The sequence below is a fragment of the Mesorhizobium caraganae genome (genome assembly GCF_016836705.1).
Classification (GTDB): Bacteria; Pseudomonadota; Alphaproteobacteria; order Rhizobiales; family Rhizobiaceae; genus Mesorhizobium; species Mesorhizobium caraganae.
Genome location: NZ_JAFCGY010000001.1, coordinates 557,971 through 612,921, shown reverse-complemented (window position 1 = coordinate 612,921; position 54,951 = coordinate 557,971). Strand labels below are relative to the sequence as shown.

Annotated in this window: 58 protein-coding genes and 3 pseudogenes (2 of these 61 cut by a window edge); 28 read left to right on the top strand and 33 right to left on the bottom strand. The window is 63.7% G+C overall.

Annotation, left to right across the window (positions count from 1 at the left end):
• From tauA to JQK88_RS02940, 4 genes are all read left to right on the top strand, one after another.
• Positions 1-404 carry the 3' portion of a taurine ABC transporter substrate-binding protein gene (tauA, locus tag JQK88_RS02955; protein ID WP_203277383.1) on the top strand. 610 nt of this gene lie to the left of the window's left edge, so only the last 404 of its 1,014 coding nucleotides appear in the window; its start codon lies off the left edge, out of view; it ends in the stop codon at positions 402-404.
• Positions 405-512: 108 nt separating this feature from the next.
• Positions 513-1,280, top strand: coding sequence for a taurine ABC transporter ATP-binding protein (locus JQK88_RS02950; RefSeq protein WP_203277382.1), 768 nt, complete (start codon positions 513-515; stop codon positions 1,278-1,280).
• Entirely contained in the window at positions 1,277-2,137 is an 861-nt protein-coding gene (locus JQK88_RS02945) for an ABC transporter permease subunit (RefSeq protein ID WP_203277381.1), read from the top strand. The genes JQK88_RS02950 and JQK88_RS02945 overlap by 4 nt, the downstream gene beginning before the upstream one ends.
• Positions 2,138-2,217: 80 nt before the next feature.
• Positions 2,218-2,400, top strand: coding sequence for a hypothetical protein (locus JQK88_RS02940; RefSeq protein WP_203277380.1), 183 nt, complete (start codon positions 2,218-2,220; stop codon positions 2,398-2,400).
• 19 nt (positions 2,401-2,419) lie between these two features.
• Here JQK88_RS02940 and JQK88_RS02935 read toward each other — a convergent pair whose 3' ends face one another.
• Positions 2,420-2,605 carry a hypothetical protein gene (locus tag JQK88_RS02935; protein ID WP_192251898.1) on the bottom strand — a complete coding sequence of 62 codons (186 nt, stop codon included), beginning with the start codon at positions 2,603-2,605 and terminating at the stop codon, positions 2,420-2,422.
• 340 nt (positions 2,606-2,945) lie between these two features.
• Here JQK88_RS02935 and JQK88_RS02930 point away from each other — a divergent pair, with 340 nt between their 5' ends.
• From JQK88_RS02930 to JQK88_RS02915, 4 genes are all read left to right on the top strand, one after another.
• Positions 2,946-3,266, top strand: coding sequence for a septal ring lytic transglycosylase RlpA family protein (locus JQK88_RS02930; RefSeq protein ID WP_192251977.1), 321 nt, complete (start codon positions 2,946-2,948; stop codon positions 3,264-3,266).
• A 251-nt stretch (positions 3,267-3,517) separates the two neighbouring features.
• The gene (locus JQK88_RS02925) at positions 3,518-4,795 is read left to right on the top strand and encodes a polyhydroxyalkanoate depolymerase (RefSeq protein WP_203277379.1); all 1,278 of its coding nucleotides are present in this window, start codon (positions 3,518-3,520) and stop codon (positions 4,793-4,795) included.
• A gap of 192 nt (positions 4,796-4,987) precedes the next feature.
• Positions 4,988-5,605, top strand: coding sequence for a transglutaminase-like cysteine peptidase (locus tag JQK88_RS02920; protein ID WP_192251892.1), 618 nt, complete (start codon positions 4,988-4,990; stop codon positions 5,603-5,605).
• A 128-nt stretch (positions 5,606-5,733) separates the two neighbouring features.
• Positions 5,734-5,958, top strand: a complete 225-nt coding sequence (locus JQK88_RS02915) for a hypothetical protein (RefSeq protein WP_203277378.1) — start codon at positions 5,734-5,736, stop codon at positions 5,956-5,958.
• A 65-nt stretch (positions 5,959-6,023) separates the two neighbouring features.
• On the opposite strand, the gene JQK88_RS02910 is transcribed toward JQK88_RS02915, so the two are convergent.
• The 4 genes from JQK88_RS02910 to JQK88_RS02895 are packed head-to-tail and all read right to left on the bottom strand — an operon-like array spanning position 6,024 to position 8,737.
• On the bottom strand, positions 6,024-6,392 hold the full coding sequence (locus JQK88_RS02910) for a helix-turn-helix domain-containing protein (protein ID WP_203277377.1): 369 nt from the start codon (positions 6,390-6,392) through the stop codon (positions 6,024-6,026).
• The gene (locus JQK88_RS02905; protein ID WP_203277376.1) at positions 6,393-6,911 is read right to left on the bottom strand and encodes a Smr/MutS family protein; all 519 of its coding nucleotides are present in this window, start codon (positions 6,909-6,911) and stop codon (positions 6,393-6,395) included.
• Positions 6,908-8,008, bottom strand: a complete 1,101-nt coding sequence (gene mltA, locus JQK88_RS02900) for a murein transglycosylase A (protein WP_203277375.1) — start codon at positions 8,006-8,008, stop codon at positions 6,908-6,910. The genes JQK88_RS02905 and mltA overlap by 4 nt, the downstream gene beginning before the upstream one ends.
• 24 nt (positions 8,009-8,032) lie before the next feature.
• Positions 8,033-8,737: a Tim44/TimA family putative adaptor protein gene (locus JQK88_RS02895; protein WP_142867503.1), complete on the bottom strand. Its 705-nt coding sequence runs from the start codon at positions 8,735-8,737 to the stop codon at positions 8,033-8,035.
• A 196-nt stretch (positions 8,738-8,933) separates the two neighbouring features.
• On the opposite strand from JQK88_RS02895, the gene JQK88_RS02890 reads away from it, so the two are divergent.
• From JQK88_RS02890 to JQK88_RS02880, 3 genes and pseudogenes are all read left to right on the top strand, one after another.
• A complete protein-coding gene (locus tag JQK88_RS02890; RefSeq protein ID WP_312037247.1) occupies positions 8,934-9,434 on the top strand; it encodes an FxsA family protein in 501 nt (166 codons plus the stop codon).
• A gap of 196 nt (positions 9,435-9,630) precedes the next feature.
• Positions 9,631-10,134: a protein-export chaperone SecB gene (gene secB / locus JQK88_RS02885; RefSeq protein ID WP_112393905.1), complete on the top strand. Its 504-nt coding sequence runs from the start codon at positions 9,631-9,633 to the stop codon at positions 10,132-10,134.
• A gap of 238 nt (positions 10,135-10,372) precedes the next feature.
• A pseudogene (locus JQK88_RS02880) lies at positions 10,373-10,653 on the top strand (GIY-YIG nuclease family protein).
• 136 nt (positions 10,654-10,789) lie between these two features.
• Here JQK88_RS02880 and dnaQ read toward each other — a convergent pair.
• The 4 genes from dnaQ to JQK88_RS02860 form a co-directional block, all read right to left on the bottom strand.
• Positions 10,790-11,494: a DNA polymerase III subunit epsilon gene (gene dnaQ, locus JQK88_RS02875; RefSeq protein WP_203277373.1), complete on the bottom strand. Its 705-nt coding sequence runs from the start codon at positions 11,492-11,494 to the stop codon at positions 10,790-10,792.
• A 140-nt stretch (positions 11,495-11,634) separates the two neighbouring features.
• Positions 11,635-12,570 carry an IS110 family RNA-guided transposase gene (locus JQK88_RS02870; protein WP_203277372.1) on the bottom strand — a complete coding sequence of 312 codons (936 nt, stop codon included), beginning with the start codon at positions 12,568-12,570 and terminating at the stop codon, positions 11,635-11,637.
• Between the two features lie 345 nt (positions 12,571-12,915).
• Positions 12,916-13,323 (bottom strand): carboxymuconolactone decarboxylase family protein, encoded by a 408-nt coding sequence (locus JQK88_RS02865; protein WP_203277371.1) that lies wholly within the window; start codon positions 13,321-13,323, stop codon positions 12,916-12,918.
• A 132-nt stretch (positions 13,324-13,455) separates the two neighbouring features.
• Positions 13,456-14,892, bottom strand: a complete 1,437-nt coding sequence (locus tag JQK88_RS02860; RefSeq protein ID WP_203277370.1) for a DHA2 family efflux MFS transporter permease subunit — start codon at positions 14,890-14,892, stop codon at positions 13,456-13,458.
• Between the two features lie 112 nt (positions 14,893-15,004).
• Between JQK88_RS02860 and JQK88_RS02855 the strand changes: the two genes are divergently transcribed.
• Positions 15,005-16,006 carry an ornithine cyclodeaminase family protein gene (locus JQK88_RS02855; protein WP_203277369.1) on the top strand — a complete coding sequence of 334 codons (1,002 nt, stop codon included), beginning with the start codon at positions 15,005-15,007 and terminating at the stop codon, positions 16,004-16,006.
• The gene (locus JQK88_RS02850; protein ID WP_203277368.1) at positions 16,003-17,484 is read left to right on the top strand and encodes an HAL/PAL/TAL family ammonia-lyase; all 1,482 of its coding nucleotides are present in this window, start codon (positions 16,003-16,005) and stop codon (positions 17,482-17,484) included. Before JQK88_RS02855 ends, JQK88_RS02850 begins: the two co-directional genes overlap by 4 nt.
• A gap of 25 nt (positions 17,485-17,509) precedes the next feature.
• Here JQK88_RS02850 and JQK88_RS02845 read toward each other — a convergent pair whose 3' ends face one another.
• The 12 genes from JQK88_RS02845 to JQK88_RS02790 all read right to left on the bottom strand — a co-directional run bounded on the left by JQK88_RS02845 (position 17,510) and on the right by JQK88_RS02790 (position 29,350).
• A complete protein-coding gene (locus JQK88_RS02845) occupies positions 17,510-18,313 on the bottom strand; it encodes a 3-methyl-2-oxobutanoate hydroxymethyltransferase (protein WP_192259435.1) in 804 nt (267 codons plus the stop codon).
• Between the two features lie 86 nt (positions 18,314-18,399).
• Entirely contained in the window at positions 18,400-19,488 is a 1,089-nt protein-coding gene (locus JQK88_RS02840) for a fatty acid desaturase family protein (protein ID WP_192259437.1), read from the bottom strand.
• Positions 19,489-19,508: 20 nt separating this feature from the next.
• A complete protein-coding gene (locus JQK88_RS02835) occupies positions 19,509-20,423 on the bottom strand; it encodes a sugar phosphate isomerase/epimerase family protein (protein WP_192259439.1) in 915 nt (304 codons plus the stop codon).
• Positions 20,424-20,482: 59 nt separating this feature from the next.
• Positions 20,483-21,571, bottom strand: a complete 1,089-nt coding sequence (locus JQK88_RS02830) for a Gfo/Idh/MocA family protein (RefSeq protein WP_192259441.1) — start codon at positions 21,569-21,571, stop codon at positions 20,483-20,485.
• A 102-nt stretch (positions 21,572-21,673) separates the two neighbouring features.
• Positions 21,674-22,738, bottom strand: coding sequence for an ABC transporter ATP-binding protein (locus JQK88_RS02825; RefSeq protein ID WP_192259443.1), 1,065 nt, complete (start codon positions 22,736-22,738; stop codon positions 21,674-21,676).
• The gene (locus tag JQK88_RS02820) at positions 22,738-23,526 is read right to left on the bottom strand and encodes an ABC transporter permease (RefSeq protein ID WP_112560253.1); all 789 of its coding nucleotides are present in this window, start codon (positions 23,524-23,526) and stop codon (positions 22,738-22,740) included. The genes JQK88_RS02825 and JQK88_RS02820 overlap by 1 nt, the downstream gene beginning before the upstream one ends.
• On the bottom strand, positions 23,526-24,389 hold the full coding sequence (locus JQK88_RS02815; RefSeq protein WP_112560252.1) for an ABC transporter permease: 864 nt from the start codon (positions 24,387-24,389) through the stop codon (positions 23,526-23,528). The genes JQK88_RS02820 and JQK88_RS02815 overlap by 1 nt, the downstream gene beginning before the upstream one ends.
• A gap of 66 nt (positions 24,390-24,455) precedes the next feature.
• Positions 24,456-25,511, bottom strand: coding sequence for an ABC transporter substrate-binding protein (locus tag JQK88_RS02810; RefSeq protein ID WP_192259445.1), 1,056 nt, complete (start codon positions 25,509-25,511; stop codon positions 24,456-24,458).
• A gap of 40 nt (positions 25,512-25,551) precedes the next feature.
• Positions 25,552-26,514 (bottom strand): PfkB family carbohydrate kinase, encoded by a 963-nt coding sequence (locus tag JQK88_RS02805; RefSeq protein WP_192259446.1) that lies wholly within the window; start codon positions 26,512-26,514, stop codon positions 25,552-25,554.
• Positions 26,511-27,566 (bottom strand): ADP-ribosylglycohydrolase family protein, encoded by a 1,056-nt coding sequence (locus tag JQK88_RS02800; RefSeq protein WP_192259448.1) that lies wholly within the window; start codon positions 27,564-27,566, stop codon positions 26,511-26,513. Before JQK88_RS02800 ends, JQK88_RS02805 begins: the two co-directional genes overlap by 4 nt.
• Positions 27,567-27,569: 3 nt before the next feature.
• Positions 27,570-28,295, bottom strand: a complete 726-nt coding sequence (locus JQK88_RS02795; RefSeq protein WP_023815836.1) for a GntR family transcriptional regulator — start codon at positions 28,293-28,295, stop codon at positions 27,570-27,572.
• 284 nt (positions 28,296-28,579) lie between these two features.
• Positions 28,580-29,350, bottom strand: a complete 771-nt coding sequence (locus tag JQK88_RS02790) for an IclR family transcriptional regulator domain-containing protein (RefSeq protein ID WP_203277367.1) — start codon at positions 29,348-29,350, stop codon at positions 28,580-28,582.
• A gap of 109 nt (positions 29,351-29,459) precedes the next feature.
• Between JQK88_RS02790 and JQK88_RS02785 the strand changes: the two genes are divergently transcribed.
• Genes JQK88_RS02785 through pcaF form a run of 3 tightly spaced genes read left to right on the top strand, consistent with a single transcriptional unit; the run spans position 29,460 to position 32,309 of the window.
• Positions 29,460-30,317, top strand: a complete 858-nt coding sequence (locus JQK88_RS02785; protein ID WP_203277366.1) for a CoA transferase subunit A — start codon at positions 29,460-29,462, stop codon at positions 30,315-30,317.
• Positions 30,314-31,102, top strand: coding sequence for a CoA-transferase subunit beta (locus JQK88_RS02780; protein ID WP_192259454.1), 789 nt, complete (start codon positions 30,314-30,316; stop codon positions 31,100-31,102). Before JQK88_RS02785 ends, JQK88_RS02780 begins: the two co-directional genes overlap by 4 nt.
• A 1-nt stretch (position 31,103) precedes the next feature.
• Positions 31,104-32,309: a 3-oxoadipyl-CoA thiolase gene (gene pcaF, locus JQK88_RS02775; RefSeq protein ID WP_192260100.1), complete on the top strand. Its 1,206-nt coding sequence runs from the start codon at positions 31,104-31,106 to the stop codon at positions 32,307-32,309.
• A 13-nt stretch (positions 32,310-32,322) separates the two neighbouring features.
• Here pcaF and pobA read toward each other — a convergent pair whose 3' ends face one another.
• The 6 genes from pobA to pcaD are packed head-to-tail and all read right to left on the bottom strand — an operon-like array spanning position 32,323 to position 37,134.
• Positions 32,323-33,495, bottom strand: coding sequence for a 4-hydroxybenzoate 3-monooxygenase (gene pobA, locus JQK88_RS02770; RefSeq protein ID WP_203277365.1), 1,173 nt, complete (start codon positions 33,493-33,495; stop codon positions 32,323-32,325).
• Complete coding sequence (locus JQK88_RS02765) at positions 33,495-34,547, bottom strand: 3-carboxy-cis,cis-muconate cycloisomerase (protein WP_203277364.1); 1,053 nt, start codon at positions 34,545-34,547, stop codon at positions 33,495-33,497. The genes pobA and JQK88_RS02765 overlap by 1 nt, the downstream gene beginning before the upstream one ends.
• A 12-nt stretch (positions 34,548-34,559) precedes the next feature.
• Entirely contained in the window at positions 34,560-35,174 is a 615-nt protein-coding gene (gene pcaG / locus JQK88_RS02760; protein ID WP_203277363.1) for a protocatechuate 3,4-dioxygenase subunit alpha, read from the bottom strand.
• Positions 35,174-35,929, bottom strand: a complete 756-nt coding sequence (gene pcaH, locus JQK88_RS02755) for a protocatechuate 3,4-dioxygenase subunit beta (RefSeq protein ID WP_203277935.1) — start codon at positions 35,927-35,929, stop codon at positions 35,174-35,176. Before pcaH ends, pcaG begins: the two co-directional genes overlap by 1 nt.
• Positions 35,919-36,332, bottom strand: a complete 414-nt coding sequence (gene pcaC / locus JQK88_RS02750) for a 4-carboxymuconolactone decarboxylase (protein WP_192259462.1) — start codon at positions 36,330-36,332, stop codon at positions 35,919-35,921. Before pcaC ends, pcaH begins: the two co-directional genes overlap by 11 nt.
• On the bottom strand, positions 36,325-37,134 hold the full coding sequence (gene pcaD, locus JQK88_RS02745) for a 3-oxoadipate enol-lactonase (RefSeq protein ID WP_192259464.1): 810 nt from the start codon (positions 37,132-37,134) through the stop codon (positions 36,325-36,327). Before pcaD ends, pcaC begins: the two co-directional genes overlap by 8 nt.
• 93 nt (positions 37,135-37,227) lie before the next feature.
• Between pcaD and pcaQ the strand changes: the two genes are divergently transcribed.
• The 8 genes and pseudogenes from pcaQ (at position 37,228) to JQK88_RS02705 (ending at position 45,453) form a co-directional block, all read left to right on the top strand.
• Complete coding sequence (gene pcaQ / locus JQK88_RS02740) at positions 37,228-38,145, top strand: pca operon transcription factor PcaQ (RefSeq protein ID WP_192259466.1); 918 nt, start codon at positions 37,228-37,230, stop codon at positions 38,143-38,145.
• A gap of 296 nt (positions 38,146-38,441) precedes the next feature.
• Positions 38,442-39,741: pseudogene (locus JQK88_RS02735) on the top strand (ABC transporter substrate-binding protein).
• An 86-nt stretch (positions 39,742-39,827) separates the two neighbouring features.
• Positions 39,828-40,502 carry an ABC transporter ATP-binding protein gene (locus JQK88_RS02730; RefSeq protein ID WP_312037246.1) on the top strand — a complete coding sequence of 225 codons (675 nt, stop codon included), beginning with the start codon at positions 39,828-39,830 and terminating at the stop codon, positions 40,500-40,502.
• Entirely contained in the window at positions 40,499-41,227 is a 729-nt protein-coding gene (locus JQK88_RS02725) for an ABC transporter ATP-binding protein (protein WP_192259470.1), read from the top strand. Before JQK88_RS02730 ends, JQK88_RS02725 begins: the two co-directional genes overlap by 4 nt.
• Positions 41,224-42,120, top strand: coding sequence for a branched-chain amino acid ABC transporter permease (locus JQK88_RS02720; RefSeq protein WP_192259472.1), 897 nt, complete (start codon positions 41,224-41,226; stop codon positions 42,118-42,120). The genes JQK88_RS02725 and JQK88_RS02720 overlap by 4 nt, the downstream gene beginning before the upstream one ends.
• Positions 42,117-43,182 (top strand): annotated as a pseudogene (locus tag JQK88_RS02715) (branched-chain amino acid ABC transporter permease). Before JQK88_RS02720 ends, JQK88_RS02715 begins: the two are co-directional and overlap by 4 nt.
• 2 nt (positions 43,183-43,184) lie before the next feature.
• Positions 43,185-43,970, top strand: a complete 786-nt coding sequence (locus JQK88_RS02710; protein ID WP_192260106.1) for a coniferyl-alcohol dehydrogenase — start codon at positions 43,185-43,187, stop codon at positions 43,968-43,970.
• Positions 43,971-44,007: 37 nt separating this feature from the next.
• Positions 44,008-45,453 (top strand): aldehyde dehydrogenase, encoded by a 1,446-nt coding sequence (locus tag JQK88_RS02705; protein ID WP_192259474.1) that lies wholly within the window; start codon positions 44,008-44,010, stop codon positions 45,451-45,453.
• A 22-nt stretch (positions 45,454-45,475) separates the two neighbouring features.
• Here the strand turns inward: JQK88_RS02705 and JQK88_RS02700 are convergent, their stop codons facing one another.
• Entirely contained in the window at positions 45,476-46,537 is a 1,062-nt protein-coding gene (locus tag JQK88_RS02700) for a LacI family DNA-binding transcriptional regulator (RefSeq protein WP_203277362.1), read from the bottom strand.
• A 201-nt stretch (positions 46,538-46,738) separates the two neighbouring features.
• Here JQK88_RS02700 and JQK88_RS02695 point away from each other — a divergent pair, with 201 nt between their 5' ends.
• The 3 genes from JQK88_RS02695 to JQK88_RS02685 all read left to right on the top strand — a co-directional run bounded on the left by JQK88_RS02695 (position 46,739) and on the right by JQK88_RS02685 (position 48,377).
• Positions 46,739-47,770 (top strand): hydroxyacid dehydrogenase, encoded by a 1,032-nt coding sequence (locus JQK88_RS02695; RefSeq protein ID WP_192259478.1) that lies wholly within the window; start codon positions 46,739-46,741, stop codon positions 47,768-47,770.
• Between the two features lie 183 nt (positions 47,771-47,953).
• Positions 47,954-48,244 carry an exopolysaccharide production repressor protein gene (locus JQK88_RS37890; RefSeq protein WP_512699807.1) on the top strand — a complete coding sequence of 97 codons (291 nt, stop codon included), beginning with the start codon at positions 47,954-47,956 and terminating at the stop codon, positions 48,242-48,244.
• Between the two features lie 10 nt (positions 48,245-48,254).
• The gene (locus tag JQK88_RS02685; protein ID WP_312037223.1) at positions 48,255-48,377 is read left to right on the top strand and encodes a hypothetical protein; all 123 of its coding nucleotides are present in this window, start codon (positions 48,255-48,257) and stop codon (positions 48,375-48,377) included.
• Here JQK88_RS02685 and JQK88_RS02680 read toward each other — a convergent pair whose 3' ends face one another.
• Both JQK88_RS02680 and msuE read right to left on the bottom strand, forming a co-directional pair.
• Positions 48,378-48,707 (bottom strand): YciI family protein, encoded by a 330-nt coding sequence (locus JQK88_RS02680; RefSeq protein WP_192259482.1) that lies wholly within the window; start codon positions 48,705-48,707, stop codon positions 48,378-48,380. It abuts the gene before it with no gap.
• Positions 48,708-49,086: 379 nt separating this feature from the next.
• Positions 49,087-49,647: an FMN reductase gene (msuE, locus tag JQK88_RS02675; protein WP_192259484.1), complete on the bottom strand. Its 561-nt coding sequence runs from the start codon at positions 49,645-49,647 to the stop codon at positions 49,087-49,089.
• Positions 49,648-49,920: 273 nt separating this feature from the next.
• Between msuE and JQK88_RS02670 the strand changes: the two genes are divergently transcribed.
• Positions 49,921-51,567: an acetolactate synthase large subunit gene (locus tag JQK88_RS02670; RefSeq protein WP_203277361.1), complete on the top strand. Its 1,647-nt coding sequence runs from the start codon at positions 49,921-49,923 to the stop codon at positions 51,565-51,567.
• A gap of 32 nt (positions 51,568-51,599) precedes the next feature.
• Here the strand turns inward: JQK88_RS02670 and JQK88_RS02665 are convergent, their stop codons facing one another.
• The 3 genes in view from JQK88_RS02665 to JQK88_RS02655 are tightly spaced (at most 20 nt apart) and all read right to left on the bottom strand, a layout consistent with a single transcriptional unit that may run on beyond the window.
• A complete protein-coding gene (locus tag JQK88_RS02665; RefSeq protein WP_192259488.1) occupies positions 51,600-52,970 on the bottom strand; it encodes an alpha-glucosidase/alpha-galactosidase in 1,371 nt (456 codons plus the stop codon).
• Between the two features lie 20 nt (positions 52,971-52,990).
• Positions 52,991-54,658 carry an ABC transporter ATP-binding protein gene (locus JQK88_RS02660; protein ID WP_192259490.1) on the bottom strand — a complete coding sequence of 556 codons (1,668 nt, stop codon included), beginning with the start codon at positions 54,656-54,658 and terminating at the stop codon, positions 52,991-52,993.
• A gap of 9 nt (positions 54,659-54,667) precedes the next feature.
• Positions 54,668-54,951, bottom strand: partial view of an ABC transporter permease gene (locus JQK88_RS02655; protein ID WP_192259492.1) — the 3' portion only. The gene runs 850 nt beyond the window's last position; 284 of the gene's 1,134 nt are visible here — the last part of the coding sequence; the start codon falls outside the window, past its right edge; it ends in the stop codon at positions 54,668-54,670.

Here is a 54,951-nt window from a genome sequence, read left to right as displayed (position 1 = left end):
AGGTTGCCGCCTGGGGCGCGCCGACCTTCGACGCCTGGATCGTGCGCACCGACTTCGCCGACAAGAACCCGGAAGCCGTGCGCGACTTCGTCAAGGTGACCGGCGAATCCTATGCCGCGTTCCTGGCCAAGCCGGACGCCTGGTCGGTGTCGTCGCCGGAAGCGGCGAAGATCGCCAAGATCACCGGGGCCAAGCTGGAAGAAGTGCCGCAACTGCTCAAGGGCTACGTCTTCCCGACGCTGGAAGAGCAGGCCTCCGACAAATTCCTCGGCGGCGGCACCGTGAAGGCGATCGAGGCGGCGTCGGCCTTCCTCAAGAAGCAGGGCAAGATTGATGCCGTGCTGCCGGACTATTCGAAATACGTGTCGTCGAAATACGTCACCGAAGCCTTGGCTTCGAACTGACCCGAACACGCGCGGTTTCTTCTTCCCTGACGCCGCGTGTTGCCTGTCCCGGAGCCGCTAAACGAGGAGCGGTTTCGGGGCAGGCTGATCTCTTTCGGAGCCTGTTCCATGTCCCATCTCGTCCTAGACAAGGTCTCGGTTCACTATGACGGCCAGCCGGCCGTCGAGCGGGTGTCGATCGATGTCGCCAAGGGCGATTTCGTCGTGCTGGTCGGCCGCTCCGGTTGCGGCAAGACCTCGCTGCTCAATGTCGCCGCCGGCCTGGTCGAGCCCGCGCGTGGTGTAGCCACCATCGGCGGCTCACCGATCACCGGCCCAGGCCCGGACCGCGCCGTGGTGTTCCAGAACGATGCCTTGTTTCCCTGGCTGACGGCACGCGAAAACGTCGCCTTTGCGCTCCGACTGCGCGGCGTGCCGCTGGCTGAACGGGCACGGCGCGCCGATGAGCTGCTCAGACTGGTGAAACTCGACGGCGTCGGCGACAAGCGCATCTGGGAATTGTCCGGCGGCATGCGCCAGCGCGTCGGCCTCGCCCGTGCACTCGCCGCCGAACCGGAATTCCTGCTGCTCGACGAACCGCTCGGTGCGCTCGACGCGCTGACGCGCGAGCGCATGCAGACGACGCTCCTCGATTTGTGGACAGCCGCCCAGGTCGGCGTGCTGATGGTGACGCACGGCATCGAGGAGGCGCTGGTGCTGGCCACAAGCATTGTCGTGCTGGCGCCGGGACCTGGCCATGTGGTGCGGACATTCGAGACCGGCTTCAGCCGGCGCTATGCCGCGGGCGAGCCCATCCGCTCCATCAAGGCCGACCCTGCCTTTGCCGCGGCGCGCGGCGAACTGACCGATGCGATCTTCGAAGGAGAGGCGGCATGAGCGTCACCTCGTACAATGAGCGGCCGACCGTCAAGGCCGGCGAAACCGATGCCATCTCGGTGCCGTGGTCGCGGCCGCGGCCTAAACGCAGCTGGATCTCTTCCCGCGCGGTCAGCGCCGTTACCATTCTGGTCGTGCTGGCGGCATGGGCCCTGTCGGCCCGCCTGCAGCTGGTGTCGCCGGTGTTTTTGCCCTCGCCCGCCGCCGTGTGGACCAAATTCATTGTCGTCGCCCGCGACGGCTTCGTCGACGCCACGCTGCTCCAGCATATCGTTGCCAGCCTCGGCCGCGTCTTCGCGGCACTGGTCGCGGCCATCGTCATCGGCGTGCCTGTTGGTCTAGCCATCGGCATCTCGACGATCGGTCGCGGCATTTTCGATCCGCTGCTCGAATTCCTGCGGCCGATCCCGCCGCTCGCCTATCTGCCGCTGGTCATCATCTGGTTCGGCATCGGCGAGCCGTCAAAGATCCTGGTCATCGCCATCGCCATGCTGGCGCCGGTGGCGCTGTCGACGGCATCGGGCGTACGCGGCGTCTCGAAGGAACGCATCGATGCGGCGCGTTCCCTCGGCGCGACGCAGCGCCAGGTCGTGCGCCATGTCATCCTGCCCAGCGCGCTGCCTTCGATCCTGACCGGCTTGCGAATCGCGCTCGGCGCCGGCTGGTCGACGCTGGTCGCGGCCGAGCTGGTGGCAGCAACGCGCGGCCTCGGCTTCATGATCCAGTCTGCCGCCCAGTTCCTGGTCACCGATGTCGTGGTGATGGGTATTCTGGTGATCGCGACAATAGCCTTCGTGCTGGAATTCATCATCCGCCGGATCGAGCGTCAGCTGGTTCCGTGGGCGGGACGCGAATGACAACAGGGCTCGCCGGTTTGGCCGGCTGCTTCCCTTCGCAGCGCGGGGACCACCGATCCCGGAACAGAAGGAGTGATGACATGACCCAATCCACCGCCGTGCTGTTCGCCCATCTCGGCAACTGGCTGCTCGCCTGGCGAGATAACCAATTGCCACAGCCGCAGCCGAAATCGCCGGCGCCGGTGCAACTCGACGCCGAACGCGACCGCCTGCCGCCGCGCGACGAAGGGTTTTACTGGGCGTGGGAGTATTGGTCGCAGTGAGAAGGCTGGCAATTCTCGCTCAACCGCGCGAACGGCTCGCCCATGCCAGGCCGATTAAACCCACCAGCATGGTGACGATGCCGATATAGAGCCATTGCGACTGGCCGGTCATGAAGCTGCCGCCGACCACGCCGAGGCCTTGCAGCGACCACAGCGCGCCGATGGCCAACACAATCAGGGCCAGCAGATATCTGAACAGTCTCATCGCCGAGATTCCTTTCCCAAGTCGATTGTCAACTGCGCCATGGCCGCGATGAAAGAGCGAAAGGAAGAGGTCCAGTCGCGCGTGTTTTTACTTGTATAATAACGCCTTATCTTGCTGAAGGTATCTGCAAGATGGCCGCGAAAGCCGCTTGAAATACCCCAGCGCATCGCGAAAAACCCCTGACAAACTGTTTCCCAGTGACTCCAAACGTGTGCCAGCGCCACGGAACCGCCAGATACTTGCCGCATTTCCTGCCTTATTCAGCACTTACCGGCTGGGGTCTGTAAAAGGAGCCTCCCAAGTGAACAAGAAGAACCAAACCGCGCTTGTCGCGGTAACGATGGCGGCTGGCCTGATGGTCGGCGCAACCGCCTCCTCCGCCGCCGGCCAATGCGGCCGTGCTTCCTGGTACGCGCTGCACTCCCGGACCGCCAATGGCGAGCGCATGAACCCGTCGGCAATGACCGCCGCGCATCGCAGCCTGCCCTTCGGCACCAGGCTGAAGGTGACCAACCAGAACAATGGCCGCAGCGTCATCGTGCGCATCAACGACCGCGGCCCGTTCATCAAGGGCCGCATGCTCGACCTGTCGAAGGGCGCCGCCGGCCAGCTCGGCTTCATCGGCTCCGGCCATACCTCCGTCTGCGTGGCGCGCGTCTGATCTGTCCAAGTCCGGCCCATCCGGGCCGGACGCATCTGCTCTCTATATCCGACGGCCGCGCTTTCGCAGCTGCACATTGAGCCGGCTGGTCCCGTTCGAAGCGGATTCTCAAGGCCTTGGACCAAAGAATGGGATATGTCACGCCACGTGACGTATTGCATCGCAGCAATATCTTGTTAACCTTCGCGCGAGACATTCAAGGATCGGCGCTGCTCGTCGTCCCTTCGATCACGGCAGCTGCGGAGTACCTGATGTTCTACCAGCTCTACGAAATGAACCATGCCGCCCTGCAGCCCGCGCGGCTTTATGCCGATGCGGTACGGCTGTTCTACACCAATCCGCTCAACCCGTTTTCGCACACGCCGTGGGGCCGCTCGGTGGCTGCCACCGCCGAACTCTTCGAGCGCACGACGCGCCGCTACAGCAAGCCGCATTTCGAGCTGACCAAGACCGTGGTCGACTGGAAAAGCGTCGAGGTAACTGAGAAGACGGTGTGGTCGAAGCCATTCTGCAACCTTGTCCGTTTCGAGCGCGCCGTGCCCGCGGGGCGCAAGGCCGACCCCAAGCTTTTGATCGTGGCGCCGATGTCGGGCCATTATGCGACGCTGCTGCGCGGCACGGTCGAGGCGATGCTGCCCTATGCCGACGTGCACATCACCGACTGGGTCGATGCCCGCATGGTGCCGCTGACCGACGGACATTTCGACCTCGACGACTACATCGACTACATCATCGACATGCTGCATACGCTGGGGCCGGACACCCATGTGATGGCCGTGTGCCAGCCTTCGGTGCCGGTGCTGGCGGCGGTGGCGCTGATGGAAAAACGCGGCGATCCCTTTGTGCCCTCTACGATGACGCTGATGGGCGGGCCGATCGATACCCGCCGCAACCCGACCGCGGTCAACCTTCTGGCCAAGGAAAAGGGCATCGACTGGTTCCGCGACAATGTCATCATGAACGCGCCCTGGCCGGTGCCGGGCTTCGGCCGCGAGGTCTATCCGGGCTTCCTGCAGCTGTCGGGCTTCATGAGCATGAACCTCGACCGCCACATCATCGCCCACAAGGACTTCTTCATGCACCTGGTCAAGCATGACGGCGACAATGCCGAGAAGCACCGCGACTTCTACGACGAATATCTGGCGGTGATGGACCTGACGGCGGAGTTCTATCTGCAGACCGTCGACACGGTGTTCGTGCGCCATGCGCTGCCCAAGGGCGAGATGATGCATCGTGGCGAAATCGTCGATACCAAGGCGATCCGCAACGTCGCGCTGTTCACCGTCGAGGGCGAGAACGACGACATTTCCGGTCTCGGCCAGACCCAGGCCGCGCACGACCTCTGCCCCAACATTCCGGCCGACCGGCATGCCCACTACATGCAGCCGGCCGTCGGCCATTACGGCGTCTTCAACGGTTCGCGCTTCCGCTCGGAAATCGTTCCGCGCATCGTCGATTTCATCACCAGCTACGGCCGCCAGAACCGCGTTGCGGTCAAACCGAGACTGGTCCGCTCCGCCAAGGGTTGAGGCTCGATACAGCTGTGGCGTGCATTGCCTGCAGAAGCGGGGCGACTTCGCACGCCAGAGGCGTTCTGTTGCACAATAGACGCTGTCGGGCGGGCGCGGGTAACCATGCCGGAGAATCTAGCTCCCCCCATAATTGACACGGACTGTAAATCCCCTTTAACCTTTCGTTAACAACAAGGGCGAACGGGGACAATGACTTCCTCAGCGATGGCACGGACGCTGCGCTTGTGTGCGGCAACAGGGCTGGCGGTTTTGGGATGCTGGGCGGCGCCGGCTTCGGCGGGCGGCGCCATGGCGACCGGCGGCATGACCTCGCAGCCGATCGGCCATTATGATTTCTGCAAGTCCAATCCGGGCGAATGCTCGATCCGACCAAGCAATCTCAACCCGGCTGCGATGACCGACGCCTTCATGCGCAAGCTGATCAGCGTGACGTCAAGGGTCAACGCCACCGTCAAGCCGATGAGCGATTACGACATTTACGGCAAGGACGAAGTCTGGGCCTATCCCGACAAGGGCGTCGGCGATTGCGAGGACTATGTGCTGGAAAAGCGCCGCCAGCTCTCCCGCTCGGGCGTGTCGCTGGCCGATCTCCTGATCACCGTCGTGCGCAAGCCGGACGGCGAAGGCCATGCGGTGCTGACGGTGCGCACCGACAAGGGCGACTACGTGCTCGACAATCTCACCGACAAGGTGAAGATCTGGGACGCCACCGGCTACCGCTTCCTCAAGCGGCAGGCGATCGACAACACCGGCCGCTGGGTCTCGATCCGCGGTGGCCAGCAGGTGCTGGTCGGCGCGGTCCAGTAAATACGTCTTGAAGCACGCCAGCGCGCGCCCGAACCGCCTCAAAAAAAAATTCACAGTCACGCCATGAACCAAACCGTCTCCGCCGGCGACACACAGCCGTAACCAGAACCCAATCACGGAGACTTCAAATGAATGCTTTTCTGCGTAACACCTTCCTCGCCGCCGTCGCGGTGTCGGCCAAGGCCGGATCGGCCATGGCCGACCAGACCATCACCTGTTCCAACACCCAGACCAACGACTGGTGGGCCGGCCGTTGTTGCGGCGCCGGCGACTCGGGCTGCCTTGGTCACGAGGGCCATGGCCGCGACCATCACGACAATGGCGGCCGTGGTAGCACTGCCGGCAAGAACTGATGCAACGTCTCGCCGGCGATCGCCTCTCCAATTGAGGCGAACGCCGGCAAGCGCCCCATGCCATCCTATCCAATGCGTCCAAGCGCCGCCCGGATCGAGGCGGTGATGCGGCGAAGCTCGGCTTCGTCCAGCTTCTCGATGTTTTCAGCCAGCAGATTGGCAAGTTCCGTTGCGGCCGGGTTGAGCCCGGACGTATCGAGTTTTACGCGCGGGTGCGAGGCCTCGGCCAGGCGTGCCAGCTCCTCGGCGTCGTCCCAGATAACGTTGAAATAGCCGATGATCTTCTGGATCAGCGTCCAGGTCGGCGCGCCACGGCGGCCATGTTCCAGCGCCGATAGATAGGCGGCGGAAACACCGATCGCCTGCGCCATGTCTTTCTGGCGAACGCCGCGCTCGGCTCGAAGCGCCCGAAGTTTTTCGCCGAACGGCGTCATTTAGCGTACTCGCCTGAGCCGGACATAGAGCGCGCCCGAACCGCCATGGTTGCGGGCGGCGTGGTCGTGGCTGGAGACCAGCGGCCGGAAGGCGGGCGTCGACAGCCAGGCCGGCACGGCGCGCCGCAAGACGCCGTCGCCGCCCGACGACGAACCTTTTCCCGTAATGATCAGAACATAGCGAATGCCGCCAGCATGCGCCCGGTGCAAAAACGAAAACAGCAGTGAATAGGCCTCGTCCTGCGTCATGCCATGCAAATCGACCCGGCCTTCGATTGGCAACCGGCCTTTCTTCAACTTGTCCAGCGTCGGCTCGTCCAGCGCATGCGACACATGTTGTGCCTTCGGCTTGGCGGCAACGACCGCGCTGACAGGTACCGGTGCTTGCGCCGGTTTGGGGTCGGCAACGATGTCGGGGATGTCGACCGCCATCCTGCCCTTCAGCGGCCGGGCGGTGCGCGCCACCAGGTTCCACAACACCCGGTCGTCCTCGCTGAGCCTATCGGGGCGCTTGCTCATCGATTCGTCTCCGAAACGAGAGCTCTTGGAACCAGCGCATAGAAATCCGCCTCGTTGCGCACGACCCCAGCGATCTCGCCGGCGGCATCGCCTGAACCGGCGAAGAGATCGCCGCGCGCCGGTCCGGTGATGGCCGAGCCGGTGTCCTGCGCGATCATCAACCGCCGGAAAGGCTTTTTGTCGAACGCTGTCAGCCTCGGTGCATCGATATAAAAGGGTGTGCCGAATGTGTGCAGCAGCCGGTCGACCGCGAGCGAGCGGCCCGGCGTCAGCGGCACCTTGGCGGCGGCGATCGGACCGAGCGTCGCGTCGTCGACATCGGCTTCGCGAAAGAAGATATAGGAGCGGTTCTGCCAGAGGATCTCGTCGATGCGATCGGGATGCGCCCTGAACCAGGCACGGATCGACTGCATGGTCACTTTTTCGATCGGGATCTCGCCGAGTTCGGCGAGGATCTTGCCTGGTCCCGTAAAACGCTGGCCGGATTTGGCGGCATAGGTGACGCGGCAAAGCCGGCCGTCGGTCATCTTCAGTCTGGCTGCGCCCTGCACATGGATGAAGAAGGCATCGACTTTTTCTGCAAGCCAGGCCATTTCCAGGCCTTTGCCGGCCAGCGCGCCGCGCTCGATCTGGCCACGGTCGAAATACTCTACCGGCCCCTGCGGCGTCTCACGGGCGAAGGCCAGATACTCGTCCATGCCCTCGGGACGGTTGGCGCCGTCGATGTCGATGAGATCGCCCGGCCGCGCCAAAAGCGGTACCGTGAATTCTTCCGTGCGCACCGGCGAGGCCTCGACCTCCGGTTCGTAGAAGCCGGTGACCAGACCCGCATTTTCAGCCTGAACCTTGGCTGGAACGAAATGACGCTCGAAGAAATCCTTGGCTGCCGACCGATTCGCCGGCGAAACGGAACGCGCCTCGTCATAGGCGCCGGCAAAGGCGTCGAACCGGACACCGAGCGAGCCGGTGCGATAAGGCTTGGTCAGGACATGACAGGCCGAACGGCGGAAGGCTTCGAAGGCGGCAAGGTGATCGTCCGCAGCCCAGCCGGGAAGATCACCAAAGGATTTCTCGACAAAAAGGGACGATAGCGACACCGTGGCCCCGCCAATGTCCGGGATTCAGTCTTCTTCCTCGGTGGCGACCAGCTTCCAGTTCGGATCGCGCGAACGTGTGTCGCGGGCAAAGGTCCAGACATCCTTGACCTCGGCCACCGTCTCGGGATCGCCATCGATGACAGCACCCGCCTTGTCGCGGGTCGCCGAAATCAGCTCGCTGACGATGCGCAGCGTGATATGGGCCTCGCCACCCTTCATCTCGGCCGAGACGATGTCGGCCTTGTCGATGCCGACGAAGGAGGACTGGATCTTTTCGGCTTTCGCCTCGCGGTCGCCTATGGCGGCCACGAAACCGTCAAAAACCTCACGCGACAAAAGGTTCTTCAGCGTTTTGCGGTCGCCATCGGCATAGGCCATGACGATCATCTCATAGGCCATCTTGGCGCCGTCGACGAAACCCTTCGGGTCGAAGGACGGATCATTGTCCTTGATCGTGCGCAGGCCTTTATTCAGATCGGTGTCGGGCTTGGCGAAAGCGTCGATGGCCGCATAGGTCTCGGCAGCCGTCTCGCCCGGCAGGCGCTTGCGCGGCAGTGAAACCACATTCTCGGGCTTTTGGGTCGCGTCCTTGTCGGTGCGGCTGGCCGTATAGGGATCGAAGGGCGGGCGTTCGCTGCCCGTGCGGCGGCCGAGCACGTTGCGCAGCTGGAAAAAGATCACCACTGCGGCAATCAGAAAGAAAATGGTGCCGAAGTCGAAGAATCCCATATCTTTCGCCAATCAATCCCTGACCTGGCCGGGACCCGGCCAATCCGGGCCGCGGTCGCATAGCGTTCAACATGCAAAGCATATAGAACGCATGGCGCAATCATTCAAATCAAAGGCAGGCATACCTATCTAACGGCCTCAGTGCCAGCGGCGATTGTACGCCGTCCGGCAAAACATGGAAACGATCGGTCAAGACTTGCGCATTTCCTTCCTCCCTCTGTTCCTGCTTGCTCTGCCGCTGCTGGAAATCGCCGGTTTCGTCATTGTCGGCCGCGAGGTCGGGGCGTTGGCGACGGTCGGCCTGGTGCTGGCTTCCAGCCTTGCGGGCGTGCTTCTGCTCAGGCACCAGGGTTTTGGCGTCATGGCGCGGGTGCGCGCCGAGATGGCCGGCGGCGGCGATCCCAGCCGCCAGCTCGCGCACGGCGCCATGATCATGGTCGCCGCGATCCTTTTGATCATTCCCGGCTTCATCACCGACATTATCGGCCTGCTTCTGTTCCTGCCGCCGGTGCGTGACCTTGCCTGGAGCAGGCTCAAGGGCCGCATCGTCGTCGCCACCGATTTCACCACCGGTGGTTTCCGCGGCAGGTCGCGCGACAAGGTCATCGATCTCGACGACGGCGACTATTCGCGCGAGGACGATTTCAAGCGCGGCCCGGATCATAACTCGCCATGGCGCCGCCTGAAGGACGATTAGATCGCAGTTGTTGGGTTTTGAACTGTCGTTCGGGAGTCGGCGCCGCTGACTTCGACGAGTTTCTTCGACAAAGTCGAAGTGGACGAATGCCCGGAGTCCGAAGGCGGCAAACCTTGTCTTGTCATGCCGACCATGCTAGCCAACGCCCGATTTCAATTCGGTCAGCGCTGCTGCCCAGGCAAAAGGATCAAGGCTCATGGCCAGCAAAGATGACGCGCCGGTCGGCGCCGCCAATGGCAACAACGGCGAAACGGCGCAGCCGTCGCTCAACGTGCTCGCCCAGTATGTGAAGGACCTGTCCTTCGAAAGCCCCGGCGCGCCGAACTCGCTGCGCGGCCGCGACAAGGCGCCCGGCATCGCCATCAACGTCAATGTCAACGCCAACCCGCTCTCCGACAAGCAGTTCGACGTCAATCTGACGTTGAACGCCAAGGCCTCCTTTGACCAGGAAGTGCTGTTCAATGTCGAGCTGGTCTATGGCGGCGTCTTCGCTATCTCAGGCTTCCCGCAGGAACACATGCTGCCGATCCTGTTCATCGAATGCCCGCGGCTCCTGTTCCCCTTCGCCCGCCAGATCATCGCCGAGGCCACCCGCAATGGCGGCTTCCCGCCGCTGATGCTCGACCCGATCGATTTCGCGCAGATGTTCCAGCAGAAGCTGGCCGAGGACCAGGCGGCCTCGAAGGTCAAGGTGAGCTGAGAAGGCTCTACGCTAGTGTTTGAAAAGCCCGGCCTTGTGCCGGGCTTTTTGTTGGAGACGTTGGTGGGACAGCACGCTCTGGTTTAGCCGAAGCCCTCGCCACTTCGTCATCCTAGGGCGAAGCAAGGAGCGAAGCGACGCGGCGCAGACCCTAGGATCCATGCCGTAATGTCTGCCCTAGAGTGCAACGGATCAGAATGGCGCTTGTTCGCGCACCAACGCTCGTTACCCTGAAGCCATGACCGGCTATGTCTACATGACCGCAAGCCAGAAGCGCGGCACCATATACATCGCCGTCACCAACGATCTTGGCCGCCGCATGCCGGAGCACATCCGGCCAGGGTCCAGGCTTCACCAGCGCTACGGTGTGCAGCGGCTGGTCTGGTACGAGGAATTCTTCGACATCACCGATGCCATCAGCGCGAGAAGTCGCTGCGCTGGCCTCGACAGTGGAAGATCGATCTGATCGAAAAGGCCAACCCGGAGTGGTTTGAACTCTTTCGCGGAACTGGGTGGTAGGCGCTCGGTTTCTTGCGCCGCCAGAGCACAGCATCAGCGTCACGGCATGGAGCCTAGGGTCTGCGCTGCGTCGCTTCGCTCCTTGCTCCGCCCTGGGATGACGAAGTCGCGAGGGTTTCGGCTAACCTCAGGAGTCTCACCCCGCAGCCACCTTCAGCCACAGCGCCTTCTCCCCAAGCGTCGCCACCAACCCGGCATGCGCTGCGCGCTCTCCCTCGGTCAGTCGTGGCGGCAGGGCGATCGGCCGGGCGGCGATCGAGATGTCGATGTCGGCGACGTCACCATTGCTATTGACCTGCACCGCCACCGTTTCGAGGATGAGCGCCGCCTGCTTGCCGCCGATGAGCTCGATGTAGACTTCGGCCAGCAGTTCGGAATCGAGCAGCGCGCCGTGCTTGGTGCGGTGGCCGTTGTCGATGCCGTAGCGGCGGCAGAGCGCATCGAGCGAATTGGGACCCATCGGGTGCTTGCGTCGCGCCAGCGCCAGCGTGTCGACGACGCGCCCCGTATCGATGACCGGCTGGCCGAGCCGGCCGAACTCGGTGTTGAGGAAGCCGATATCGAAATTGGCGTTGTGGGCGACGAGCTTGGCGCCGTCGGTAAAGGACAGCCATTCCTCGGCGATTTCGGCAAAGGTCGGCTTGCCGACCAGGTCGGCGGCGCTGATGCCGTGCACGGCCTGCGCCTCGTGATGAACGGCTCGCCCTTGCGGGTTGATGAATTTGTGGAAGGTGCGCCCGGTCGGGAAGCGGTTGACCAGTTCGACGCCGCCAAGCTCGATAATGCGGTCGTCGCGCATGTCGAGGCCGGTGGTTTCCGTATCGAAGATGATCTCACGCATCGAATCAGCTCACTCCTAAGGGAGTAGAATCATAGAGCGGAACAAAATGGCAATGGGCTATACCCTTTTTCCCTTCTCCCCTTGTGGGAGAAGGTGGATCGGCGCGCAGCGCCGAGACGGATGAGCGACTATCTGAGGTGTCAAGTTGCATTTGCGAACTCGTTTCGCGCGTCGCGTGCTTTTGCATTGAGAATGACGAGCAGCTTGCGGGCGAGTGCAATGCGGATGACCATCTTTTCCTTTCCGGCAGCCTGCAACCGTTGCTTGAAAGCGGCCAGATGCGGATCATATTTGGCGACGATGCCGGCAACGAGGAAGAGAACGCCGCGCGGGCCGGCACGACCGCCGCGCACTGGTCTTCGACCGCTGCGCTTGCCGCTGTCATTGGCGATCGGGGCCAGGCCGGCCAGCTTGGCGATGGCCTTGTTGGAGAGGATGCCGATCTCGGGCAACTGCGCCATCAGCCGCGCCACGGTGCGAGAGGCAACCCCCTTGAGCGAGCGGAAGGCCCGGTCGAGACATGCCCACAGCGGATCGTCATCGATGAGCGTGGCGATCTCACCCTCGAGCCTCCGGCTCTGGCGCGCAAGCAGCGCGATCACCTCATCAAGGCTAGCGATGGTTTCAGCGTCGGCAGTGCTCTTGCGCTGCTTTTGAATGGTGAGATCACCTCCCACCTGGGAAAGCCGCGCAACCAGCGCCTTGAGCCGCTGCTGGGCCGCGCTCGGCGGTGGCGTCGGCTTGAGCCGCTTGACGGCACCATAACGGGCAATCACGGCGGCATCGATCCTGTCAGTCTTCTCCAGGAAGCCCATGGCCTCGGCGAAGTAGCGAACGCTCCTCGCATTGGCCATGCCGCAGGGTTGCCCCATCTCCCACAACAGCAGGAAGGCCAACCGCTCGTAGCCGCCACTGGCCTCCATGACGACGAGTTCGACGTCATTGGCCTGACACCAGGCGGCCAGATCGGCAATGCCTGCCGCATCGTTGGCGAAACGGCTTGCCGTTCCGATCGGCTCGATATGGGCGTCGAGCCAGTCTTTCGAAATATCTATTCCACAGAGGGTCGTGTTCACGGTAACCTGCCTTGTGCGTGCGATTGGAGCCAAGCGACTATTCGGTCGTGCGTGACGAGGCGAAGATCCCAGGCTCATCCACGGTTGTAGCCGCAGGGGTGTCGGGCGACTTCGCCAAGCCTCGAATCGGATGGCCGTCCGGTTCGAGGCTCAGCCGCTTCCATCGCACAAAGTCTCCTCCGTGCAGATACAAGGGGTGCTGGAAGAAACCAGACGTTAAAAGATCGAGGGATTTCAATCGCCTAGTTCTCAAAGGTCGCGATCCTTTCCAACACCCCTCATCCGACCTCGCTTCGCGAGGCCACCTTCTCCCACAGGGGGAGAAGGTAAGGGCGCGCTGCCGCCTCACTTCACTTCAAACTCAGGATCGACCGGGATCTGCATGGCCGTCACCAGATGATTGGTCTGCCCGGCCAGCCCGATAATCGACACCAGTTCGCCATGCTGTGCATCGGTCATGCCTTTGGCGCGAGCGGCGGCCGTGTGCGAATGGACGCAGTAAGAGCAGCCATTGGCAGTGGACACCGCGATGTAGATCATCTCCTTGGTCAGCGGATCGATGGCGCTCTCCGTGGCCATCACCACCTTCACCTGTTCCCAGGTCCGTTTCAGCAAGGCCGGATCATTGGCCAACCCGCGCCAGAAATTGTTGACGAAATCGGACTTGCGGGTGGCGCGGATGTCGTCGAACACCGCCTTGGCGACCGGGATTTTCTCGACCTCGGCGTCGCTGAGAAGTTTTGTGGTGGCCATGGCGGTTCCTTTCATCTGGGTCTGCGAACGGGATGAATCGGGTCGTGAGCAAACGCCGCTAATCCATTTGCCGCACTTTGAATTTTGCCCGTTCCGGCAACAAATTATTCCACAGCTGAGAATGTCTGAACGTCAACCCTGCGTCGCGTGGCCCGAAACTTCGGCGCCCGCACCAGGCGGCAGCACGAGGAACCGCAACGCCGCCACCAGCCCGATGGTGCCGATAACAACAAAGGCGATGCGAAAATCAACGAGGTCGAGCGCCGGCCGGTCCCTCATGATCTGCGACAGGTTGAGGATCGCCGCCGCCACCGCGACACCGAACAGCATCGCTATCTGCTGCAGCATGGAAGACAGCGTCGCCGCAGAACTGCGCTGTGTCGCGTCGATGTCGGCGAAGGCCAGCGTGTTCAGCGCGGTAAACTGCATCGAGCGCGACAGGCCGGCGACCAGCATCAGCGCCACCACCAGCGCCTGCGGTGTGTCAGGCGAGATCGCCGCGCACGCCATGATCGAGGCCGACGCGATGATGCCGTTGACGACCATCACCGTGCGAAAACCGAAACGCCTGAGCGTCGGCGTCGTCACCGTCTTCATGCCGAGATTGCCGAGGAAATAGGCCAGGATCATCAGGCCGGCATCGACGGGCGAAAGCCCGAAACCAACCTGGAACAGCAATGGCAGCAGGAACGGCGTGGCGTTGATCGCCACGCGGAAGATGGTGCCGGCGGCGAGCGTCGAGATGGCGAAGGTCAACACCTTGAACGCGGAGAGATCGAGCAGCGGATGCGGCGCGCGCCGGAGGTGCCGCACCGCCAGCCAGCCGATGACGATGCCCGCCGCAACCAGCAGCACCGTCGGCAAGGCTCCATCCTCGGGATGCGCAATGCGTTCGAGGCCATAGAGCAGAAGGGCAAGTCCCAGCGATGTCAGGAAAAATCCCGGCCAGTCCAGCGGCTTGGCATCGGCCTCGCGGTCGCCGGGGATAAAACGCGCCACCAGCGCCAGCCCAATCAGCCCAAGCGGGATGTTGATGAAGAAATTCCAGTGCCAGGAGAGATAGGTGGTGATGAAGCCGCCGAGTACCGGCCCGACGACAGGCGCGAACAGCGCCGGCCAGGTGATCAGCGCCGTGGCATTGAGCAGCTCCGACTTCGGCGCATTGCGTAGCACGAGAATACGCCCGACCGGCGTCATCAGCGCGCTGCCCAGGCCCTGCACGACGCGGGCGGCGACGAATTGAGGGAGACTTTGCGAGAAGCCGCAGGCGAGCGAGGCCAGCGTGAACAGTACGATCGCCAGCAGGAAGATGTTGCGCGCCCCGAAGCGGTCGGCAAGCCAGCCCGACAGCGGCACGAACACCGCCATGGTCAGCATATAGACGGTGATGCCGATGCTCATCGCCACCGCCGGCACGCCGAAGGATTGGCCCATCTGCGGCAGCGAGGTCGAGATGATCGTTGAATCCAGCAACTGCATGAAAAACGCGATGGCGACGATCAGCGCCACGCGCCGCGCATTGCTGCTGGCGGTCTCGGTGGAGGCTTCGCTGTCGGGAACGGCAGTCATGACGAACCGCGTTGAACAGCATATGGCTCGCCCAGTCCAGAGCCTAGCCAACAAACTTCCGTGTCGCGCCGAGGCCTGTTATGGATTAGCGCCTTAGCGGCAAGGAACCTGCATGAAGCCGATCTATATCGACTACCTCAATGCCCTCGATATCGAAGCCCTTGATATGACCGACGGCGAAATCATCGCCGCCGTCGAGGCTGGACTGGTCGCGCAAGGCAATGGCCAGACGGTGATCGAACCGCGCGTCCATCTCGAACCCGATCCGGCTTTCCATGGCCATTTCAACGTGCTGCGCGGCTACGTCGCGCCGCTCGATGCGGCCGGCGTGAAGATCGTCGGCGACTATGTCGACAACTATCTGCACGGCCTGCCCTCGGAATTCGGCATTTTGAACCTGTTCGATCCGCGCACCGGCACGCCGCGCGCCATCCTTGACGCCACCGTCATCACCGACATGTGCACCGGCGCCGTCACCGCCATCGGCGCCAAGCATCTGGCGCGCAAGAACTCGAAGGTGCTTGCCCATATCGGCGCGCGCGGCACCGCCTACTGGAACGTGCGCCTGCTCGATCATCTCTTTGATTTCGACGAGATCCGCGTCCATTCGCGCCGCCCGGAAAGCCGCGACGGCTTTGCCGCCAAACTCTCCGCCGATCTCGGCAAGAAGGTCACGGCGGTCGCCGACTGGGAGAGCTGCGTCAAAGACGCCGACATCGTCGTCGAGGCCTCGCGCCTGCCCGAGCCGCAGCCGCTGCTTAAGACCGAATGGATCAAACCCGGCGCTCTCGTCATGCCCTATGGCACGATGAGCGCGGTGGAGCTGTCGCTGACCGACATCATGCAGAAAATGGTCGTCGACGATTGGGGCCAGTGCAAGGGCGGCAAGTTCGGCTCGCTGCGCGCCCATGTCGAGACTGGGAAGCTGAGCGAAAAGACGCTGCATGCCGAACTCGGCCAGATCGTTGCCGGCCTGAAAGCCGGGCGCGAAAGCGACGACGAGACGATCCTGTTCTGGCATCGCGGCCTGTCACTGTCCGACATTGCGCTGGGCAAGGCAATGCTGGCCAAGGCCACAGACAAGGGCATTGGCCAGAGGCTGCGCTTCGCATGAGCGCGCTCGTCCTCAGCGGCGCCGGCATCAGCGTCGAGGATGTCGCGGCCGTCGCCCGTGGCGGCCGCAAGGTCGAGGTCGGGCCCGGCGTCATCGAGAGGCTCGACAAAGCCCGCAAAGTGCTTGACCAGGCCGCAGCGTCCGGCCAGCAGATCTACGGCCTCAACACCGGGCTCGGCGCCAATCTCGGCACCACGGTCGAAGACGATGCCAGTGCCTTCCAGCGCCAGCTGCTGGAAGGCCGCAGCGGCGCTGTCGGCGAGCCGCTGCCGCAAGAGGCGGTGCGGGCGACAATGCTGGCGCGCGCCGCGATGTTCTCGGTTGGCGGTTCGGGTATTTCGCCGGCTGTTTTGACCGCCCTTGTCGACGCGATCAATGCGGGCGTGCATCCTGTGATGCCGTCTCTAGGTTCAATCGGCGCCGGCGACCTGCTGCTGATGACCGCGATAGCCCGCACGCTGATTGCGGAGGGCGAGGCTGACTACCAAGGCCGGCGCATGCCTTCCGCAAAGGCGTTGATGATGGCGCGGCTGGCGCCGGTCAGCCTGGCGCCCAAAGACGGACTGTCGTTGATCAATGCTTCGGCGGTCTCGACGGGCGCCGGCGCACTGGCGCTCGCTGATGCCCTCTCAGCCTTTGAACAACAGCAGCAAGCCGGCGCACTGACGATGGAGGCACTTGGCGCCAACCGCACCATCCTCGATCCGCGTCTGCATCTGGCGCGTCCGGCGGCCTGCCAGCAGCTTGCGGCAAAGGAGCTACGCGATCTGCTCGCCCGCGACGAGCAACCACCGCCCACCACCTTGCAGGATCCGCTTTCGGTCCGCTGCATGCCGTCGATACACGGCGCGCTGATCCAGGCGATCGACAATGCAAGGCTTGCGGTAGAAATCGAGCTCAACGCCGCCGCCGACAATCCTCTGGTACTCGGAGAGGACAATTTGGTCTTGTCGACAGGCAATTTCCACACCGCCTCGATGGCACTCGCTTTCGAGACGCTTGGCCTCGCCATCGCGCAGGCCTCAGCCGCAACGGCCGCACGCTTCGTCCAACTCACCGGCTCCGGCCGCAACGGCCTGCCTAAATATTTGTCGCCAATCGGCGGCGCGTCCGCCGGCTTCGTGCCGCTGCAAAAGACAGTCACGGCGATCCTCGCCGCCATCCGCCACAAGGCCAATCCCGTGATGCTCGACTTCCTGCCGGTCTCGGAAGGCGTCGAGGACCATGCGACGCAGACGCTGCTCGCTGTTACGAAAAGCGCCGGCATGATCGGCCTGTGGCGACGGTTGATCGCCTTTGAGCTGATGGCGGCAGCACAGGCGGTCGATTTGCGCGAAGGCCTGACGCTGGCGCCGGCGACAGGAGTCATCCATGCGGCGGTGCGCGCGCACGTGGCAAGCCTCAGGGAAGACAGGCCGCTCGGCCCGGACGCCGAGCCGCTTTACGCCTCGCTCGCCAACGGCGGTTGGCGGGCGTAACAGCGACCAGGCCAGATCGGCGAGTTCAGGCCTTTTCATCCACCCTTTTCATGAATTGGCTGAGCTCGGCCGGGTCCATGCGCACCACATGCTTGTCTTCCGGATAAGCGCCGCTGTTGACGTCGGCGACATATTCGGAAAACGCCGCCACCCGCTCTGCTTGCAAGCGGTCATATTCGGCTGCGAAATTGCGATAGACCTTGGAATGGCGCGGCATGTGGCCCCTGTTCTGGCCGAGTATGTCGTCGGCGAACAGGTATTGCGCATCGCAGCCGGTGCCCGCTCCCATCGACAGCATGATCAGCGAGGTGCGCTCCGAGATCGCCTTCGCCACCTCGACCGGCACCACTTCGATCTCCGCGCCGAGCGCACCGACTGCTTCATATTGTTTCACCGCCTCGAAGATCTGCATGGCGGTGTCGGCGGTCTTGCCGACGGCCTTGAAACCGCCGGTCCAGGTCGCACGCGACGGAATGAGGCCGACATGGCCGATGACGGGGATGGCATCGTCGGCAAGCCGCTTCACGGTGGCGAAACCGGCGCTGCAATAGACCGCGTCGGCGCCGGCCTTGTAGAGCCGGAAGGCCCAGCGCAGGAAATCGTCCGCCGTGCCGATCTCGTAAAAATTCTCGCCCGGCATGGTGAACAGGCTGGGCGCCGCATCGCGGTATTGCGGGTTGAGCACCAGCTCCGGCGGCACCGAGACGATGTCCACCCCTGCCCGCTCGGCAGCCTCGGCCTCATCCATGGTCAGCACGCGCAGCATGGTTAGCTGGCGCTTGCCCTTCATGGCGCGTAAATCGGCCACCGTCGGTCTCTTTCGGCTCATCTTATGTCCCTGTTTGCTGGAATTGATTTTCCCGATCACCTTACCGGCCACGAGACAGGCCGGATAGCTGGGTTCATAGGCAGCCGCTACTCCGCCGCCGCCGACATATCGACCTCGTGAAACTCGCCACGATAGGGCCGAGCCGTCGGCGGCAATTCGCGCTTGAGGAAATAGTCCTGGTATCGCAGCTGCTTCAAAAGCACCGGCCAGACCTCGCGGTAGGCATGCCACATCGACGGGTTCGCCACCGGCAGATCGTGCTTGATCAACTCGTGCAGCCTCGGCAGCGCGTGATAGGGCACCATCGGGAACATGTGATGTTCGACATGATAATTCATGTTCCAGTAGATGAAGCGGCTGACCGGGTTCATGTAGACGGTGCGGGTGTTCAGCCGATGGTCGACGACATTGTCGGCCAGCCCGATATGCTGCAGCAGTCCGGTCAGCACCATGTGCCAGCTGCCATAGAGGCGTGGCAGGCCGATCAACACCAACGGCAGCCATGATTTTAGCGCGATCGCGGCGGCAATCGCCGCCGCATAGATGGCCACATGCCAGCGCGCCGCCATGATGGCCTTGCCCTGCTCACTTTCCGGAATGTAGCTCTTTTCATCGTCAGACAGCTTGCCGAACGCCTGGCGCACCAGGGTCGGCAGCGAATAGCGGAAATCGAGAAGGCCGGTGAAGGCGAGCGCCGCCTTGAGCAGGTTTGGCGGCCGCATGACGGCGATCTCGGCATCGCGCCCGACGATGACGGTATCGGTGTGATGCCGGGCATGGCTCCAGCGCCATTGCACCGGATTGCGCACCACCATGAAGCTGGCAATCTCGTAGACGACATCGTTCATCCAGCGCGTGCGGAAAGCCGTGCCATGGCCGCATTCATGCCAGCGCGAATCGCTCGACGAACCATAGAGCACGCCATAGACGAGCAGGAACGGCACCACCCACCATGTGCCCCAGAACCAGACGATGCCGGCGCCCGAGCCCAGGATCGCAGCGATCCAGATGATGGTATCGCGGATCGCCGGCTCGTCGGAACGCTGCATCAGCTCCTTCATCGCCTTGCGCGGCACGTCGGTGTGATACCACTCGGCCGAGGCCAATCCGGTTTCGATCGCCCGGCGCGTGCTTTCGCCGACCAGGCTGTAATCGCGTTTTGTCTTGACCGCCATCGTCACCTCCCGCCCGATCCCTACAGACCGTTGGCGCGGAATTTCCCGTCGAGAAATGTTTTCGCGCGCGGCACGTCATCCTCGGTCAGGTGCTCGATGATGACAGGAATGTTCGGGTGCTTTTCGCTGAGCCGCTTGAGGTAAAGGTCATAGTTCAGTGAGCCCAAGCCGGGCGCCGGCAATTCGATCTCGCCGACGCCACGGAAGGTCAGCCCTTCATGCGCGTCCGCGTCGCCGATATCGGCGTGCTTCTCCGTCTTGTCGCTTCCGGAGCGCTTCACATCCTTGGCATGCGCGATCCGGATCTTGTCGGTCAGCGTGTCGAACACCTGATTCAGCACCTGGTCCATCCGGTCGATGTTGTGTGCCTCGAAATAGTTGGTCGGGTCCATCAACAGGCCAAGGCCGGGATGGTCGACCTGCGCGAACATTTTTACCGTCTCCTCGACCGAGCCGACGACATTGTTGACATAGGTTTCGAGCAGGAACACCGCGCCGTGGTCATAGGCTGTCTGGGCAAGATCGGAGATCACCTTGCGGCATTCCTCGAACCCTTCCTCGGTCTTGTTCTTGGGGTGATGCACCCAATCGGATTCGGTGTTGTAGGTGCCGGTCTCGGAGATCACGTAGGGCGAGCCGAAATCGCGCGCGTTGCGGATGATCTCCTTGAGATAACCGACCCGCTTCGCGCGCTCGGCTTTATCGGGATGGATGATGTTGGTGTAGCCCGAGAGACAGCAGACCGGCAGATTGTGATCGCGGAACGTGTCGCGCACCGTCCTGGCTTTGTCCCTGGTGATCTGCCCGGCTGTAAGATCGATATCCCTGAAATGCAGATCGAGCTGCACCGTGTTGAACCCGAGCCCGCGGATGCGTCTTGCGGCCTCCGCGAGCTCATAGGGGAAATAGCCGGTGAAGATCCCTGCCTGCATCATGATGTGAACTCCTCCCGGTAAGCGATTCAGCCGCCACGCTATTCGGTGGCAAGAAATGTTCAGTCGATCGATATTTCGGACAGTTTTACGGTGCGGCCTTCCGCCATCGAGCGATAGCCGGCCTCGACCAGAGCCATCGTCCTGACATTGTCGGCGACCGATAGCGCCGGCGGCGTGCCCGTCTTCACCGCATGCTGCAACTGTTCCATCACGCCGATGAAGGCGTGCGGGAACCACATCGTTTCCCAGCTCGGGCTGATCCATTCGCCGCCGGTCGTCTCGGTCGAGGCATAGGTCAGCGTCGAGGCCACACCTTTCGGCCAGCCGATCGTGCCCTTGGCGACACCCTTGGTGCCGTCGACGCGCCAATTGATGTGCTGGTCGTCCTCGTAGCCCTCCTGGCGCGGACCGGACCAGACATCCTCCAGCGACACCGCGAGCACGCCGGAGGGAAAGCGCAGTGTCGAGACGGTGATGCCGTCGGAGTGATCGAATGCCGTGCGCGGGTCCTTGCGCGTCAGCGTGGTGATCTCCGAGGGATCGCCGAACAGGAAGCGCAGCACATCGAGATGATGCACGCTCATATTGGCAAGCGTCAGCCGGTCGTAGTCCGCGAGGAAGGTCTGCCAGTGCGGGATCGCATGCATGTCGATCTGAGCAAAGACGATCTCGCCCAGCGCGCCGCTGTCGATGATCTGCTTCAAGACACGCATCGACTGGTCGTAGCGCATGTTCTGGTTGACCGAGAGGATCTTGCCGGACTTGGCAGCTTCGTCGCGTAGCTTGACGGCCTCTTCCACCGACAGCGCCAGCGGCTTCTGCGCCAGGATCGCCTTGATGTGCTTCTGCTTCAGTGCATGGCGGATCAGCGCCGGCTGCTGGTCGGGTGGAAAGGCAAGGTCGACGATCTCGACCCGCTCGTCCTCGATCAGTTGCTCGGGCGTGTCGTGAACGGTCGCAATACCCCAGCGCATCGCCACCTTCTCAGCGCTGGACTTGGTCCGCGAGGCGATTGCCACCACCGGAAATCCGGCCTGCGCATAGGCGGCGAGATGGCATTCGGCCATGATCATGCCGGCGCCGATGCAGCCGATCCGGTATTCGCTGGTGCGAACCCTCACATCCGGCTCGAAACCCTGGCCTGCCATATATTCCTCCCGTGGAGGAGGGATATAACGCCATGACCGGCGGATCAGCCAAGGACCGCTCCATCAATTCCCATCAGAGCCATGGCAGCGTGACAGTGCGAATTAACTTGCGGCAATCAGCACAGTGCTTTCCGGCGACCAGCTGAGCATCACATCCTGCCCTTCGGCCAGCCGATCGATGCCGGTGTTCTGGACGATGACCTTCAGCGTTTGGCCGGCGCGCTCGACGAAGTATGTGCTGTTGTTGCCGGCGAAGATGCGCTTGGAGACCTGGCCCTTCAGCGTGTTGGCATTGCCGCTCGAAGCCCCGGCATCGGTCGCGATACGAATGCGCTCGGGCCGCACCGCGCAGCTGGCCTTCGTACCGGCAGCAAGCCTGTCGCCCACACCGGCGGCGATCGCCGTGCCGTCCGGCAGGCGGATACCGTTGCCGGTCGCATCGCCGCGAAAAATGTTGGCGTCGCCGAGGAAGGTGGCGGCGAATTCGCTCTTCGGCCGGTCGTAGATTTCCTCGGGCGGCCCTTCCTGCACCAGCCTGCCGTCGCGCAATATGCCGATGCGATCGCTCATCGTCAGCGCCTCTTCCTGGTCGTGGGTGACGAAGATGGTGGTGATGCCGATCTCGCGCTGGATGCGCTTCAGCTCGATCTGCATGTCGACGCGCAACGCCTTGTCGAGCGCGCCGAGCGGCTCGTCGAGCAACAGCACGCGCGGTTTGGTAACGATGGCGCGCGCCAGTGCGACGCGCTGGCGCTGGCCGCCGGAGAGTTGGTGCGGCCGGCGCTCGCCAAGCTTGCCGAGTTGGACGAGATCGAGCGCGCGCTGGACTTCGGTGGCGATCGTCGCTTTCGCTTCGCCGCGCACCGACAGGCCGAAGGCGATATTGTGGGCGATGCTCATATTGGGAAACAGTGCGTAGTTCTGGAACACCATGCCGATGCGCCGCTTTTCGACCGGCACGTGCTCTACACTTTCACCGCCAATGGCGATGCGGCCGGTATCAGGGAAATCGAAGCCTGCGATTTGCCTGAGCAACGTGGTCTTGCCGCTGCCCGATGGACCAAGCAGCGCATAGAAGCCGCCATCGGCGAAATCGATGGAGACGTCGTCCAGCGCCTTGTGCGCGCCAAAACTGCGCGAGACATTCGATACCTGCACGCCAGCCATTATTTCTCTCCGCCGAATTTGAAGAAGCGCGCCGTGAGCAGCATCAGCGCCATCGACACGACAATGATAATGGTCGAGACCGCATTGATCTCGGGCGTGAAACCCTTGCGGATCGCGGCATAGATTTCGACCGGCAGCGTCGTCTGCCCCGGCGTCGCCAGGAAGTAGGAGACGACGAACTGGTCGAACGACACGGCAAACGCGAACAAGCCGCCGGCGATGACGCCGGGCATGATCCATGGCAGCGTCACGCGGGCTGTGACCTGCCACTGATTGGCGCCGAGCGACCGCGCCGCCTCTTCCAGTTCCGGCGCAAAAGTCTGCAGCCGGGCCGATACGACGACGATGACATAGGGCAACGCCAGCGCCACATGGCCGAGCAGGATGGCGAACAGGCCGCGCCCGATGCCGACGCCGAAGAAGAAGATCAGCATCGCCGTGCCGGTGATCAGCCACGGAATGGCGATCGGCGGAAACAGCAGCGCCTGCAGGAATTTCTTGCCGCGGAAGTCGTAGCGGTAGAGCGCCAGCGATGCTGCCGAGCCAAGCACCACGCAGATGATGGTGGTGATCACTGCGATCTCCAGGCTGTTCCAGGTGGCAGCGATGAGCTGGTCGTTCTGCCATAGCGAAGCGTACCATTCCGTCGTCCATTCGAACGGCAGCTGATAGAACGGCGAGACGTTGAGCGACATCAGCGCCATGATGATGATCGGCAGATAGAGGAAGGTGAGCAGCAGGCCGATATAGAAGCGGCCGAGCCCTTCGAGGACGCGGGTCGTCATCATCACGCGGCCCTCTTGAGCACCGGCGAGGCAACCGCCAGGATCACCAACACGACCGCCAGCAGGATGAAGGACAAAGCCGCCCCCAGCGGCCAGTTGAATACTGCGACGAACTGGTCCTCGATGATCGTTCCGTAGAACGTGCCGGTGCGCCCGCCAAGAATGCGCGGCTCCATGAAAGAGCCGACAACCGGCACGAAGATCAGCGCGGCACCCGCCACCAGTCCGGGCATCGACAGCGGGATGATCACCCGCTTCAGCACCTGCAACCGCGAGGCGCCGAGCGAGCGTCCGGCCTCGATCAGCGAGTCGTCAATTGCTTGCAGCGTTAAATAGCAGGTCAGCACCATGTAGGGCACGTAGGAGTGCACCAGACCGATGATGACGGCCGGGTAGGAATACATCAGGTCGATGTTGATCTTGAACGGCAGCACCGCATTGAGCGCCGTGTCGAGAATGCCGCCCTCGCGCAAAACCATCGCCCATGAGAAAATGCGCACCAGCCCGTTCGACCAGAACGGCAGGATCACGAGCAGGAAGATCGCCTCGCGGCTGCGGCCCTTCAGCACCTTGGCCAGCACATAGGCCGCAGGATAGCCGATGATGACGCACCACAGCGTCACTTCGAGGCCGAGCCTGAGCGAGGCGAGCAGCAGCGTCAGGTAAAGGCTTTGCGAGAAGAAGGCGGCATAGTTGCCGAGCGTAAAAGCCCATGGCTTTCCCGACAGCGGCAGGTCGGTCATGAAGGAGAAGAACACCATGGCCGAAAGCGGCAGGAAGATCGCCGCCGTCAGCCAGAGATAGGCCGGCGCCAGCAGCGGCAGCGCCGAGCTCAGCCCGCTGCGCGACGTACCCTGCGCTGCCATGGTAACCCTCCTCCCAGGATTGAAAGACCAGCCGGCGCGAACCGCCGGCTGGCCGGGACGTAAGCTTTACTTCACGTCGACCTTGAGCTGCTGCCACAGCGCCAGATAGGCTTCGCGCTGTTTGTCGGTGATCGGCGCCTGGAACTGGATGCGTTTGGCAACCTCGGGATCGCCCATCACCTTGCGGTTGAAGGCATCCTCCGGCAGCGCTTCCACCGCCTTGGTGTTGGCGGAGACGGGAGCGCCGACCTTGGTGACCCATTCGACATAGAATTTCGGGTCGATCATGTAGTTGATGAAGGCTTCGGCGCCCTCGACATTTTTCGAACCGGCCGGAATGGAGAAAGCATCGAGCCAGGCGACGGCGCCCTCCTGCGGGATGACCAGCGAGACCGGCAGCTTGAAGTGGGTCTTGGCGCGGTCGGCCGAACCGCTCCAGTAGGTGCCGATGTCGATCTGGTTGGAGGCGACCATCTGGTTCCAGTCGTTCTCCGAGCTCCAGAAGGTCTTGATCTGCGGCATCAGCGAGGTCAGCTTCGCCTTGACCGCCTCCATATCCTTGATGTCGTTGATATTCTGGCCGGTGGCGATGGCCCCGAACTGGACCGCCTCGACGGCGTCGTCGCGAATGACTACGCGGCCCTTATGCGCGGCATTCCACATTTCGGCGATTGATGTCGGCGGCTTGTCGAAGGACTTTTCGTTGATGGCAAGCGCCGTCAGCCCCCACACCCACGGCACGCCATAGACCTTGCCGTCATGGACGAGCATCGGCGAGCTCGCTTTGTCCGGGCTGATATTGGCATAGTTGGAAAGCTTCGACACATCGATCGGCTGGATCAGCTTTTCCGCCATCGCCTGGTCGTTGAAGGCGGCATTGATCATGACGACGTCGTAGAGCCCCGGGTTGGTCCGGATCTTGGTCAGCATTTCCTGTTCGGAATTGAAGAAGTCGTTGATGACCTTGTTGCCGGTCGCCTTCTCGAAGGCTTCGACGGCCCACGGCTCGTCGGCGCCGTAGCCCTTCCAGTTGAGCACGTGCACTTCGCCGGCGCTGGCGGCCAGCACCGAGGCGATGACGGAGGTTGCAGTCAGGAAAGCGGTCAGTCTGGGCATACGCATGTTCGTTCCTCTCATTGTTTGCCCGCTTGGCGCGGCATGTTTAGGCCTGTTGCTTCCGGCCATGCTCGTGATCATCGGCATGGCTCAGGAATGTCTGGATCTCTCTGTCCGTCGGCGCCGATGACCCGCCATGGCGAGTGACCGAAAGCGCCGCCGCCGCATTGGCGTAGCGCGCCGCCTCGAAAGCCGGCATCCCGCGTGACAATGCGCTGACGAAGGCGCCGATATGGGTGTCGCCGGCGCCATTGGTGTCGATTGCATCGACCTTGAAGCCGGGAATGGTTTGCGCACTGCCGTCAGCCAACTGCACGAAGCAGCCCTTCGCGCCGGCGCGAATGACAACGCCTTCGGCCTTCGGGCAATGATCGGCGAGAAGTCGGCGTGCGAGGGTTTCGACATCGCCAAGGCCGGCGATCTCGGCCGCTTCGGTCGTGTTGCAGCTCAACCAAGTCGTGCCGGCAAGCACCCGCGACAGGATTGGGCGCGAAATGTCCGCAATGATTGGCGTCGGATCGAACACAAACGGAATACCTGCTGGCAGCGCCTCGATCCAGTCGGTCAGCGCGTCGCGGCTGCCGGGATAGCTCAGCGTGTAGCCTGAGGTGAACACCCAGTCGCCGGATGCCGCAACCACGGGCGCCATCATGGCGAGGCTGAGAATGCTCTCCGCGCCGGGCCACGAGACGAAGGTGCGTTCGGCATCGTTCGAGATCATGGCGACGCAATTGCCGCTGTCCATCGCAGATGATGGCGGCGTCAGCGTTTCGATACCCTCGCCCGCAAGCGCAGCGCGCAGGAAATCGCCATTTGGCCCGCTGCCGAGTTGGCCGCCGAACACAACCGTCATGCCGGTGCGGCTGGCCGCAACCATCATGTTGAAGCCGCCGCCCGCGACCTGCGCATAACTTGAAGCTGTCTTCTCCGTACCAGGCGCCGGCAACGCATCGATACGGTAGACATGGTCGACCACCGCGCTGCCGACATGGACGAGGCGCCCGCTCATGCCGCGGCGTCCTTGCCGGAGCCGGTCTTGTCCGTGCGGCCCTTGAACACCCTTGCTGCAACCAGATCGGCTGCCAGCGTCCGAACCTCGGCCATGTCGATACCCCTAAGGCCGGCGATCCGGTCCTGCGGCAATTGCGAAAAGCCGATGCAGGCCCCAGCCATGCCTGCGGCAATGGCACCGATCGTGTCGGTGTCGCCGCCGAGATTGGCGCTGATGACAGCGGCCTTCCAGGGATCGCCGTTGGAGACTTCCAGCACCGCGAAGGCGGCCGGGACCGATTCCTGGCTGGCGACACCGGTGCCGACAAGTTCGGTGATGAGCCCGATCGCATCCTTCATGGTCTTGTCGCGCACGAGCTCCTGCGCCAGGACTATGCGTGCGGCGATGTCGCCGCCGGTCACCCAGTGGCCGACCTTGGCCCCTCGCCTCGCCGCCGCGACGGCGCTGTCGGAAGCAGCACGCCAGTCGCCGCCGGCGACGCCGCGACTGACAGCGGCCGCGACCGCGGCGGCCGAGGCAATGGCGATCGAGGTGTTGTGCGTGGCACGGCAGGTCTCCGCCACTTTGGCCACAAACGCATCGAGCGGCTCCAGCGGCATCATGATGCCGACAGGCGCGATGCGCATGGCCGCGCCATTGGTGTCGCCGCTGCGCCCGGCTTCTTCGGCCGGCACACCATTGTTGATGGCATCGATGGCGCGCTTGGTCGACGGTCCCAGCAGATCATAGCTGCCGCGCGCCTTGACCTCGCGTTCCCAGTCGAGCAGCGCATTGACCCAGCGCGCATGGTCGAAACGGTCGCCGGATTCGACAAGAATGCGGCCGAGCAGCAGCGCCTGTTCGGTGTCGTCGGTGATGGTGCCGGCCACGAGCCCCTTGGACACCGGATGGTCGGCGAAAGGCGCGACGAAATCCTCGACATGGCCATAGAGTTCGGCAATACGGGCCGGCGACAAAAGCTGCGTCGGCATGCCGAGCGCATCGCCCAGCGCCCCGCCGACAAGCGCGCCCAGCGCGCGATCAACGACCTTGTCGGCTGCATCCGGCATCGCTCAAAACCTCATATGCAGCGCAAAATGCGCCGGGTTGAGCAGGCTGGTGACATATTCGATCGGCCGGTCGTCTGCGGCGCGCGTCAGCCGTCGCCCGCGCAGGAAGGGCGTGCCTTGCGGGCAGCCGAGAATGGCCGCGTCCTCGGCGTTGAGCATCTCGATGCCGACCCATTCCTCGCCATGGTCGGGAATGAGCCCGGCGGCCCGCAGCGTCTGGTGCAACGAGCCTTCGCGCAAGCCGCGCAGCGGCACATCCTCGAGTTCAGGCGACAGCGGCAGCCGGCTGCGCTCGATGGAGATTGCATGGCCGTCGCTGGCATTGGTGCGCACCCGGTCGACGGCGATGAAGAACGGGCTTTCGATACCAAGCAGCGCGGCAAGATCGGCATCCTCGATCACTTCCAGCCGCAGCGTCCGCGTCTCTGCATTGGCGCCGGCATTGGCCAGCGCCCGGGACCAGCCGATGCTGTCATCGACCGGCTTGCCGTCGAAGGTGACGAAGGAACCAATGCCGACCTTGGTGGTGATCAGCCCGCGGCTGGACAGTTCTTCAAGGCCTTTGCGAACCGTGTTGCGGCTGACGGAGAAGCGCTGGACGAGCTCGTTTTCGCTTTGCAGGCGGTCGCCGAAGCCAAGCACGCCCGAGCGGATTTCATGTTCGAGAACGGTGGCGATCTGCTCGGGCTTGCCCGTGCCGGGAGACAGTTGAACCGCGCGCCGCTTCATATAGGTACCTGTTCAGTGAACCTGTATAGTCCTGTTCAATATTTGAGTTTTGACGTGAGGTCAACGGGATTCGTCAGGAGCGCATGCGCTGCTCCTCACCTGCCTGCCGGCACTCTCCCCGTAAGCGGGGCGAGTGGCGCTCTCATCGACGATTTCGCCACTCACCAACATTCAGAAATGAAGCCGGCAATGCGGGGGGGCCAGCCTCTTTCTCCCCCGTAAACGGGGAGAAATGCCCGGCAGGGCAATGAGGGCAGTACGGGTTTAGGCGATTAGCCTGCTGCTCAAACGAAGAAGAATTCTTCGATGCGCCGTTTCGCCTTGCCCAGCTCAGGCAGGACATCCCGTTCCATCGCCTCGACGGAAAACCGCGCCGATTGGGTCGAGACGTTGATCGCCGCGACGGTCTTGCCGGCGCGATCACAGATCGGCACGGCGATCGAGCGCAGGCCGAGCTCCAGTTCCTCGTCGACGATGGCAAAGCCACCCGCCCTCGCGGCGTCGATCGCCTTGCTGAGGGCTGCGCGGCTGGTGATCGTCTTCGGCGTCCGCCGCTCGATCTTTGCTTCGGCAAGGAAGGCCTTCAACTCGTCCGGCGCGAGCCCCGCAAGCAGAACCCGCCCCATCGAGGTGCAATACGCCGGCAGCCTGGTGCCGACATCGAGCGACACGCTGAGGATGCGCCGGCCGGGTATGCGCGCGACATAGACGACATCCTCGCCCGACAGCACCGCCGCATTGCAGGCCTCGTTGAACTGCCCTGCCACCTCTCGCAGGATCGGCGCCGCGAAGGTCCACAGCGAAGCGCCGCCAAGCCAGGTCCGCACAATGGTCAACAGGCGCGGCGAAAGCGAAAACAGCCGGCCGGATTGCGTCGCATAACCGGTAGCGGTCAGCGTCAGCAGAAATCGGCGCGCGCCAGCGCGAGTCAGCCCCGCCTCTTCCGCCATCTCGGTCAGCGTCAAGCCGGCCGGATGGCGGGCAAGGATCTCCATGACCGCAAGGCCGCGTTCCAGCGAACCGACATGGTCGCGCGTCGTTGCCTCGTCGTCCATGCGGCCTCCGCGAAACAATGCGTCGCCATTGACTCATCGCGGCGACCCGATGTAAAAGTATTACATACAAAACAAATGTTCGCAATACGAACTTTTGGAGTTTCCTGCGATGGTCAAATTCCTGCCGCTCAATGATGCCGTGGCCGAGAATCTGCATGATGGCGACGCGGTCGCTTTCGAGGGTTTTACCCATCTGATCCCGACGGCGGCGGCGCATGAGGCGATCCGCCAGGGCTTTCGCGATCTCACGCTGATCCGCATGACCCCCGACCTGATCTACGACCAGATGATCGGCATGGGCATGGCGAAGAAGATCATCTTCTCCTATGTCGGCAATCCCGGCGTCGGCCTGCTGCGGCGCGCCCGCGACGCCATCGAGAACAGCTTTCCCCGGGCGATCGAGATCGAGGAGCACAGCCATGCCGGCATGGCCAACGCCTATGAGGCGGGCGCGGCCGGACTGCCCTGTGCGGTGTTTCGCGGCTATCGCGGCGCTGGGCTTGTCGCCGTCAATCCGAACATCAAGTCGGTCACTTGTCCGTTCACCGGCGAAGTGTTGGCGGCGGTTCCCTCGATCCGCCCGGACGTCACCTTCATCCACGCCCAGAAGGCCGACAAAAAGGGCAATGTGCTGGTCGAAGGCATTGTCGGCATCCAGAAGGAAGCGGTGCTGGCAGCAAAACGCGCCGTGGTGACGGTGGAGGAACTGGTCGACAATTTCGACGACCTGCACCCCAATCTGACCGTGCTGCCGCGCTGGACCATCGCTGCGATATCGGTGGTGCCCGGCGGCTCGCATCCCTCCTACACGCACGGCTATTATGCCAGGGACAACGCCGCCTATCTCGAATGGGACGAGATCGCCGCCGACCGTGAAAAATTCCAGGCCTGGATGCAGGCCAATGTCATCGAACGCACGGCCGATGATTTCGCGGCCCGAGTCGAACATCTGAGGAGCGCGGCATGAGCGGCTTCACCCCCAATGAGATGATGACCATCGCCGCCAGCCGCGCCTTGAAGAACGACGATGTCTGCTTCGTCGGCATCGGCGCGCCGTCGGCCGCCTGCAACGTCGCGCGGCTGACGCATGCGCCCGACATCACGCTAATTTATGAAAGCGGCACCATCGGCACCGCGCCCGATGTTTTGCCGCTGTCGATCGGCGACGGTGAACTCTGCGACACCGCCGTCACCACCGTCTCGGTGCCCGAGATGTTCCGCTACTGGCTGCAGGGCGGCCGCATCTCCATCGGCTTCCTCGGCGCGGCGCAGCTCGACAAGTTCGGCAACATCAACACCACCGTCATCGGCGACTATGCGCATCCCAAGACCCGCCTGCCCGGCGGCGGCGGCGCGCCGGAGATCGCCACCTCATCGAAGGAGATCTACATCACCATGGCGCAATCGAAGCGCGGCATGGTCGAAAAGATCGACTTCTTCACCTCCTTCGGTCATGGCGACGGCGGCGACCATCGCCAGCACCTCGGCATCGACACATCAGGGCCGACGCTGCTGATCACCGACCTCGCCATCTGGAAGCCCGACCCGGTGACCAAGGAATTCACAGTGGTCTCGCTGCATCCGGGTGTGACGCGCCAGCAGGTGCAGGAGACCTGTGGCTGGGTGGTGAAATTCGCCGATGCGCTTGAAGAGACACCATCGCCGACCACGCTCGAACTGACCACATTGCGCGACCTGCAGGCCCGCACCAAGGCGGCGCATGAGGGAAGCGGAAAACAAAAGGCTGCATGACATGGCCGAGGCCTTCATCTGCGACTACATCCGCACCCCGATTGGCCGCTTCGGCGGCTCGCTTTCCTCTGTGCGCGCCGACGACCTCGGCGCCATCCCGCTGAAGGCGCTGATCGAGCGAAATGCCGGCATCGACTGGCAGGCGGTCGACGACGTTGTCTATGGCTGCGCCAACCAGGCCGGCGAGGACAATCGCAATGTGGCGAGGATGTCGCTGCTGCTCGCTGGATTGCCGAAGGAGGTTTCCGGCTCGACCGTCAATCGGCTCTGCGGTTCCGGCATGGATGCCGTCACCATCGCCGCCCGCGCCATCAAATCGGGCGAGGCCGAATTGATGATTGCCGGTGGCGTCGAATCGATGAGCCGCGCGCCCTTCGTCATGCCCAAGGCCGAGACCGCCTTTTCGCGCCATGCCGAGATTTACGACACCACCATCGGCTGGCGCTTCATCAACCCACTGATGAAGAAACAGTACGGCGTCGATTCCATGCCCGAGACCGGCGAGAACGTCGCCGAGGATTTTTCGGTGTCGCGCGCCGACCAAGATGCGTTCGCCGTGCGCAGCCAGGACAAGGCCGTCGCCGCGCAGGCCAATGGCCGGCTTGCGAAGGAGATCACTCTGGTGACGATCCCGCAGAAAAAGGGCGATGCGGTCATCGTCTCCAAAGATGAGCATCCTCGCGCCGGAACCACGGTCGAGTCCTTGGCCAAATTGCCGACGCCGTTCCGCCAAGGCGGGACGGTCACCGCCGGCAATGCGTCCGGCGTCAACGATGGCGCCGCGGCGCTGATCATCGCGTCGGAAGCGGCTGTGAAAAAATACGGACTGACGCCGATCGCCCGAATCCTCGGCGCCGCCGCCGCCGGCGTGGCGCCGCGCATCATGGGCATCGGCCCGGCGCCGGCGACGAAAAAGCTCTGTGCCCGTCTCGGCCTGACGCCGCAACAATTCGATGTCATCGAACTCAACGAAGCTTTCGCCTCGCAAGGTATCGCCGTGCTGCGCCAACTCGGCATCGGCGAGGACGCGGACTACGTCAATCCCAATGGCGGCGCCATCGCACTTGGCCACCCGCTCGGCATGTCGGGCGCGCGCATCACCGGTACCGCGGCGCTGGAGCTGCGCGAGCGCGGCGGCCGTTATGCGTTGGCCACCATGTGCATCGGCGTCGGCCAAGGCATCGCAGTGGCGCTCGAGCGCGTTTGAGATCGCACCGCCCTCAATACGGTAAACCGACATAGTTCTCGGCCAGCGCGGTCGACGCCGCCTGCGAATGCACGAGATAGTCGAGTTCGGCCTCCTGGATGCGCTGGCCGAACTCGCCGGTATCGGGAAAGCGATGCAGCATCGTCGTCATCCACAAGGAAAAGCGTACCGCCTTCCACACTCGCGCCAGCGCCTTGGCCGAATAGGCGTCGAGCCCACCCAGTGATTTGTCCAGGTAGAATTCGCGAAGTCCGGCAAAGAGATAGCGCACGTCGCTGGCAGCGAGGTTGAGCCCCTTGGCGCCGGTCGGCGGCACGATGTGGGCGGCGTCCCCGACCAGGAACAGCCGGCCAAAACGCAGCGGCTCGGCAACGAAGGACCGCAGCGGCGCGATCGACTTTTCGAAGGACGGGCCCGTAACGACGGCGGCAGCCGTCCGTTCCGGCAGGCGGCGGCGCAACTCATCCCAGAAGCGGTCGTCGCTCCACGCCTCGACCCGCTCGTCGGCCGGAACCTGCACATAGTAGCGGCTGCGATGGGTCGAGCGCATCGAGCACAGCGCAAAGCCGCGCTCGTGATTGGCATAGACCAGTTCGTGATCGGCCGGCGGCACCTCGGCCAGCACGCCGAGCCAGCCGAACGGATAGGTCCGCTCAAAGGTTTTCAACACGCGCTCAGGCACCGATTTGCGGCTGACGCCGTGATAGCCGTCACAGCCGGCGATGAAGTCGCAGTCGATGCGGTGGCTGACGCCATCCTTGTCATAGGTGACGTAAGGCGCCTCGCCATCGAAACCATGCAGCGCGACATTGGCCGCCTCATAGACGGTGGCCAGTCCCGCCGCCTCGCGCTTGTCCATCAGATCGTGGGTCACCTCGGTCTGGCCATAGACGGTGACGTGCTTGCCGCCGGTCAGCGCCGTGAGATCAAGCCTGTGCAGGCTGCCGCCGAAGGTAAGCGAAATGCCGGCGTGCAGCAGGCCTTCGGCATGCAGCCTTGCAGCCGCGCCCGCCTCCTCCAGCAATTCGACCGTGCCCTGTTCGAGCACCCCTGCCCGCACACGGCCAAGCACGTGCTCCCGGCTCGAACGCTCGAGGATCACCGTCTCGACGCCGATGCCGCTGAGCAGTTGGCCGAGCAGCAGGCCTGACGGCCCGGAGCCGACAATGACGATCTTTGTACGCATCAGTGCCCCAGGCTTTCGATCTCTCCGGCGAGCTCCGCGGCGAGCCGTAGTGCAGCCGCGGTCGCAACCGCCATTTGCGGCAGAACCAGCCACTCCAGCGTCCACGCCGCGCCCGAGCGCTCCTGCTCGTGCACCAGCGCCTGGTGCACGCCGGAAAGCTGCGTGGCGTTGAAGCGCGCCAGCGCCACCAGCGCTTCGGCCTTCACCGGGTTCTGCTTGTGCGGCATGGCCGACGAGCCGCCGCCGCCGGACAGTGTGATCTCAGAGCCGGCCTGCGCCATCAGCGCAATGTCCTGACCGAACTTCCCGAGGCCGCCGGTGATGAGCGACAGCAAGCTGGCGAATTCGGCCAGCGCATCGCGCTGGCTGTGCCATTGCGGTGCGTCGCCAAGGCCGAGTTTTGCGGCAAGGGCCGCGCGCACCGCAGGGCCCTTGTCGCCGAGCTTTTCCAGCGTGCCGGCGGCGCCGCCAAATTGCACTACGAGCAAACGTGGCGACTGTTGCGACAATCTCTGCTGATGCCGCTGTAGCGGTGCTCGCCACGCTGCGACACGGTCCGACACTTTTATTGGGATCGCCACCTGCATCCGTGTCATCCCAGCCAATGTCCTGCCCCCGAAACGCTCTTCCAACGCCGTCAGCCTCACGATGTTTTCAATCAGCAAGAGATCGAGATGGTCGATCACGCGGCGCAGCCGAAGCGCCAGGCCAGTGTCGATGACATCCTGGCTGGTTGCGCCGAAATGCACGCTGGCCTCGTGCGGCGCACCGACCGCTGCCTTCAACTGGCGCACCAGTTCGGGCACGATCACGCCGTCCTTGGCCACCCCAGCCCGTAGCCGCGCCGTATCCGGCTTGTAGGACAACAGGACAGACACGATCGCGGCCGCGGCGTCCTTGCCGATGATCCCGCTTTCGGCTTGCGCTTCCGCCAGCGCGCGCTCGAAATCGAGCATGGCGGCGATTTCCGCGTCGGCGGAAAAATACCGCGCCGCCTCCTCGTCGCCGAGCAGGCCGGACAGCAGCGGATGGTCGAAGGGCGATACGGTCATGCGAGGGGCCTCCTAGCTGTCGAAGAAGACCGTTTCCTTCTCCCCCTGGAGATGGACGTCGAAACTATAGATATCGCCTTGCCGCTCGGCGATCAGCGTCGGCACGCGCAGCCTGTGCTCGATGCGGGCGAGGATCGGGTCCTCGGCATTGGCCTTCTCCTCGTCGGAGAAATAGAGCCGTGTGTGGAGGCCGATATTGATGCCCCGCGCCACGACCCACAGGCTGATATGGGGCGCCATCAGCCGCCCGTCGCCATACGGCACGCGTCCCGGCTTGATCGTCTCGAAGCTGCACAGGCCGGTTTCCATGTCGGTCGGCTGACGGCCCCAGCCCTGAAAATCCGGATCGGCATCGCCGCGTAATTCCGCTGCCGAATTGTAGAACCCATTCGCATCCGCCTGCCAGATTTCGATCAGCGCATCCCGGAGCGGCGTGCCGGTGCCGTCGAGCACGCGGATGCGCAAGCCGATGCGCTCGCCCTTGGTCTTGTCGTTGAGCATGGTCGCGCCAAGGTCCGTGGCATAGACGCCGCCAATGCCGCCGAAATTCGGCGTCAGCCCGATATGCACATAGGGTCCCGCGGTCTGCGACGGGCTCTCCTTCAGCCGGGTGAGCGCCTGCGCCATCAATTGCCCTCCGGCCGGTTTTCGAACAGCGAGGCGCGGCGCCCGCGCAGCACGATATCGAACTTGTAGGCGCGCGCGTCGAAGGGGATCGTTGCTTGCATGTCGAGTGCCGCGATCAGCGTCTCGACAGCCGCCCTGTCGCGGATGCCGCGCACTATCGGACAGCGCCAGATCAGCGGGTCGCCCTCGAAATACATCTGCGTGATCAGACGTTGCGCAAAGGCGTGGCCAAACACCGAGAAATGGATGTGCGACGGCCGCCAGTCATTGGGGCTGTTCGGCCAGGGATAGGGACCGGGCTTGACCGTGCGAAAGGCATAGCTGCCATCGGCGTCGGTGATCGTGCGGCCGCAGCCGCCGAAATTCGGATCGAGCGGCGCCAGATACCCGTCCTTCTTGTGGCGGTAGCGGCCGCCGGCATTGGCCTGCCAGAATTCGAGCAGCGCGCCCGAGACGCCAACGCCGCGCTCGTCGAGCACGCGCCCATAAACGATGATGCGCTCGCCGATGGCGCTCTCGCCGGGCTTTGCGAAATTGTGGATCAGGTCGGCGTCGAGTTCGCCCAGCATGGCGTGGCCGAACACCGGACCGGTGATTTCCGACGCCGTGTTGTCGAAGGCCAGCAGCGCCTTCTGAGGCGAGCGCAGCACCGATGTCTTGTAGTCCGGCGTCAGCGCCGGCGGATGCCAGTTGCGGTCGCGCTGGAAGAAGGCGCCGGTCTCGGGCCTGCGGTTCGAGCCGGCATCAGCTGGCATGGCCATTCCTGCTTCCGTCCATTTCCGAAAACACCTCCTTGGCAATCCTGAAGGCGCGGTTGGCCGCCGGCACGCCGGCGTAGATCGCGACATGCAGGAACGCTTCGCAGATGTCGTCACGCGAGGCGCCGGTGTTGGCGGTGGCGCGCACATGCATGGCGACCTCTTCATCATGGCCGAGTGCGGCGAGCAGGGCCAGCGTCACGATCGAGCGCTCGCGCTTGCTGAAACCCGGCCGCGCCCACACTGTCCCCCAGGCTGCCTCGGTAATCAGCTCCTGGAACGGCCGGTCGAAATCGGTGACAGCATCCTCGCTACGGTCGACATGCGGGTCGCCGAGCACCGAGCGCCGAACCGTCAGACCGGTCCGGTATCTGGTCGTGGTCTTGGACACTTCATCCATGGATCTGCTTTCTCTGAGGAAGCGACGCGAGAAATTCTCGGATCAGGGCGGTCAGCGCACCGGGCTGCTCGACGCAAGGAATGTGGCCGGCATCCCGGATGATCTCGAAGCGCGCGCCGGGAATGAGTTCGGCCAGCCAGCGAACCAGGTCCGGCGGCGTCGAGCCGTCCTGGTCGCCGACGACGCAAAGCGTGGGCACCGTGATAGCCTGAGCGACCTCGGTGAAATCGGCGTCGCGCACTGCGGCGCAGGTGCCGACATAACCGGCGACGGCTTGCCGGGTCATCATGTTCCAGTAGCCGTCAAGCTCGGCGATCCGGTCCGTGTGGAAGGCCGGGGTGAACCACAATTTAAGCACGGCGTCGGCGATGGCCTGGATGCCCTTGCTTTCGACGGTTGCTATGCGGGTGTTCCAGCTGTCGGCGGTACCGATCTTGTGCGCCGTGTCACACAGGATGAGACCTTCGACGATGTCGGGGCGCCTTGCATAGAACCCTTGCGCGATGAGGCCGCCGACCGACAGACCGCAAAGCACGACATCGGTCAGCCCGAAATGATCGATGAGGCCGGAGAGATCATCGACATGATCGTCAATCGAGCTGATGCCGCCAATGTCGGAAAGACCGTGGCCGCGCTTGTCGTAAACCAGCAAGGGCATGTCAGCGTTCAAGTCAGACACCACTTCGTCCCAGATGCGGAAGTCGGTACCGAGCGAATTGATAAACACGACTGGCCGCGCGTCCCCATTCGCCTTGAAGTTGCGATGGTGGAGCGTGATGCCGCCAATGTTGACAAATGGCACGATTTCGATCCTCCGTGTTCACATTGCACAAGGCATTTGGTTTGGTAAAATGATATTTTGCGCCGTTTCATTAACTGGGAGGTTACGAGAACCATGTCCGAAAGCCGCATAAGGTTCCGTCACCTGCAGGCATTCCTTGAGGTAGCGCGGCAAGGCAGCGTGGCGAGGGCGGCCGACTTTCTTCACGTCAGTCCGCCGGCGGTGACCAAGACGCTGCGCGAACTGGAAGAGGCACTCGGCATCGCCGTCGTCGAACGCGACGGTCGCGGCATCAGGGTGACACGACTCGGCGAAATCTTCCTCGGTCATGCCGGCACGGCGATCACCGCCTTGAAGCGTGGCGTCGATTCCGTCCGCCAGGACGGCGCCATCAACCGCCATCCGATCCGCATCGGCGCGCTGCCCACAGTGTCGGCCAGGGTCATGCCGCTCGCCATGAGTCTGTTCCTGAGTGAAAATACGGGAGCGGCGATCAAGATCGTCACCGGTGAGAATGCCGTGCTGCTCGAACAGTTGCGCGTCGGCGCGCTCGATCTTGTTGTCGGCCGGCTGGCGGCGCCGGAAAACATGACTGGCTTCTTCTTCGAGCATCTCTATTCCGAACAGGTTCTGTTCGTGGTGCGGGCCGGCCACCCCTTGGCGCAGCCCGGCCAGGACATCTTCGCCCGCCTCGATGAGTTCCCGGTGCTGATGCCGACCCGGGAATCGGTCATCCGCCCGTTCGTCGACCGCCTGTTCATCACCAATGGCATGACCGCGCCGGCGACCGAAATCGAGACCGTCTCGGATTCCTTCGGCCGCGCCTTCCTGCGGCAAAGCGATGCCGTCTGGATCATCTCGACCGGCGTCGTCGCCAATGAAATCTCCAGCGGCGCCTTCGTCGCTCTGCCGGTCAACACCGAAGAGACCAAGGGACCTGTCGGGCTGACGATGCGCACCGACACGGCCCCCTCGCCGGCCTTCGCCATCCTGCTGAAAACCATCCGCGAGGCAGCCAGCCGAGGCGGCTGAGGCAGTCGTCCTCGCGTGAGCGTAGCGAGCAGATCAGTCCTACAGATCTGTGTGAATGGGCAATTCTCGTAACCCCAGGGTTAATAAAAAACCGCAAAATATCATTTTACCAAACCAAACACCTAAGGCACTGTGGCAATGGGAGGATCGAAATCGTGCCGTTTGCCGGCATTGGCGGCGTTCCGCTGCCGCCTCAAAGCCAGCCGGGGCATATCCGATCTGAACGACGGGCGGCACCGATTTTGAGCAGGCCGGCGGTCCCTCCAGGCACCGTCAGGAAAGGGAGGAATATCAGCATGACCTCAAACAAATCCGGCGTCTCGCGGCGCCAGTTCATCGCCACATCTCTCGCCGGCGGCGCAGCCCTTGCGCTCAGCCGCGGCAAGGCTTTCGCGCAAGCTGCCGACACGCTGAAGGTCGGCTTCGTCAGCCCGCGCACCGGCCCGCTCGCCGGCTTCGGCGAGACCGACGGCTATGTGCTCGACCTCGCCCGCAAGGCTCTGGCCAACGGCATCGAGCTTGGCGGCAAGAAATACAGCGTCGAGATCGTCGACCAGGACACCCAGTCGGATCCGTCCCGCGCCGGCCAGCTCGCCAAGGACCTGATCAACAACCAGGCGATCGACCTGATGCTCGCCGTGTCCACGCCGGAGGTCATCAACCCGGTCGCCGATGCCTGTGAAGCCGCCGGCGTGCCTTGCCTCTCCACCGTCATGCCCTGGGAGGCCTGGTATTTCGGCCGCGGCGCCAAGCCTGGCGCGCCCTCGCCTTTCAGATGGACCTATCATTTCGGCTTCGGCGTCGGCGAATTCTTCAAGGCCTATATCTCGCAGTGGAACCTGATCGAGACCAACAAGAAGGTCGGCGTCATGTATCCCAAACGACGCCGACGGCAATGCCATCCGCGCCCATCTGGCGCCGCTGCTGGCCAAGCAGGGTTTCATCATCGTCGATCCCGGCGCCTATGAGACCGGCACCACCGACTATTCCTCGCAGATCGCGCTGTTCAAGCAGGAAGGCGTCGAGATCTTCAACTCCTTCCCGATCCCGCCCGACTTCGCCGCCTTCTGGCGCCAGGCCGCGCAGCAGGGTCTGACCCGGCAGATCAAGATCGCCCAGGTCGCCAAGACCGGCCTGTTCCCCTCGGACATCGAGGCGCTCGGCGATCTTGGCATGAAGATTTCGAGCGCCGCCTATTGGCACAAGGCTTTCCCCTACAAATCGCCGCTGACCGGTATCTCCGGCACCGAACTCGCCGATGGCTACGAGGCGGCAAGCGGCAAGCAGTGGACGCAGCAGCTCGGCGCCTCGATGTCGCTGCTCGACGCCGGCTTCGAAGCCCTGAAGGCGAGCGCCGACGCCAAGGACAAGGCGGCGGTCGCCAAGGCGCTGAGCACGCTCAACACCGAGACCATGATCGGCAAGGTCGACTTCACCAGCGGCCCGGTCGCCAATGTCTCGCCCGGCCCGATCATCGGCACACAATGGGTGGCCGCCAAGGAAGGAGCCAAGTTCCCGCTCGACTATGTCGTGACCGAGAATGCCACCGACCCGAAGGTGCCGGTCGAGGCCAAGCTCCAGCCGTATAACGGTTGATCGACGGTTGCGGGGATCGCATCGTGGACGGTTCAGCAAACGTGATCCTCAGCGCCGCCGGCATCCACAAGCGCTTTGGCGCGCTGGTGGTGCTCGACGACATCGACTTTGCCATGAATGCCGACGAGGCTATCGGCATCGTCGGGCCGAACGGCGCCGGCAAGACGACGCTGCTCAGCGTCCTTTCAGGCGCCTTTCCGCCGAGTGCCGGCACCGTCGCCTTTAGGGACGGCGACGTGACGGCGCTGCCGGCCACGGCCCGCTGTCGTCTCGGCCTGGTGCGCACGCACCAGGTGCCGAAGCCGTTCAGTGGCATGACCACGTTCGAGAACGTGTTCGTCGCCGCATCGCATGGCGCCGGTCTCGGCCGCGACGAAGCCTATGAGGAGGCGCTGGCGTCACTGAAACTGTGCGGCATGCTGGGCGTCGCCAACCGGCGCGCCGAGACGCTCGGCCTGCTCGACCGCAAGCGGCTGGAACTCGCCCGCGCGCTTGCGGTGAGACCGACGCTGCTTCTGCTCGACGAGATCGGCGGCGGCCTGACCGATGGCGAGGCGAGCGAACTTGTCGATACGATCAAGGAATTACGCCGGCGCAAGATCGGCATCGTCTGGATCGAGCACATTGTCCACATTCTGCTGCAGGTGGCCGAGCGGCTGATCTGCATGGATGCCGGCAAGATCATCGCCGACGGCGAGCCGCAAACGGTGATGGCCGACCCGGAAGTCGTGCGCGCCTATCTCGGTGGAGGCCCGAAATGAGCCTGCTAGCGGTAGAAAACCTTGTTGTCCGGCACGGCTTGCTGCAGGCAGTGCGTGGCGTCAGCTTCAGCATCGAGCGCGGCGAAACGCTGGCGCTGGTCGGCGCAAATGGCGCCGGCAAGACGACGCTGCTGAGAGCAATCGCCGGCGCGCATCAGCCGACGGCCGGCCGCGTGCTTCTGGATGGCGCCGATATCACCGGCGTGCCGTCGCACAAGCGCGTCGGCATGGGTGTCGCACTGGTGCCCGAGGGACGAAAACTGTTCGTGCAGATGACCGTCGAAGAGAACCTCCTGCTTGGCAAGACCGCCGGCCGGCCCGGCGACTGGAGCGTGGAACGAGTGCTCGACACCTTTCCCAACCTCAAGCCACGCCGCCATGCCAAGACCGGGCATCTTTCCGGTGGCGAGCAGCAGGCCACGGCCATCGGCCGCGCCCTGATGAGCAACCCCGAACTGCTGCTGCTCGACGAGGTCTCGCTCGGCCTGTCGCCGCTGGTGGTCGACCGCGTCTACGCTTCGCTGCAAGGACTGATCAGCTCCGGCACGACGATCATCCTGGTCGAACAGGATCTCAACCGCGCGCTCTCGGTCTCGGATAAAGTCATCTGCATGCTCGAAGGGCGCGTCGCGCTGGAAGGCCCGAGCAAAGGCATGTCGCGCGACGAGGTGACGAAGGCCTATTTCGGCCTGCACAGGAAAAGCGCCGGGAGTGTTCCCGCATGAGCAACCAGATCGTCCAGGGCATCCTGCTCGGCGGCTACTACGCGCTGATCGCCTGCGGCCTCTCCTTCATGTTTTCGGTGATGCGCATCATCAACCTCGCGCATGGCAGCCTTGCCGTATTCTCGGCCTATGCGCTGTGGTGGCTCGCCTCGCGCTTCCACATCTCGCCTTTCGTCGGCCTGCTCATCGTCCTGCCGCTGATGGCGGCGATCGGCTGGGTGCTGCAGCGTTTCCTGCTCGAGCGCAGCGCCCGCGGCGGCGCGCTGCTGCCGATCCTCACCACCTTCGGCCTCGCCATCGTCATCGACAATGCGCTGTTCGAGCAATTCGGCGCCGACACACGTTCGCTGGCGCCCTATATCGGCAGCCTGTCCTACGATTCCTGGGAATGGCCGGGCAGCATCTATGTCGGCAAACTTGCCGTGATCATGTTCGCTGCAGCTGTCGTCATGCTTGGCGGGCTGCAGCTGTTCCTGACCCGCACCAGGCTCGGCCGTTCGATCCGCGCCACCTCGGAAGATCCTGATACCGCTGGCCTCGTCGGCGTCGATGCGCGCCGCGCCAGCGCGCTTGCAGCGGCCATCGCCATGGTCACCGTCGGTCTTGCCGGCGCCTTTCTCGGCATGCGCGCCACCTTCGATCCCTATACCGGCGCACCGCAATTGCTGTTCGCTTTCGAGGCGGCGGTGATCGGCGGCGCCGGCTCGCTGTGGGGCACACTTCTCGGCGGTATCGTGCTGGCGCTTGCCCAGACGCTCGGCGCGCAGGTGCATCCGCAAGGCTTCCTCATCGGCGGCCATGTCGCCTTCCTGATCGTGTTGTTCATCCGGCTCTCCACGTCCGGCCTTGGCCTGCGTGGCCTGGTGCGCCTGCCCGCGAGGAAGACGACATGAGCGCAGTTTCGACCTCCCCCGTGATCGAGCGCGGCACACCTGCTTCGCGTATCTCGGCGATCGCGGTCGTCGTGATCATCGCGCTGCTCGCCGTTGCGCCGCACTTCCTGTCAGCCGGCGCGGTTGACCGCATGACGGCCTTGTTCATCTATGTGATCCTGGCTGCGATGTGGAATGCGCTGGCCGGCTTCGGCGGCCTGGTCTCTGTGGGACAACAAGTGTTCTTCGGCCTCGGCGCCTACTTCGCCATTCGCCTGGCCGATGCCGGCCTCAACCCGTTCGCCTCGCTGTTCGTCTCGGCGATCATTGTCGGCGCGATCTCCTGGCCGATGTCACTGTTCATGCTGCGGCTCAGGAATGGCGAGTTCGCTATCGGCATGTGGGTCATCGCCGCGCTCACCCATCTCCTGGTCAATCTCGACCGGCTGGTGCAAGGCGAAACCGGGACATCGCTGATTTCGCTCAACGTCTATGAAGTCGGCGCCAGGCGGGCGACGATCTATTGGTTGGCGCTGGCCGCGATGACGGCGCTGCTTGCCATCCTGTTCGGCCTGCTGCGCGGCAGCACCGGCGCTGCGATCCGCGCCATCAGGGACAATGGGGAGGCCGCCGCTTCGGTCGGCGTACGCGTCACTGGCACCAAGCGGCTTTTTGTTCGTGCTCGCCGCCTTCGGCATCGGCATTGCCGGCGCGCTGTGGCTGGCGACGTCGATCACCTTCCAGCCGAAGACTTACTTCAATGTCCAGTGGACCGCCTACATGATCTTTATGGTGCTGGTCGGCGGCATTGGCACCTTCGAAGGCGCAATTCTCGGCGCACTACTGTTCTTCCTCATCGAGACCTGGTTTGGCGGCACCGGCGTCTGGTATCTGATCGGCCTCGGCGCAACCGCCGTGCTGTTTTCGCTGTTCCTGCCGCGCGGCCTGTGGGGGGCACTGGAGGAGCGTTTTGGCATACGGCTGCTGCCGGTCGGCTACCGCGTCAGGCTGCCGGCAAACACCGGTGATGCGGACACGGCGGCAGCGTCGCACGAAACCACGGCACAGCGGGAGAAGGCGTGACCATGCTGTTCGGCAAGACCATCCTCATCACCGGTGTCGCTTCCGGCATCGGTGCCCGAACGGCCGAACTTGCCGGCCAGCTCGGCGCAGATGTGATCGGCGTCGACGTGCGCGAGCCGGCCGCACCGGTCGGCGGCTTCGTCAAGGCCGACATCTCGTCCAGGGCCGGCGTCGATGATCTCGTCGCATCCCTGCCGCAGCGCATCGACGCGCTCTGCAACGTCGCCGGCCTCTCCGGCAACACCGGCGCGGTGTCGACGCTGGCGGTCAACTTCTACGGTCTGCGCGCGCTTTCGGAAGGTCTCGCGCCAAAGCTTCGCGAAGGCGGCGCCATCGTCAACGTCGCCTCGACCGCCGGCTATGGCTGGCGCGCCAACCTCAACCGCGCGGCGTCGATGGTCGGCATCGGGGGCTTTCCCGATGTCGCCAAAGTGGTCGCCGACCATCAGGTGAAGAACGAGGAAGGCTACCCCGTCTCCAAGGAACTGCTTCTGTTGTGGACCCAGCGCGCCGCGCATCAGGAGCAGTTCAGGAGCCGCGGCATCCGCGTCAATGCGGTCAGCCCCGGCCCGGTCGAGACGCCGATCCTGAAACAGTTCCGCACTGTGCTCGGCGACGCCCGCGTCGACAGCGACATCGCCCGGGTCGGACGCGCCGGCACCTCGGGCGACATCGCGCCTGTCGTGCTGTTCCTGTGCTCGGACGGCGCACGCTGGGTCAACGGCGCCAACGTGCCGGTTGATGGCGGCCTTGAAGCATCGATCAACGCCGAGGTGCTCGGCTTTTAAATTTTGCGACGCTCGACGGCGAGCGAGGGAGAAAACAATGGACATCGGACTTCTGATCGACGGCGACAAACGGGATGCGTCGGGTGCTGCCTCCTACGAGCGGATGGACCCGTTCACCGGCAAGCTGGCGACGCGCGCAGCAGCCGCCAGCGTAACCGATGCCAACGCTGCGGTCGAAGCCGCGGCCGCCGCCTTCAAAATCTGGTCGAAGACCGGTCCGGGCGAGCGCCGCGCACTGCTCGCCAAGGCGGCCGATGTGATGGATTCCAAGGTCGGCGAATTCACCAAATTGATGATGGAAGAGACCGGCGCCACCGGTCCCTGGGCCGGCTTCAACGTCATGCTCGCCGCCAGGATGCTGCGCGAGGCAGCCGCCATGACGACGCAGATTTCGGGCGAGGTCATCCCCTCCGACAAGCCCGGCACGCTGGCCATGGCGATCCGCCAGCCGGCCGGTGTGTGCCTCGGCATTGCGCCGTGGAACGCACCGGTCATCCTCGGCACTCGCGCCATTGCCATGCCGATCGCCTGCGGCAACACCGTGGTGCTGAAGGCCTCTGAAATGTGTCCGGGCACGCACCGGCTGATCGGCCAGGTTCTGGTCGAGGCCGGCCTGCCCAAGGGCGTCATCAATGTCGTCACCAACGATCCCAAGGATGCGGCGGCAATCGTCGAGACGCTGGTCGCGCATCCCGCGGTCAGGCGCGTCAACTTCACCGGTTCGACCAAGGTCGGCCGGATCATCGCCCAACTCGCCGGCAAGCACCTGAAGCCGGCGCTGCTCGAACTCGGCGGCAAGGCGCCGCTCGTCGTGCTCGACGATGCCGACGTCGACGCCGCGGTCAATGCGGCAGCCTTCGGCGCCTACATGCATCAGGGCCAGATCTGCATGTCGACCGAACGCCTGGTCGTCGATGAAAAGATCGCCGACGAATTCGTCGCCAAGCTCGCCGCCCGCGCTTCGCAACTGCCCGCGGGCGACCCGCGCGGCCATGTCGTGCTGGGCTCGCTGATCAGCAGCCAGGCCGCCGACAAGATGGAAGAACTGGTGGCCGACGCCGTCGCCAAGGGCGCCAAGCTGGTGGCCGGCGGCAAGCGAACCGGAACCGTGGTCGAGGCAACATTGCTCGACCATGTCACGCCTTCCATGCGCGTCTACGCCGAAGAATCCTTCGGGCCGGTCAAGCCGGTGATCCGCGTCAATGGCGAGGACGAGGCTGTGCGCGTCGCCAACGACACCGAATACGGCCTCTCCTCGGCCGTCTTCAGCCGCGACATCCGCCGTGCCATGGCGGTCGCCGCGCGCATTGAGGCCGGCATCTGCCACATCAACGGCCCGACCGTCGGCGACGAGGCGCAGATGCCGTTCGGCGGCGTGAAGGGTTCGGGCTATGGCCGCTTCGGCGGCAAGGCCTCGATCGCCGAATTCACCGACCTGCGCTGGCTGACCATCGAGGATCCGAACCAGCACTATCCGTTTTGATTCTTCTTCCCTTCAATGGGGGCTATTGTCGGTTTCCTCCCCCGGAATGCGGGCCGCTGCCTGGCGAGCCAACGGATTCCCGCATCAACACCTTGCAGGGTTCGAGCCGCGCCATGGGCGGGCCGCCTTCCCCCTCGATCCTGCGAAACAGCACATCCATCGCCTCGGCGGCGATCTGCCGGACCGGCTGTACCACGGCGGCGATGGCCGGCCATGTCACCTGCATCCATTCGGCATCGTCGAAGCCGACCAGCGAGATGTCGTTGGGACAATGCCAGCCGCGCCGGCGGAACTCGGACAGCGCCACCAGCGTGCCCTTGAGGAACAGCGAATAGACCGCCGTCGGCCGTTCGCCTTTCGCGAAATACTCGCGCAACTGCGCTCGCAGCGGCTCGACGTCGGCTTCGGCCAGTACGACATCGATGCGCACATCGGGCGCCAGTTTGAGCGCAGTAGTGCGAAACCCGTCGAGGCGGGCGCGCATCGTGGCCGCCTGCTCGCCGAGGCCGACGAGCAGTATATGGCGGTGGCCCTTGGCGATCAGTTCGCGCGCCACTTCGGCGCTGGCCGCGGCACTGTCGGCCGACACCGTGTCGAAGACGTCATCGGACAGCACACGGTCGATCAGCACGCCGGTCATGCCATTGGCCTTCATGAAGTCGGCAGCCGGGCCATGCTCGTTGCGCACAGGCGCCAGCACCACGCCGGCGACACGCCAGTCATGCATGCGGGCCAGTATTTCCTTTTCGCGCGCTTCGGATTCACGGCTCGACGCCGCCACCAGCGTGTAGCCGCGCTGCTCGGCGAGGCTCTCGAGCTGGGTGACCATCTGGCCAAAAAATTCGCTTTCGAATTCGGGCATGATGGCGCCGATGATACGGCGCTTGGCCCGGCGCATGTCGGAGGCGAGCGGATCGATGCGGTAACCCAGCTGCTCGACCGCATCGAAGACGCGCTGCGCATTTTCGGGCTTCACCGTGGTGACGCCGGCCATGACCTTGGAGACGGTAGCGGCGGACACGCCGGCGCGGCTGGCCACGTCGTGGATCGACGCACGCCGCTGCTGGTCCTGCCTGTGCGCCATTGGTCCTCCTTCCGAGGCGCGGACCGAGGCATTCCGTCCGCTGGGAGAAATGAGTAAATCGATTTTTCGGAGTTGTAAATCGTTTAATCGTGGGTATTTTACCCGTCGAGCGCATGTCGCCCTACAGTGTGATGCGATTTTGGGATTACGACAAGTGCAAAGCAAAAATACGCGATGCGGATCGCCCCGGGAGGAATCATCATGCCAAACAAGGCCTTGCCGCTGGTCATCAGCGCGCCGGAACCACGCACGCTCGAGCTGATCTTCACGCCACCGCAGCTGGCGCGCCTCAAGGCGTATTACCGCATTATAGAGACGACGGCCGACGGCGTGGCGAAACTGCCAGCCGATGTGCTGGCCGAAGCCCGCTACATCATCGGCCAGCCACCAATCTCGCCTGAGACGCTGGAAGCTATGAAGGCGCTGCGCTGCGTCTTCAATGTCGAGACCAACCTCGTCAACAACATGCCCTACGAGACGCTGTTTGCGCGCGGCATCCATGTCGTCACCACCGGCCTGGTCTTTGCCGAGCCGGTGGCCGAACTCGGGCTTGCCATGGCGCTCAATCTCGCCCGCAACATCGTCGATGCCGACCTCGCTTTCCGCAAAGGCGAGGAGCTGTGGGGCGGCGACGGCAACCTCACCGCGCGGCTGCTGTCGGGCGCCGATGTCGGCATCATCGGCTTCGGCGATCTCGGCCGCGCGCTGAACCGACTGCTGTCGGGCTTTCGCACCCGCACCAAAGTCTTCGATCCCTGGCTGCCGCCGTCGATCCTGATCGACAATGGCGTCGAGCCGGCCTCGCTCGACGATGTCCTGACATCGAGCGACTTCGTCTTCGTCGTCGCTTCGGTGACCTCGGAGAACCAGGGTTTCCTCGGCGCCGATGCTTTTGCCAGCATGCGCAAGGGCGCTGCCTTCATCCTGCTCAGCCGCGCCGGTGTCGTCGACTTCCCTGCTCTGATGGCAGCGGTAAAGAGCGGCCACATCGTTGCCGCCAGTGACGTCTTCCCGGAAGAGCCGCTGGCGCAGGACCATCCGGTCCGTACGATCCCCGGCTTCCTGCGCTCCGCCCACCGCGCCGGTGCGCTCGACATCGCCTTCAAGCGCATGGGCGACATGGTGCTGGAAGACATGGACCTGATCGACCGCGGCCTGCCCCCACTGCGCTCCAAGCGCGCCGAGCGCGAGACGGTGTCGAGGATGCGCTCGAAGCCGGCGGATCGGAATTGATGGCAGGCGGGGGTCCGTTTCGCTGATTTGTCCGTGGTTTGAGAAACACCGCGCGCCGTACACAAGCTCAAACCCGCTATGACCGCGCCATGACCGTGCTCTCCGCAGGCAATTGCAATATTACTAATTTAGTGACAACTTAATTAAGGATGCTGGCAACAGATCCCAACCCACGGGTTGGAAATGGGGGTGGAAAGAGACATGTACTTTCCGCAATTTCTGGTCGGGATGTCTGCAACGACAATCGGCGTTGCAATCTGGGCCTATCTGGAGACCGGGTCGATCTGGGCGACCCTTGGCTGGTCAGTGCTGACACTGGTAATCCTGCAGGTCGGTTACTTCGGCCTGGTCGTTCACCTGGTGTTTAGGCGATCATCGGAACCATCGGACGCACGCTCGGCGGCGGATCCGACAAGCCCCGCTGTTATTTCAGACTTTCTGAACGGGCGAGATCGAAAGCCACGTCGGCGATAGCCCCAGGCGCATGGACGACATGCTGCCAGAGGCCATGGGCCCGATCGACCACGGCCCGCCGCCGCTGCCCTCCAAGCGCGCCGAACGCGAGACGGTGTCGAGGATGCGCTCGAAGCCGGCGGACAGGAACTAGTTACCGCTCGTTGAGCGGCCAGATCTCGATCACCCCATGCGCCACCGCACAAGGCGATTTCGAAGCCAGCGCGATCGCCTCGTCCATGTCGCTGGCTTCCATGATCGAAAAGCCGGCGATGGGCAGGTCCGACGAGAGATAAGGGCCGGTCTCGGTCAGCACGCCGCTGGCGTCGGGATTTCGCACTTGCACCGGTGTTTCGGCGATGCCCATCACCACGCCGCGCTGCTTGAGCGACGCATCATGCTCATGGGCTGCCTGCCTGACATTCTGCGGCGTCCGGTCATATCCGGCCCGGTCGCCATAGCCGATGGTGATATACTTGGGCATGATTGGTTCCTCCATGTTCGAGGACAATGGCTGGGCAGCCGTGGTGGTTCCGGCAAAGCCAGCCGGCACGCACTGCTGAAGCCCGGTCGGCGCGGGAACCTTTGTCCGGTGCTGGCGTTTTCTAGCCGGATCGTTCCCATTCGATCCAGACCCTCCAAACAATGCCCCGCCAGGCCTAGCTGGCGGGGTATTGATTTTGGCTATGACATGAGGACTTGCAGGAATCTCGCGGAACCATCCTTCCGCCGGATAGTTTTCAAGGCAGTCGGGCGGTGGGAAGCCCGGCGTACTCCACGGAGGCCCGTCACGATTCGCGTCTGTGGCGGGCCTTTTTTCATTCCCGAGCCGTTAATGCTGGACGCGACCTGCTCGCCGCGCTCTATCCGGCAGCGACGCCGGCGGCCGAGCGATTGGCCAACACCAGCCCGACCTCGCCGACAACCTGCTCGACGCGCTTCAGGATGGGTTCGGACCGCAGCACGCCGTCGGAGAAATCCTTGTCCGTGGCGTAGACTCCTGTCGGCAGCGTGAGCGCCTCGAAGAAGCCGAACAGCGGCCGCAACTGGTGCTCGACGATCAATGCATGGCGATCATTGCCGCCGGTGGCGAGCAGCACAACCGGCTTGCCGCGCAAGGAAGCGGGATCGAACAGATCGAAGAAGTGTTTGAACAGCCCGGTGTAGCTGCCCTTGTAGGTCGGCGAACCCACCACCAGGACATCGGCATTGACGACGCTGTCAAAGATCGCCCGCGCCTGGCCGTCGAGATCGCGCGCCCATTTGGCAGCGCCCAGCGAGGGGCCAAGGTCTTCGATGTCATAGGTGCTCGCCGACAGGCCATGCTGGCGCGCAATGTCCCTGACGACCTGGTCGACGAAGCCACGCGTCTTGGATGGCCGGGTGAAATTGCCGGAAAACCCGACGACGGTTGGATTGGGCATGTGCTCTCACCTCTCAGGAGGGTGGCCGTTTCACATCGCCTATTTACAGGCTTGCACCTGCCGCAAGAAGCAAGGATAGGCCCTCCAGTGCCATCCCTAGGGAATTTTTTTTCCGTTTGCCGACTCGCTCGCTGGTCTCAGGCCGCGGAAACAGAACGGTCTGTAAGGCAAAACGACGTTGGCGGCGGCCATGCCTCGCGCTAGGGCTTTTTCAGGACTATGTCTGACCATTTCCCGACGCGGTTCGCCGCCACTTCGCCCAGGAGATGCTTCGTGCCCAAAGGTTCAGACCTGCTTGTAGCCGCCCTCGAGAATGAGGGCGTCGATCGCATCTTCGGCATCCCGGGCGAAGAAAACCTCGACGTCGTGGAATCCATCCGCAAATCGTCGATCCAGCTGATCCTGACCCGCCATGAGCAGGCGGCAGCCTTCATGGCCGCCACCCATGGCAGGCTCACCGGCAAGCCAGGTGTGTGCATCACCACGCTCGGGCCAGGCGCCCTGAACCTGACGACGGGTGCGGCCTACGCGCTGCTCGGCGCCATGCCGATGATCATGATCACCGGGCAGAAGGGCATCCGGTCGTCGCGCCAGGCCCGATTCCAGATCGTCGACATCGTCGCCGCGATGAAGCCGCTGACCAAGCTGTCGCGCCAGATCATCTCGCCGCGCACGATCCCCGCCGTGGTGCGGGAGGCCTTCCGCATTGCCGAGGAAGAGCGTCCCGGGCCGGTGCATCTGGAACTGCCCGAAGACATCGCGGCCGAGGAATGCGACGACGTCGCGCTGATCCCGCCGCATCCGGTCGAGCTGCCGCTGGCGAGCCCGCTGGCGCTCGACCGCGCCGCTGAGATGATCATCAAGGCACAGCGCCCGCTGGCGATGCTGGGCGCCGCCGCCTCGCGGCCGCGCTCGACGTCGGACCTCGCCCAGTTCGTACTCAGGACCGGCATCCCCTATTTCACCACGCAGATGGGCAAGGGCACGGTGCCCGGCGGGACCGAACTCTACATGGGCACGGCCGCGCTCTCCGAGCGCGACTATGTGCATGAGGCGATCGAACAGGCCGACCTCATCATCACCATCGGCCATGACACGATCGAGAAGCCGCCCTTCATCATGGGCGACAAGGGACCGAAGGTCATCCATGTCGGCTACCAGCCGGCCAATGTCGAGCAGGTCTATTTCCCGCAGACCGAAGTGATCGGCGACATCGGCGCTTCACTGCGGCTGCTTGCCGATCGCATCGAGGGCAAGACCCCCAACGCGCAGGCGCTGCTGCCGCTGCGCGAAGGCATTTTGAGCCGCATTGCCGCGCGCGCCACCGAGGACCGGTTCACGCCGCAGCGCCTGGTCCACGATATCCGCGCGGTCATGCCGGCCGACGGCATCCTCGCTCTCGACAACGGCATGTACAAGATCTGGTTTGCGCGCAACTACCGCACCCGCGTCGCCAACACGCTTCTGCTCGACAACGCCCTGGCCACGATGGGCGCCGGCCTTCCTTCGGCAATGACGGCCGCGATGCTCTATCCCGGGCGCCGCGTCATGGCAATCTGCGGCGATGGCGGCTTCATGATGAACAGCCAGGAGCTGGAAACCGCCGTCAGGATGAAACTCAACCTGGTCGTGCTGATCATCGAGGACAACGCATTCGGCATGATCCGCTGGAAGCAGGCGGTCGACCAGTTTCCCGATTTCGGCATGACCTTCGGCAACCCCGATTTCGTAAGATATGCCGAGGCCTATGGCGCCAAGGGCACCAGGGTCAGCGCCATTGCCGACCTCAAGCCGACGCTCGAAACGGCGTTCACCGCCGGCGGCGTCCATCTCGTCGTCGTTCCGATCGACTATTCGGAGAACGAGCGCGTCCTGGTCGAGGAACTGCGCCACCGGCTGCCGGCGCCGCCGCAGGCTTGACGACGCGGTGGGAACCGCCGCTGCAGCGGCGATCAGGCCGCCCGGACTTTGGCGCTCCCACGCGCCCAGGCCGGCAGCCAATCGCCATGAGCGGCGAGCAGCTCATCGACCAGCGACCAGATCTGGTCGAGATCGAGTTCGGCCGCCGTATGCGGGTCCATCATCGCCGCGTGGTAGATGTGCTCGCGGTTTTCCGTCATCAGCGCCTGCACCGTCAGTTCCTGCACGTTGATGTTGGTGCGGATCAGCGCGGTGAGTTGCGGCGGCAACTCGCCGATGAAGGTCGGTTGGATGCCTGAGGCGTCGACCAGGCACGGCACCTCGGCCGCGCAATTGTGCGGCAGCGAGGTGATGCAGCCATTGTTGCGGACATTGCCGTAGATCACCGACGGCTCGCCGGTCCACACCGAATTCATGATCGAGGAGGCGTATTCCTTCGACTGCTCGACCTCGATGCGGTCGGCCGACCGATAGGCCTCGGCCTGTCCCTTCCAGCGCTCGATCTGCTCGATGCAGCGCTTGGGATATTCGTCGAGCGGAATGCCGAATTTCTCGATCAGGTCGGGGCGCCCTTCCTTGATGAAATAGGGCGTGTATTCGGCGAAATGCTCGGAGCTCTCGGTGACGAAATAGCCAAGCCGCGTCAGCATCTCGTAGCGCACCTTGTTAGGGCAGCGCGGGTTCCAGCCGGGCTTCGGCGCCCTGCCCTCGCGATAGGCGCGGACAAGGTCGGGATAGAGGTTGCGGAAAGTGCCGTCCGCCTGGCGATGCTCGAATTTGAGATAGAAGGCCATGTGGTTGATGCCGGCCGAGCGGTAGCGGATTTCCTCGTAGGGAATGTCGAGATCGTGCGCCAGCTCCATCGCCGTGCCTTGCACCGAATGGCAAAGGCCGACCTGCTTAATGCTGGGATATTTCTCTGAAATCGCCCAGGTGTTGATCGCCATCGGATTGACGTATTGCAGCATGATCGCCTCTGGACAGACGGCGAGCATGTCCTCGCAGATCTTCCACAGATGCGGCACGGTCCTGAGGCCCCGCATGATGCCGCCGACGCCGAGCGTATCGGCGATGGTCTGGCGCAGGCCGTATTTCTTCGGCACCTCGAAATCGGTGACGGTGCACGGCTCGTAGCCGCCAATCTGGAAAGCGACGACGACGAAGTCGGCGCCGGCGAGCGCCTTCTTCTGGTCGGAATAGGTCTCGGCCTTCGCCTTCACGCCGAGCGTTGCGATCAGCTTGTTGACGACGATGGCGCTCTCTTCCAGCCGCTGCGGATTGATATCCATCAGCGCGATCGTAGCATTCGACAGCGACGGCTGCTGCAGCACGTCGCCGACAATGTTCTTCATGAACACGGTCGAGCCGGCGCCGATGAAGGTGATCCTGGGATGTCTTGCCACGTTAAACCTCCGGCACTTTGCTACGCCACATCGAAAGCGGCTCTGACGAGCCGTTCGGTGTAGGCGGTCTTGGGATTGGTGAGGACCTCGTCGACGGGTCCCTGTTCGACGATCTTGCCGTTCTGCATGACGATGACGCGGTGGCAGAGCGCGCGCACCACCTTGAGGTCGTGCGAAATGAAGAGATAGCTCAGGCCGCGCTCGTCCTGCAGCTTGCGCAACAGGTCGATGATCTGCGCCTGCACAGAGAGGTCGAGCGCCGATGTCGGCTCGTCGAGCAGGATGAATTCGGGCTCCAGCGCGATGGCGCGGGCGATCGCTATGCGCTGCCGCTGGCCGCCGGAAAATTCGTGCGGAAAGCGCGAAAGAATGTCGCCCGGCATGCCGGCGCTGACCAGGGCGTCGCGCACCCGCTCGACCCGCTCGCGCCGTGTCGCGCCTAACCTGTTGACGACCAACCCTTCCTCGATGATCTGGCCGATCGTCATGCGCGGATTGAGCGACGAGAACGGATCCTGGAAGACGACCTGCATGCGTGAGCGAAGCGGCCGCATCTCGGTGCGCGACAGGCCCTGGATCGGCTGGCCGTCGAAGCTGATCTCGCCGCGCTTGGCATCGGTGAGTTTGAGCAGAGCGAGACCGAACGTGGTCTTGCCGGAGCCGGATTCACCAACCAGCCCAAGTGTTTCGTGGCGGCAAAGTTTCAGGCCGAGATCGTCGACGGCGACCAGTTCGCGCCAGTCCGGCTTCAGGAAGCTGCCATGGCGCAGCATGAAGCAGACGCGCATGTCGCGTGCCTCGAGGATGGTGCCGCTGTTCTGAGGCAGCGGCTGCGGCTTGCCGTGCGGTTCGGAGGCGAGCAACCGTTTGGTGTAGGCATGCTGCGGGTCGGCGAACAGGCGCTCGGTGACGTTGTGCTCGCACATCTCGCCATACTGCATGACATAGACATAGTCGGAGAATTTCCGCACCACGGTGAGGTCGTGGGTGATCAGGATCACCGCCATCCTGAGCTCTTTCTGCAGGTTGCGGATCAGGTTCAGGATCTGCGCCTGGACCGTGACGTCGAGCGCGGTCGTCGGCTCGTCGGCGATCAGCACATCGGGGTCGTTGGCCAAAGCCATGGCGATCATCACGCGCTGGCGCTGCCCGCCCGACAGCTGGTGCGGATACTGCTTGATGCGTGCTTCCGGCTCGGGGATCTGGACATGCCGCAGCAATTCGAGCGCCCGTGCCCAGGCCTCCCTACGGCTCACCTTGCGATGCACCCTGATCGCCTCGACGATCTGGCTGCCGACCGTGTAGATCGGGTTGAGCGAACTCATCGGCTCCTGGAAGATCATCGAGATGCGGTTGCCGCGCAGCTTGCGCCGGGCGCTCTCGGGGAATTTCAGTATGTCCTGCCCGCAATAGTCGACGCTCGATTTCGGCGACACGGTGGCGCGCTTCGACAAGAGCCCCATGACGGTACGCGCCGTCACCGACTTGCCCGAGCCGGACTCGCCGACGATGGCGATCGTCTCGCCGCGATAAAGCTGGAACGAGACATCCTTCACCGCCTCGACGACACCGTGCTCGACCTTGAAGGCGACCTCGACGTTGCGGGCATCGATGATCGGTTGGTCGTGGCGTCCGGCATGGTCGAGCCGGACGGCGGGTGCGAAGGATTGTGCGAGCACGACGGTCATCCGGCCACCTCAATAGGGATCGACGGCATCGCGCAGGCCGTCGCCCAGCGCGTTGAAGGCAAAGACGGTGACCAGCACGAAACCGACCGGCGACAGGATCCACGGATAGGTGCCGATGACCGAATAGGTCGCGGTGTCCTGCAGCATCAGACCCCACGAGATCAGCGGCGGTTTCACCGCGAAGCCGAGGAAACCAAGAAAGGCTTCGAGCAGCACCACCGTCGGGATCGCGATCGTCACCGCGACGATGACGTGGCTCATCACATTGGGAAAAATATGCTGCATGATGATGC

Excerpts from the sequence above, each read along its gene's own strand:
- JQK88_RS02950 (WP_203277382.1), top strand. The coding sequence starts at position 513 with ATGTCCCATCTCGTCCTAGACAAGGTCTCGGTTCACTATGACGGCCAG.
- JQK88_RS02945 (WP_203277381.1), top strand. The coding sequence starts at position 1,277 with ATGAGCGTCACCTCGTACAATGAGCGGCCGACCGTCAAGGCCGGCGAA.
- JQK88_RS02940 (WP_203277380.1), top strand. The coding sequence starts at position 2,218 with ATGACCCAATCCACCGCCGTGCTGTTCGCCCATCTCGGCAACTGGCTG.
- JQK88_RS02935 (WP_192251898.1), bottom strand. The coding sequence starts at position 2,605 with ATGAGACTGTTCAGATATCTGCTGGCCCTGATTGTGTTGGCCATCGGC.
- JQK88_RS02930 (WP_192251977.1), top strand. The coding sequence starts at position 2,946 with ATGGCGGCTGGCCTGATGGTCGGCGCAACCGCCTCCTCCGCCGCCGGC.
- JQK88_RS02925 (WP_203277379.1), top strand. The coding sequence starts at position 3,518 with ATGTTCTACCAGCTCTACGAAATGAACCATGCCGCCCTGCAGCCCGCG.
- JQK88_RS02920 (WP_192251892.1), top strand. The coding sequence starts at position 4,988 with ATGACTTCCTCAGCGATGGCACGGACGCTGCGCTTGTGTGCGGCAACA.
- JQK88_RS02915 (WP_203277378.1), top strand. The coding sequence starts at position 5,734 with ATGAATGCTTTTCTGCGTAACACCTTCCTCGCCGCCGTCGCGGTGTCG.
- JQK88_RS02910 (WP_203277377.1), bottom strand. The coding sequence starts at position 6,392 with ATGACGCCGTTCGGCGAAAAACTTCGGGCGCTTCGAGCCGAGCGCGGC.
- JQK88_RS02905 (WP_203277376.1), bottom strand. The coding sequence starts at position 6,911 with ATGAGCAAGCGCCCCGATAGGCTCAGCGAGGACGACCGGGTGTTGTGG.
- JQK88_RS02895 (WP_142867503.1), bottom strand. The coding sequence starts at position 8,737 with ATGGGATTCTTCGACTTCGGCACCATTTTCTTTCTGATTGCCGCAGTG.
- secB (WP_112393905.1), top strand. The coding sequence starts at position 9,631 with ATGGCCAGCAAAGATGACGCGCCGGTCGGCGCCGCCAATGGCAACAAC.
- dnaQ (WP_203277373.1), bottom strand. The coding sequence starts at position 11,494 with ATGCGTGAGATCATCTTCGATACGGAAACCACCGGCCTCGACATGCGC.
- JQK88_RS02865 (WP_203277371.1), bottom strand. The coding sequence starts at position 13,323 with ATGGCCACCACAAAACTTCTCAGCGACGCCGAGGTCGAGAAAATCCCG.
- JQK88_RS02860 (WP_203277370.1), bottom strand. The coding sequence starts at position 14,892 with ATGACTGCCGTTCCCGACAGCGAAGCCTCCACCGAGACCGCCAGCAGC.
- JQK88_RS02855 (WP_203277369.1), top strand. The coding sequence starts at position 15,005 with ATGAAGCCGATCTATATCGACTACCTCAATGCCCTCGATATCGAAGCC.
- JQK88_RS02850 (WP_203277368.1), top strand. The coding sequence starts at position 16,003 with ATGAGCGCGCTCGTCCTCAGCGGCGCCGGCATCAGCGTCGAGGATGTC.
- JQK88_RS02845 (WP_192259435.1), bottom strand. The coding sequence starts at position 18,313 with ATGAGCCGAAAGAGACCGACGGTGGCCGATTTACGCGCCATGAAGGGC.
- JQK88_RS02840 (WP_192259437.1), bottom strand. The coding sequence starts at position 19,488 with ATGGCGGTCAAGACAAAACGCGATTACAGCCTGGTCGGCGAAAGCACG.
- JQK88_RS02835 (WP_192259439.1), bottom strand. The coding sequence starts at position 20,423 with ATGATGCAGGCAGGGATCTTCACCGGCTATTTCCCCTATGAGCTCGCG.
- JQK88_RS02830 (WP_192259441.1), bottom strand. The coding sequence starts at position 21,571 with ATGGCAGGCCAGGGTTTCGAGCCGGATGTGAGGGTTCGCACCAGCGAA.
- JQK88_RS02825 (WP_192259443.1), bottom strand. The coding sequence starts at position 22,738 with ATGGCTGGCGTGCAGGTATCGAATGTCTCGCGCAGTTTTGGCGCGCAC.
- JQK88_RS02820 (WP_112560253.1), bottom strand. The coding sequence starts at position 23,526 with ATGATGACGACCCGCGTCCTCGAAGGGCTCGGCCGCTTCTATATCGGC.
- JQK88_RS02815 (WP_112560252.1), bottom strand. The coding sequence starts at position 24,389 with ATGGCAGCGCAGGGTACGTCGCGCAGCGGGCTGAGCTCGGCGCTGCCG.
- JQK88_RS02810 (WP_192259445.1), bottom strand. The coding sequence starts at position 25,511 with ATGCGTATGCCCAGACTGACCGCTTTCCTGACTGCAACCTCCGTCATC.
- JQK88_RS02805 (WP_192259446.1), bottom strand. The coding sequence starts at position 26,514 with ATGAGCGGGCGCCTCGTCCATGTCGGCAGCGCGGTGGTCGACCATGTC.
- JQK88_RS02800 (WP_192259448.1), bottom strand. The coding sequence starts at position 27,566 with ATGCCGGATGCAGCCGACAAGGTCGTTGATCGCGCGCTGGGCGCGCTT.
- JQK88_RS02795 (WP_023815836.1), bottom strand. The coding sequence starts at position 28,295 with ATGAAGCGGCGCGCGGTTCAACTGTCTCCCGGCACGGGCAAGCCCGAG.
- JQK88_RS02790 (WP_203277367.1), bottom strand. The coding sequence starts at position 29,350 with ATGGACGACGAGGCAACGACGCGCGACCATGTCGGTTCGCTGGAACGC.
- JQK88_RS02785 (WP_203277366.1), top strand. The coding sequence starts at position 29,460 with ATGGTCAAATTCCTGCCGCTCAATGATGCCGTGGCCGAGAATCTGCAT.
- JQK88_RS02780 (WP_192259454.1), top strand. The coding sequence starts at position 30,314 with ATGAGCGGCTTCACCCCCAATGAGATGATGACCATCGCCGCCAGCCGC.
- pcaF (WP_192260100.1), top strand. The coding sequence starts at position 31,104 with ATGGCCGAGGCCTTCATCTGCGACTACATCCGCACCCCGATTGGCCGC.
- pobA (WP_203277365.1), bottom strand. The coding sequence starts at position 33,495 with ATGCGTACAAAGATCGTCATTGTCGGCTCCGGGCCGTCAGGCCTGCTG.
- JQK88_RS02765 (WP_203277364.1), bottom strand. The coding sequence starts at position 34,547 with ATGACCGTATCGCCCTTCGACCATCCGCTGCTGTCCGGCCTGCTCGGC.
- pcaG (WP_203277363.1), bottom strand. The coding sequence starts at position 35,174 with ATGGCGCAGGCGCTCACCCGGCTGAAGGAGAGCCCGTCGCAGACCGCG.
- pcaH (WP_203277935.1), bottom strand. The coding sequence starts at position 35,929 with ATGCCAGCTGATGCCGGCTCGAACCGCAGGCCCGAGACCGGCGCCTTC.
- pcaC (WP_192259462.1), bottom strand. The coding sequence starts at position 36,332 with ATGGATGAAGTGTCCAAGACCACGACCAGATACCGGACCGGTCTGACG.
- pcaQ (WP_192259466.1), top strand. The coding sequence starts at position 37,228 with ATGTCCGAAAGCCGCATAAGGTTCCGTCACCTGCAGGCATTCCTTGAG.
- JQK88_RS02725 (WP_192259470.1), top strand. The coding sequence starts at position 40,499 with ATGAGCCTGCTAGCGGTAGAAAACCTTGTTGTCCGGCACGGCTTGCTG.
- JQK88_RS02720 (WP_192259472.1), top strand. The coding sequence starts at position 41,224 with ATGAGCAACCAGATCGTCCAGGGCATCCTGCTCGGCGGCTACTACGCG.
- JQK88_RS02710 (WP_192260106.1), top strand. The coding sequence starts at position 43,185 with ATGCTGTTCGGCAAGACCATCCTCATCACCGGTGTCGCTTCCGGCATC.
- JQK88_RS02705 (WP_192259474.1), top strand. The coding sequence starts at position 44,008 with ATGGACATCGGACTTCTGATCGACGGCGACAAACGGGATGCGTCGGGT.
- JQK88_RS02700 (WP_203277362.1), bottom strand. The coding sequence starts at position 46,537 with ATGGCGCACAGGCAGGACCAGCAGCGGCGTGCGTCGATCCACGACGTG.
- JQK88_RS02695 (WP_192259478.1), top strand. The coding sequence starts at position 46,739 with ATGCCAAACAAGGCCTTGCCGCTGGTCATCAGCGCGCCGGAACCACGC.
- JQK88_RS37890 (WP_512699807.1), top strand. The coding sequence starts at position 47,954 with ATGGGGGTGGAAAGAGACATGTACTTTCCGCAATTTCTGGTCGGGATG.
- JQK88_RS02685 (WP_312037223.1), top strand. The coding sequence starts at position 48,255 with ATGGACGACATGCTGCCAGAGGCCATGGGCCCGATCGACCACGGCCCG.
- JQK88_RS02680 (WP_192259482.1), bottom strand. The coding sequence starts at position 48,707 with ATGCCCAAGTATATCACCATCGGCTATGGCGACCGGGCCGGATATGAC.
- msuE (WP_192259484.1), bottom strand. The coding sequence starts at position 49,647 with ATGCCCAATCCAACCGTCGTCGGGTTTTCCGGCAATTTCACCCGGCCA.
- JQK88_RS02660 (WP_192259490.1), bottom strand. The coding sequence starts at position 54,658 with ATGACCGTCGTGCTCGCACAATCCTTCGCACCCGCCGTCCGGCTCGAC.